Raw genomic sequence first — 57671 nt, forward strand, 5'->3', positions numbered from 1 at the left:
CGTACAGCGTCACGCTGCTCTGAGCGTGTGCGCCGAGGGCGACCAACCCAAGGGCTGAGGTTGCTATTACCTTTTTCATTTCTGCTCCTCTTTAAAAATCTTTTCTTGGTTTCTTACGCAAACTCTCAATCCCTTACACCAGCAATCGCCCCGGTAAGCCAAGGCGTGCAGAACTACCCGGCTCAGCATGCCGGTGCAAATACGAAGAGGGATGAGCAATGAGTGACGCCTGGATCTCTAAACCCGCACGAAGTGTCGTTCAAACACGATCTGATGTCTTTCGGGGTTTATACGCATTTGTACGATCTAGTTAGTTTTTTTCTGACGCAATTTTTTTTGAGCTAGAGTGGTCGGCCCGATCAGCCCGAGGTTCCGAACAATTGCACCATCAGGCCACGCAGCCAACGGTTGCCCGCTTCGTGGTGATATCTGGCGTGCCAGTGCTGCCGAACGGCAAAACCTTCCACAGGAACCGGGCACGGATGGACCGCCAGATCATTGACCTTTGCCAGCGTCTCACCGATGTGCCGCGGCAGCGTGGCGATCAGGTCGGTACTCTTGATGATCGCCCCGAGCCCGAGAAAACCCGGTAACTCCAGCACCACGTCGCGATCGATATGCTCACGCACCAGCGCCTGGTCGAGCAGTTGCGCTCCCGTCCCCGCAGTGATGGCGACATGTCCCTCCGCGCGATAGTGCTTCAGGCCAAGTTTGGCGCCTAACCTCGGGTGACGGCGATTCGCCAGACAGACCCAGTCCTGCAGATAAAGCTGCTGCTGGTAAATCCCGCCGCCAAGCCAAGGCACATGGCCGATCGCAAGGTCGGCCTCACCGGATTCCAGCGCCCGTTCCGTATTGCCGTCAATCCTCGTCGCTTCGAGGCGTAGGCCCGGCGCCTGCGCGCGCACGTGCGCCAGCATCCGCGGAAGCAGCGTTATGTGGCTGGCGTCGGTCATACAGATACGGAACCGCCGCTTCGCGGTGGCTGGATCGAACGCGATCTCCCAGGCAGCGAAGCGCCGCAGCGATTCGAGAATCTCCCGGCACGGACCGATCAGCGCATCGGCTTGCGGCGTCGGCGCCATACCGCCCGATGTACGTATGAACAACGGGTCCTGTAGATGCTCCCGCAAGCGCCCGAGCCAGATGCTAATCGTCGGCTGACTTTGTCCGAGCTGCTCGGCCACACGCGTGACGCTGCGGGCGTCGTACAGGAGGTCGAAAAGCTGCAGCAGTTTCAGATCAGGAAGTTCGGTCGAGTTCATAAGATTATTGCCCTCCGCAATGACGCCATTGTATTCATTGCATTGCCGATATGAACATCGGCTCGTATCTTGGTCTCCAGATTAAGGAGACGGCAGTGAAGATTGCGATTCTGGGTGCGGGGGCGCTGGGCTGCGCCATTGGCGCGGCGCTGACCGAAGGCGGCAATGAGGTCTGGTTGCTGAACCGTTCGGCAGTGCATGTGGAGGCGATGAGGCGTGATGGTCTGCAGGTGGACGATGCGGAGGGTTCCCGTCGCGTGAAGGTCCGCGCGGCGACGCAGGCGGCCGAGGCCGGCGTCGTCGATCTGGTCGTCGTGCTGGTCAAATCATTTCATACCGATGCCGCGATGCGCGGCGCACTGACGCTGATCGGGCCCGAAACGCTGGTCCTGTCGTTGCAAAACGGCCTGGGGCACGAAGACGTGCTCGCCGGCATCGTGGGGCGCGAACGCGTGCTGGCTGGCAAGACGTACGTTGGCGGCGTGATGCGCAACCCGGGCCACATCGAGTCAGGCGTCGCCGGCAAAGCCACCTACATCGGCGAACTCGATGGCCGGATTACGTCGCGTGCAACGGCAATCGCAGAAATCTTCAACGCCGCCGGACTGGCTACCACGGTCAGCGACAACATCGTCGGCACGATGTGGGACAAGCTGCTGGTCAATGTCGCGACTGGCGCGCTGACCGGTATCACCGGCCTGACGTACGGCCAACTCTACGACGAAGCGCTTCTGAAGACGACCGCGCTCGCAGCGGTAGCCGAAGCGATGGCGGTCGCTCGCGCCGCCGGTGTGAAGCTCTCCACCACTGATCCCGAACGGCCGTGGACGCTTGCCGGAGAAGGACTCTCCCCGGCCTTCAAGACCTCGATGTTGCAAAGCCTCGAAAAGGGCTCCATCACCGAAATCGACTTTATCAATGGCGCGGTCGTGCGCTGGGGACAACGGCATGGCGTGCCGACCCCGGTCAACACGACGCTGGTGGCCTGCATCAAGGGCGTCGAGCGCGCCATGACCGACCGACAACATAGGGAGACAACCGCATGAACGGCAGCAAGGCCTATCTGGAGCACGTCGCCATCTGGGTGAAAGATATTCACTGGCATATCCGTTTTTTCGAGGACGTGCTCGGCATGACGATGCGCGAGGTCGACGGCACGGTCGAGGAACCCCGGCAGTACTGGACGCTCGGCGGTCTGCAATTCATCCATAACCCGAACCATGACGCGCCTGAAGGCAGGCTCGGCCATCTCGGCGTGATGTGCGAAGACATGGAGGCGGCGCTCGCAGCCGCGCATCGATACGACGTCAGCGAAATGCCGCAGGGACGCAACTGGTTGCGCCTGCCGGACGGACTCGCCGTCGAACTGATTCAGGCCAAGCCCGCCTCGTGCGTGGCGCGTGCACTGAATATCAACCCGCGCGCGGAGGCGTGACATGACGATCGTCGATAAATACTGGGACGATGCCCGCGAAGGCGACGAATGCGTGAGCCCGACTTACACGGTGACCAAGGAACGCATTCTGGCCTACGCCGATCTCACTGGCGATCACACACCGGTCCACGTAGACGAGGCATACGCGAACGCGAGTCACTTCGGATCGATCGTCGCACACGGTCTGTTTGGCTTGTCTATCGCCGATGGCCTCAAGACCCAAAGCACCTACCGTTTCCTGCCGGGTATGTCGCTCGGCTGGACGTGGGATTTCAATCTGCCGATCAAGGTCAACGACGTGCTGTACGTGAAATTCCGCGTGGGTGCGATGCGTGCGAGCAAAAGTCGTCCAGACTGGGGCATCGTCGTGCTGCCTTCCGATCTGATCAATCAGGATGGCCAGGTTGTCCAGCACGGCGAACATCGTCTGATGGTGCCGCGCCGGCCGGGAGCGTTCTGATGCAAGCCCGTCCTCTCGAAGGTATTCGCGTCGTCGACTACAGCCACTTCCTCGCCGGCCCGTACGTCGGGCGCTGCCTCGCGGCGCTCGGCGCCGAAGTCATCAAGGTCGAACGTCCGGCCAGCGGCGATGCTGGACGTCAGCACGCCACCGTGCTCGATGATGAACAGAGCGGCTACTTCCTGCAGCTCAACATGGGCAAACGCGGCGTTAGCGTCGACATGAAGGACTCGCGCGGCAAGGAATTCATGCAGCGCCTGTGCGACTCGGCGGATGTGTTTGTCGAGAACTACCGGCCCGGCGCACTGAACAAGCTCGGGCTGGGCTATGACGAACTGTCCGCGCGCAACCCGAAACTGGTCTACTGCTCGATCTCGGCATATGGTCATACGGGACCGGACGCGCATCGCGCCGGCTTCGGCCTGATTGCCGAAGCGAAGAGCGGGATCATGCAGATGATCGGCAATCCCGGCGAGCCACCGCCGCTGATGCGCATCTCGCTCGGCGACATGTACACCGGCATTCACGCGGTGGCGGCGATCAACGCAGCGCTGCTCGGTCGCGTGAAGAGCGGCCGGGGCCAGCACATCGATATGGCGTTGTACGACACGCTGGTGTCGATGCACGAGTACGCGGTGCAGTGCTACACGATGCAAGGCATCGTCCCCGAGCAAACCGGCCACGACATGCCGACGTCGACGCTCTACGGCGTGTTCCGTGCCGCTGATGGCGACCTTGTGATCGCCGCGCAAGTAGACGATGCATGGAAGCGCTTCGCAGCGCTGATCGAAGCGCATGGCGGCCCCGCTGGCTTCGGCACCGACACGCGTTTTCACACCCTCGCGGGACGCAATACGAACCGGCTGGAGATTCTGTCCATCGTGAAACCCTGGGTGGCCAACCAGCCGGTCGCACAGGTGCTGGACCTGCTCGATGGCATTGACGTGCCTTGTGCGAAGGTGCAACGCATCGGCGAAGTACTCACCGATCCGCAGATCGTCGCGCGAGGCATGGTCGTCGAGCAGGAGCACCCGCGCTACGGGAAGTTGCGTCTGCCGAACCTGCCGTTCCGATTCTCCGATTGCGACACGACGATTCGCAAGGTCGCGCCCGATCTCGGTCAACACAACGCGGAAGTCGCGCAGTCGCTCGGCTTCAGCGTCGCCGAAATCGACGCAATGCAAACCGATGGTGTGCTGTATTCAAAGCTGAGGCCGTGATGACTGACCAATACGCCGTGATCGGCAATCCAATCGGCCATACGAAATCTCCGTTGATCCATGGCCTCTTTGCGCAAGAGACACGGCAGGACATGTCCTATACGGCCATCGAGGGTCCAGTCGAGCCGCAGGACGCCTTCGCCGGGACCGTCCATGCGTTCGTAGCGGCCGGTGGCAAAGGCATGAACGTGACCGCGCCGTTCAAGCTGAAGGCGTTCGCGATCGCCGATGAGCGCAGCGAGCGCGCCACGCTCGCCGGTGCGGCCAACGCGTTGAGCTTCAAGGATGGCCGGATCGTTGCCGAGAACTTCGACGGTGTCGGCCTGCTGCGCGACATCGAAGTCAACCTGAGTCTGCCGATGGCCGGCAAGCGCGTGCTGGTCCTTGGCGCGGGGGGCGCGGCGCGTGGCGCTTTGCTACCGTTCATTGCCGCGCGCCCTGCTGAACTGGTCATCGCAAACAGGGACATCGCCAAGGTAAAGGCCCTGGTCGAACAAGTCGCGAGCAGCGGTCCGCTGGCCACCTGCGGGTACGGTGATCTGGAGGGGATGGGGCAGTTCGACCTGGTGGTCAATGCGACATCGGCCAGCCTCACCGGCGAGTTGCCGCCGGTCCCGCCGAGCGTTTTCAGCCCCACCAGTGTGGCTTATGAACTCGCCTACGGCAAACGACTGACGCCTTTCCTGAGACTCGCACGCAATGCGGGCGTGGCGAGCGTCGCGGACGGTGTCGGCATGCTCGTGGAGCAAGCCGCGGAAGCATTCGCCTGGTGGCGCGGCGTACGACCCCAGACCCATGCCGTAATCGACAGGCTTACCGTTCCGCTCAACTGAACTTGAACCGGAACCACATCGGGAAAAGACGCGCTATGACTCTTTTCTGTCACCCAAAACAATTTTGTGGATATTAGCCGGATACACCCAGTCGCGCGCCTGGCGCTCGATGAGGTCCATAAATGCTGGGGGGCCACTGCAGTAGATCTGCGTGTTCGCATGTGCCGGGCTCATCGCGTGCGAAGTGGTCTGCTCCAATCGGTCAGCATTCAAGCCAAAATGGTGATGGACCCTGCCCTCGCTTTTAAGCGCATCAAGTTCTTTCCGGAAGACTGCGCGTTCAGGTGATCGAGCGAAGTTGTGCAGCTCGAATTTTTGACCTGCCGATGCAAGCCGATTCGCGATTCCCGCGATCGATGCGGCGCCAACGCCTCCAGCAAAAAGAATAGACCGTGTGCTGCCGCCTAAAATAACTGAAGGACTCCGTGGCGTCACGATGAACGCCTCGTCTCCTTGACTCAACGAGATGTCAGCTCCTTCTGCCTCCGTATCGTCATCATCCTGTCGCACAGCGATTACATATGCGCTCGGCCGGGACATAAAACAGCACAGCGGATATATTCTCTCCTTGCAGATGACGTCGTCGCGAACAAGGGTGATGCAAGCGCCATCGTCAAACGATGGAAGCTCCGATCGAGACCTGGTTTGAAGTTCAACGGCATGGTAACTCTCGGCAAGTTGCCATTTCCGTGTGATGATGACTGGGAGGAGGTTGTCGTGCATGTCTTCTCCAATAAGATCTTCGTCTTCCGAAATCGGGAGTACGTCGATGTATGGATTGCATGAGATGGCCGGCCCAGAAAAGTGTTCGAAGGGCCGCTGAATGTCAGATTCAGGTTAGGGCGCGAGAAGTCCACCAGCAAGGCGTTCAACGCGCATACCACGTATACAACCATGCGAATAAAGGGTGACCGTTGACTGGTTTTCACCTTTCGCTTAGTTCAACCGCGCCTCAAGCGCCAAAGTGTGAGTGCACCGTGAACCTCGAATGCGGCCACACCTTCTCTTTCAGCCCTGACGGCGAACACTTCCTGCTCGACGGCGAGCCGTTCCAGATTCGCAGCGGCGAGATGCACCCGGCCCGCATCCCGCGCGAATATTGGCAGCATCGAATCAGGATGGCCAAGGCGATGGGGATGAACTGCATCGCCTTGTACATCATGTGGAATTACCACGAGACGCGTCCGGGCGTATTCGATTTCCACAGCGCCAACCACGATATCGAGGCCTTCATACGGCTGTGCCAGTCCGATGGAATGTGGGTGCTGCTGCGCCCAGGGCCTTACGTCTGCGCCGAATGGGATCTGGGAGGCCTCCCTTCTTACCTGTTGAGCGATCCGGACGTCCAGTTAAGGACCGACTCGGCCACCGATGCTCGCTACATGGCGGCGGTGGCTCGCTACATCGAAGAACTGGTTCCGCGTATTAAGCCGTTGCTGATCGATCACGGCGGTCCGATCCTGATGATCCAGATCGAAAATGAATTCGGTTCGTATGCGAGCAATCCAGCATACCTCGAAGAGCTCAGGCAGCTTTGGCTCAAAGGAGGCGTAACCGGTCCGTTCTACACTGAAGACGGCCTCCAGCAACTCGAACGCAATCACACTACGGTAAGCGGTGGGGCGATTGCGTTGAGCAATGGCGATGCGGCACAAATCGCAACCGTCCGCCGGGAATTCCCCGCGGTGCCCGCGATGGCCGGTGAGGTGTACCCAGGGTGGCTCACTCATTGGGGTGAACCGGGTTTCGCGGGATTGAACTATGACCTCTCGAACACCCTGACCGCGTTCATGCAGTCGAAACAGTCGTTCAATCTGTATGTCATTCACGGCGGGACGAGCTTTGGTTTCTATGCCGGCGCGAACGTGGACGAATCAGGCAACTATCAGCCCGACATCACCAGCTACGACTATTCGGCGCCGATCAACGAGCAGGGCGCGGCGATGCCGAAGTATATGAAGTACCGCGACATCATCGGCAGCTACCTGCCTGCGCCGTTGCCCGATATACCCGACGCCATCGCCGCGCTCGAATCCACAGGCGTCGGTGCGTTGATGCCAACCCTCTATGCGTCGATCTGGGACAACCTGCCCACGGCACTGCCGCGCGAACAGAGCATCGATCCACAGTCCTTTGAAAGTTACGGTCAGGCGTTTGGCTTCGTGTTGTACCGCAAACAATTGCAAGAGTACGCAGGCGGTGCGCTGGATATCAGCAGTGTTCATGACTATGCGACGGTTTTCGTAGGCGAACTCTACGTAGGCGGCGTCTCGAGAGCGCAAATACCATCGGAGTACGCGCAGCCGCTCCACATGATGCATCGCGCGTCGCTCGCGTTACCTTCGACGTTGCCGGAGCGCGAGTCGAACTCAGGTGGCCCGGTATCGTTGGAGATCCTCGTGGAGGGCATGGGGCGGGTCAACTTCGGCCCCGAGCTCGTCGACCGCAAAGGACTGGTCGGTCCGGTCAGGATGAAAATCGCCGATGGGTCGCTCTCCGTGCTCAAGGGCTGGGAAGTCTTCCTGCTGCCAATGGATGAAACGTTTATCGCCAACCTGAGGGGAAACTGCGCGAACCCACTGAAGCCCGGGCTGTTTTTCAAGGCAAGCTTGGGGCTGGATGAAGTCGGCGACACCTGGCTCGATATGAGCAACTGGACCAAGGGCGTCGTCTGGGTCAACGGGCACAATCTCGGACGCTACTGGAACATCGGTCCGCAGCGGCGCCTGTATTGCCCCGCGCCGTGGCTCGTGCGAGGTGACAACGAAGTGCTTATCTTCGACCTGCACCAGACCCAGGCGAAGCCGGTGAAACTGGCAGATGCGTTGACTTAGCGGGAGCACCGTGGTGTCGATGCCGGGCAAGCGGCAAAAAAATGCGACCACATCCACATCACTACTCCGCTTCAGCGATCGGCAACAATTCCAGCGTGAGCACTTCGAACGGCGCGAGCTGGACTTCCTGCAGCACATCGGCATCTAGCAATGCTGGAATATCGGAAGCCCCTTCACGCCAAACGCTACGCGCATTGAAGCGCCCCGCCGCCGCAGCCGGCAACTCCAGTTGTCGCCGCAGGTCCAGCGTGAAGCGTTGCGTGCCGCTGTGCGGATTGCGCAGCGTCACGATCGCCTTGTGCTGCGCCCACGCTGCCCAGCCGTAAACCGCTTGCTGGTCCGGTGCCCCGCCGATCCAGTGGCTGTCGCGCAGTACATCGGCGTTTTCGCGCGCCCATCTGGCAGCGTCCGCGAGCACATTCCAGTCAGACTCGGTGAGCAGCGCCGGCGTAATGTATAGCTCCTGCAATTGCGTGCCGCTCCCGAAGTAGGAACGCACTTCGTTGGCAAAATCATCGCCTGCCGCCGTATTGAGGCGCGGATTGCACTGGGCGTAGAGAATGCCGTGCAGCATCAGCGAATTGAGCGGAAAGAGCGGACTGCGCACCACGACGTTGTGATACGTCTGCGCATCGCGGTAGGTGATCCAGCGCTCACGGTTGGTGCCGGTTCCCGCCAGATCGTCATCTCTGCCACCACGCCAGATGGAGTCTGCGTAACGCAGCCAGAACGGCGACGGATGCGTCCCTGTAGTGAGATTGATGAAGGTCTCGGGTTTTGCCGCGCGGATGTCTTCGATAAGCCGGATCGCCGCGTCCCAGTCGCTATCGAAGAGGCTGCCTGGCAACACCCTGTCGGCGTTGCCTGTACCGTCGAACTTGAACTGGTTGACGCCGTCCTCATCAAGCAAGGCCATCACGACGTCGTGAAAGCGTTGATAGTAATTTGGCCCCGATAGCGCGAGTCCGTTATCGATGACCTCATAGCCAGCAGCACGGCCGCGCGCCACGCGTTCCTGTTGCGGCGCACAGTAGCCACCCCACGGGGACAGCCATACGCCGGGCGCGGCGCCGTATCGTGCTGCAGCGTCGCGCAGCGGAACGAAGCCATGCGGAAAATCCTTGCTGAAATGCCAGCTGCCGCTAAGGTCGTCCCAGCCATCGTCGAACAGAAACGAATCGATCTGAACGCCGCGCGCTTCATGCAGCTCGCGGCCGATTGCTTCGATGCGCTCCTGCGCTTGCTCCTGCGTGTACGGCGTGAGGTAGCCGATGTCGCCCCAACTGTTGTAGTGCAGAAACGGGCGGTACGGGTGAGCCCGTTCCCGTTCCAGATAGGTGGCGAAATCGCGCCGTAACTGGCCGTCGCGCACGACGCCGGCCACGGCGGAGTAGACCAGCGTCCTGTTCCTTTCCAGCGGCAATGCGCGTTGCAGAGTAAAGCTGACGCTGTCGCCGTCCACATGACTTTCCGCCAGCGGCAGCTCGAAGCCCAGATAGAAATTACCCGCGACGACAGGCGTGCCCTTCAATTCGCTGCTGGCCTGTGCGTCGGCAACACATGTCTCCAGCAATGAAACGACGGCGATATTTTCGTCCCGAAGAAGCGCCGTAATCGCCAGCTGTTCGCGCAGGTATCGTGAGCCTTCGCGTTGCTCCACATTCCACTCCACCTTCAGACGGCCTTGGGCGTCGAGGAGGGTGGCGCTCACGCGTCGGCCTGCGATTCGTTCGGCCAGACAGGACGCGTGGGGGTTGGGTGCAAGCGCGGTTTCGTTCAGTGGCGCAAGGATCTTCAACTCGGCCACGCCAACCGTACTTCCGTCACCGAGCAATAGCGCGAACGGCGCGACGATGGGCAGCGTGCGCTCCCCCGCGAAATCGATCAGCGAGAAATCGGCGAGCCGTTCGTCACTGACGGTCCAGCGCAACGCGAGCGCGTCGTTACCGAATGAGCAGGCGTCGCCCGTCGTCTGGAACACGGGCATGCCGGCTTGCTTAGGCAAAGCATCGTTGGCGCGCATGGGAGGCCGGTCTCGAGCAGGAGCAACGTCCATAGAGTACCGGCAACGGCCCAGCGCGTCCAAGCCCTCCAGCGAACCCCACTCCGCCCTAGTTCGCCAGAGCGTTCTGCTCAGGCGGCTCGAGCATGTCGTCCTCGTCGGTATCGCGGGTGACGCCCAGCAAGCCTTCCGACTTGGCCACCACCGCGGTGGCGATGCTGTTGCCGATCACGTTGGTCGCCGTGCGGCCCATGTCGAGAAACTGGTCGATGCCGAGAATCAGCAGAACGCCGGCCTCGGGCAGCTTGAACATCGGCAGAACGGCAGCCACCACGACGATCGACGCCCGCGGCACACCGGCGATGCCCTTGCTCGTGATCATCAGCACCAGCAGCATGGTGATCTGCTGCGTCAGGCTGAGCTGGATGTTATAGGCCTGGGCGATGAACAGCGACGCGAAGGCCGAGTACATCATCGAGCCGTCGAGATTGAACGAGTAGCCGAGCGGCAGCACGAAACCGGTGATCTTGTCGGGCACACCGAACTTCTTCAGTTGCTCCATGACCGCGGGATAGGCGGCCTCGCTGCTGGCGGTCGAGAAAGCCAGGATGGTTGGCTGCTTGACCAGCTTGAGCAGCGTAAATACACGCGCGCCAAGGAACAGATAACCCGCCCCGATCAATGCCGCCCACAGCACCAGCAAGGCCACGTAGAACTCGCCGATGAACCTGCCGTAGGTCGCCAGCACGCCGATGCCCTGAACGGTGATCGCGGCGGCCACTGCGCCGAATACGCCGAGTGGGGCAAAGCGCATCACGAAGTCGGTCACGCGCAGCATCGTCTTGCCCAGGTCCTCGATCGGCGCAAGCAGATGCTGGCCGGCGCGGCCCTTGAACGACGCGATGGCGAAACCGAAGAACAGCGAGAAGACCAGAATCTGCAGCACCTCGTTCTGGGACATCGCCTCGAACACGCTCCTCGGGAAAACGTGCGTGACGAAGTCCTTCACGTTCAGCGTGGAGGTCTGCAGATTGGTCGTGGCAGCGATGTCCGGCAGCGGCAGGTTTAGCGCGTAGCCCGGCTGCAGGACGTTCACGAACAACATGCCGAGCAACAGCGATACCACCGAGGCGGAGATGAACCACCCCATTGCCTTGACGCCCATGCGCCCGACGGCGGACGAGTCCCCCATGCTGGCGATACCCCCCACCAGGGTCGCGAACACGAGCGGCGCGATGACCATTTTTATCAGACGCAGGAACACATCCGTGGCGATCGAGAAATAGCCGGCGATCTCCTTGGCGGCTTTCGCATTGGGTGCGTTGATGTTGCAGATATAACCCACAACAACCCCCAGAACCATGGCGACCATGATCCACGTAGTAAGCTTGTTCGTCTTCATGAATTCCTGTCTCCGGCAACTGCGCTAGATCGTGGGTTGAGCATCAATCAATTGGTACCTGGGCAACGCGTCGTCTCCCGGCTCGGCACCGGGCGCTTCATACGTCCAGATCGCTTTTACTGCTTCGGCGGCATATAAAGCGGCATGGGCAGCGTGAGGACCTCTGGCTTGAGGATCTCGTCGAGTTGTTGCTCGGACAACAGCCCCCTCTCGAGCACGATGTCGTAGACGCGTCCGCCCGTGGCATGCGCCTCCATCGCGACGGATGTCGCGTTGGCGTAACCGATGTACGGATTGAGCGCGGTCACGATGCCGATCGAGTTCTCGACCGACGCGCGCAAGTGCGCCTCGTTGGCGGTAATGCCTTTGACGCAGCGTTCGGCGAGCGTCAGGCAGCCGTTGCGCAGGTGGGTCACACTTTTGAACAGGCTGTGCGCGATGATCGGCTCGAATGCGTTCAACTGAAGCTGACCGGCCTCGGCCGCGAAACTCACGGTGACGTCGTTGCCGATGACCTCGAACGCTATCTGGTTGACGACTTCGGGAATGACCGGGTTGACCTTCCCCGGCATGATGCTCGAGCCAGCCTGCATGGGCGGAAGGTTAATTTCTCCAAGACCCGCACGGGGACCGCTGGAGAGCAGGCGCAAGTCGTTGCAGGTCTTTGAAAGCTTGACTGCCACGCGCTTGAGCACGCCGGACAACTGAACGAAAGCGCCACAGTCCTGCGTCGCTTCTATGAGGTTGGGTGCCGTGACAAGCGGAATACCCGTGATTTCCTTGAGATGCTTCAGGATCAGCGGTGCGTAATCGGGATGCGCGGTAATGCCCGTTCCGATCGCCGTCGCGCCCATGTTGATTTCACAGATCAGCAGCGCCGCCTCCCGAAGCCGCTCCTCGTCCTCTCCGAGCATCACGGCGTAGGTGCTGAACTCCTGGCCGAGCGTCATCGGCACCGCGTCCTGCAATTGCGTACGTCCCATCTTCAGCACGTCCTTGAACTCCACCGACTTTGCTTCGAAAGCGCGCCGCAAAACGCCCATCGCCTCGATGAGGCCCAGAATGCCGAACCATGTCGCGACTTTCAGGGCCGAGGGGTAAACATCGTTGGTGCTCTGGCCAATATTGACCTGCTCATTCGGGTGCAGATACTGGTATTCGCCTTTCTTCTTCCCTAACAGTTCGAGCGCTCGGTTGGCGATCACCTCGTTCGCATTCATATTGGTCGATGTCCCCGCGCCGCCCTGAATGACGTCGACCACAAACTGATCATGCAGCTTGCCTTCCAGTAGTTCCGCGCAGGCACCGACGATGGCGTCACAACGCGTCGCGTCGAGCAAGCCCAGTTCATGATTCGCCTGCGCGGCGGCCTGTTTGATGCAAGCCAGCGCCTTGATCAACTCCGGGTATACCGAGATCGGCGAACCGGTAATCGGGAAATTTTCCAGCGCGCGTAGCGTGTGAACCCCATAGTAAACGTGAGCGGGAACGTCACGATCGCCAAGCAGATCATGCTCGGTTCTAAACGAGATTTCAGCAGCCATAGACATGTTCCTCGCGCGGGATTGGGGTTGAAGACACCCTTGCACCTATATGGAGGAAACAAAAATCCAGCGCGACCGTCATGCTAATTTTTCATGACGCGCGCCAGTCCATGCATAGGTCAGCCGCGTTTGTCGGAAATTACATGATGGCGAAACCGAAATCAGGCAGAATTCGAACACGAATGCCGGTTTGTGACGCGGCCGGTGACATCCAAAACAGGTTTCCCGATCTTGAGGCAAGCGATGAGCACCCAGCAACCGACAATCATCTACACCCTGACCGATGAGGCCCCGCTGCTAGCCACCAGCGCCTTCCTGCCCGTCGTCCGTACATTCACCGCGGCGGCCGGTATCGACGTCACCACCAGCGACATCTCCCTGGCGGGCCGCATCCTGGGCGAATTCCCCGAGTTTCTGACCGAGGCGCAACGGGTGCCCGACAGCCTGTCCGAACTCGGCCGCCTCACCCTCCTGCCCGACACCAATATCATCAAGCTGCCCAACATCAGCGCCTCAGTCCATCAGCTGGTCGGCGCGATCAAGGAGCTGCAGGCCAAGGGCTACGCGGTGCCGGATTTCCCTGAGGAGCCGAAAACCGACGTTGAGAAAGCCATTCGCCAACGCTATTCCAGGTGCCTGGGCAGCGCTGTCAATCCGGTACTGCGCGAGGGCAATTCGGACCGCCGCGCACCCGCCGCCGTAAAAAACTATGCCCGCAAGAATCCGCACAGCATGGGCGAGTGGAGCATGGCTTCGCGCACCCACGTGGCTCACATGAAGCACGGCGACTTCTACCATGGCGAAAAGTCCTTGACGGTAGACCACGCCCGCGACGTGAAGATGGAATTGCTGACACAAAGCGGTAAAGCCATTGTGCTCAAGCCTAAAGTGTCGCTGCTGGACGGCGAGATCATCGACAGCATGTTCATGAGCAAGAAGGCGCTGTGCGACTTCTACGAAGAGCAGATGGAAGACGCCCGCAAGACTGGCGTCATGCTGTCGCTGCACGTCAAGGCCACGATGATGAAGGTTTCGCACCCCATCGTCTTCGGCCACGCGGTGAAGATTTTCTACAAGGAAGCCTTCGAGAAGCACGGCAAGCTGTTCGACGAACTGGGTGTGAACGTCAACAACGGCCTCGTCAATTTGTACGACAAGCTGGAAAGCCTGCCCAGCTCGAAGCGCGAAGAAATCATCCGCGATATGCACGCCTGCCACGAGCATCGTCCCGAACTGGCGATGGTGGACTCGGCCAAGGGTATCTCCAACCTGCATGCGCCTAACGACGTGATCGTGGACGCCTCGATGCCGGCCATGATCCGCATCGGCGGCAAGATGTGGGGCGCCGACGGCCGTCCCAAGGACACCAAGGCCGTGATCCCGGAGAGCACGTTCGCCCGCATCTACCAGGAGATCATCAACTTCTGCAAAACCAACGGCAACTTCGACCCCGTCACGATGGGCACGGTCCCCAATGTCGGGTTGATGGCTCAGCAAGCCGAGGAATACGGCTCGCACGACAAGACCTTTGAAGTTCCGGAAGCGGGCGAAGCGCGCATCGTCGACCTCGCCACCGGCGAAGTGCTGCTTACGCAGAACGTTGAAGAAGGCGACATCTGGCGCATGTGCCAGGTCAAGGACGCGCCGATCCGCGACTGGGTCAAGCTGGCCGTCACGCGCGCCCGCAACTCCGGCATGCCGGCCATCTTCTGGCTGGACCCGTACCGTCCGCACGAAGCCGAGGTGATCAAGAAGGTCGATGCCTACCTCAAGGACCACGACACCACGGGCCTGGACATTCAGATCATGTCGCAGGTGCGCGCCATGCGTTACACGCTGGAGCGCGTCATCCGCGGCCTCGATACCATCTCGGTCACGGGCAACATCCTGCGCGACTACCTCACCGACCTGTTCCCTATCATGGAGCTCGGCACGAGCGCCAAAATGCTATCCATCGTTCCCCTGATGGCAGGCGGTGGTATGTACGAAACCGGTGCCGGCGGCTCGGCGCCGAAGCATGTCAAGCAGCTCGTGGAAGAAAACCATCTGCGCTGGGATTCGCTGGGTGAATTCCTGGCACTCGCCGTGTCATTGGAAGAGTTGGGCATCAAGACCGATAACGACAAGGCGAGAATTCTGGCGAAAACGCTGGATGCCGCCACGGGCAAGCTGCTCGACAACAACAAAAACCCGTCGCCCAAGACTGGCCAGTTGGACAACCGTGGCAGCCAGTTTTATCTCGCCCTGTACTGGGCTCAGGAATTGGCAGCGCAAACCGATAACGCCGCGCTTGCCGCACAGTTTGCCCCGCTGGCGAAAAAACTGACCGACAACGAGCAGACCATCGTGGACGAATTGTCAGCCGTGCAAGGCAAACCGGCGGACATCGGTGGCTATTACCGGCCTGACGCCGAAATGCTGGCTGATGTCATGCGTCCGAGCAAGACGCTGAACGCTGCACTCGCGACGACGCGGGCTTAAGAAAATCCGGTCGCCCTGTCAATCATCAGGGCGACCGGACGCATGGATGTGCCGGTGCCCCGCCGGACTATTTTCGACCGATCAACAAACCAATCAGCACGCCGACACCCAGGGCCACACCGGCCGTCGTCCACGGACGGTCATGCGCATAGTCGTTGGCAGCCCGGGCAGACTTGCGCCCCGTCTCGATGACGATGACCTGCGCATCGGCCGCCTTCTGTTTCGCGCGCTTAAGACGCGCGCGCACCTTGCCGGACACCGGCTCCGCGTCCACGCTGGAAGCGTGTGCGACGTTTTCCGACGAGCCATTGATGTCGCTTACTGCGCTACCGACATTTGACATACTGCCTCCCTGCAAGCGTGGTTAAGAACATCTACGCATCCCTCATCAGCGCAACCGCTGATGAGGCGTTACATCGGTCCGTCAGGTTTGACTTTGACTCTGGCTTTGACCCTGGACCGGCAAAACGCTGAGTTCGACAGTCAGCGTCTCAGCACCCTGCCCGGTGCGAATACCGGATACGGGCATCGCGTCGCGATAGTCGAGGCCGGTGGCGATGCGCACATAGCGCTCGTCCGGACACGTATTGTTGGCCGCATCGAAGCCGACCCAACCGAGTCCGTCGAGATACGCCTCCGCCCATGCGTGGCTCGCCGCCTGCATCGCGACACCGTCCATCAGCAGATAGCCCGAGACGTAGCGGGCCGGGATGTGGAGCGCTCGCGCCACGGCGATAAAAACGTGCGCGTGGTCCTGACAAACACCGTGGCGGTTGAGCAAGGCCGTCTCTGCATCCGTGCTCACGTCGGTCATGCCGGGCTGATAAGCGATCCGGTCGTGGATCGTATTCATCAACGCATGCAGCGACTGCAGCGGTGCGTCTTCGGTGCGCAGGTCAGCGGCAAGCGCCTTGATTCGTTCGCCGGCCCGCGTCAGCGGCGTCTCCCGCTCGAAGACCCAAGGCGGGGCAATACCATCGACCACGCCGAAGATGCCGGCCCGGTCTTCCGTGTCGATCGTTCCCTGCGCCACGATGACGATCTCGCGCTTGTTGCGCTCGTGCCGCACGAAATCGACACGGTTACCCAGACCATCCACGTAAGAGACGTTCGGCTCGACACCGTCGACCGTGACCTGCCAATCGATCACCGTCTGCCCGGGGCACGACTGCGGACGCAACCTCAGGCGTTGCAACGCGTAAGGGACCGGCTGCTCGTACTGATAGTGCGATGTGTGACGAATAGCGATGCGCATGGCCGGTCTCAATCGAAGTTGTAGGTTTCGGCGATTTCAAAACCAAGCCGGTTGTTCTGCCCGATGAAGCCCTCGAGAAACTCGTGCAGGCCCTGCGCAAAGATCTGCTTGACCGTGTTGTCCCGAAGCGTGGCGAGCGTAATGTCGGCGGTCTTATGACAGGCATGGGTGAAGCCATAGTCGTGCGCCAGATACGCGAGGTTCTCGACGATGTTCAGGTAGCAGAAGTTCAGCGAGCGCGGCATGCGGCCGTTGAGGATCAGATAGTCGGCGATATTGGTCGGCTTGTATTGGACGTCGTAGACCCAGCGGTAGGATCGATGCGCGTCGACCGAGCGCAGGATCGATTCCCACTGGTAGTTGTCGAGCGTCGTGCCCACATAGGACACCGCGGGCAGCAACAGGTGGTATTTGACGTCGAGAATGCGCGCGGTGTTGTCAGCGCGTTCGATAAACGTGCCGATGCGGGCGAAATCGAAAATCTCGTTTCTGAGCATCGTGCCGTGGAAAGTGCCGCGAATCAGCGCGGTCTGGCGCTTGATCTGATCGAGGACGACCGGCAGCTCGCTCGCCGCCACCGGCGTTGCCAGCACACGCCTGACCACCATCCACGCTTCGTTCACGCTCTCCCACGCCTCGCGGGTGAGCGCCGTGCGCACCATACGGGCATTCGAGCGCGCCGCTTCGATGCACGACAGGACGCTCGACGGATTGTGGCCGTCGCGCAGCAAATAGTCGGAAACGGTGGCGGCGGTATAGGCGTCGTGTTTCTCCCGGAAACCCTCTTCCGTGCCGGATGTCACCACGACGGACGACCAGGTTGCCTGCGCATCGGACGTTCTCGTCAACGCCATGCGCAGCCCGGCGTCGACTATCCGTGCGATGTTTTCCGCGCGTTCGATATAGCGGTGCATCCAGTAGAGTCCGCTTGCTGTGCGTCCGAGAAGCATGTGCTGTCCAACTCCAGTGTCTGTTCTTTTCCGTGTGCCAGCTCTGTATCAGGCTGGCGTTCTGTGAGGCTCGCCACCGGCCCTCAGTCAGCCAATACCCAGGTGTCCTTGGTGCCGCCGCCCTGGCTCGAATTGACCACCAGCGAGCCTTCTTTCAAGGCGACGCGCGTCAGACCGCCCGGCGTGATGCGAATGCGGTCCGACACCAGCACAAAGGGCCGCAGATCCACGTGGCGCGGCGCGAGACCCTTTTCGGTCAGGATCGGTGTGGTCGACAACGCGAGCGTTGGTTGCGCGATGTAGTTGTTCGGACGGGTTTTGAGCTTGGCTGCGAAATCTTCCCGTTCCTTCTTCGACGCGGCGGGCCCGACGAGCATGCCGTAACCGCCCGACCCGTGGACTTCCTTCACCACCAGTTCCTCGAGATGTTCCAGCACGTATTTCAGGCTGCCCGGCTCGGAACAGCGCCAGGTCGGCACGTTCTCGAGGATCGATTTGCGGCCCGTGTAGAACTCGACGATTTCCGGCATATAGGAATAGATCGCCTTGTCGTCGGCGATGCCGGTGCCCGGTGCGTTGGCGATCGTGATGTTGCCCGCGCGGTAGACGTCCATGATGCCGGCGACGCCAAGCACGGAATCGGGCCGGAAAGTCAGCGGATCGAGATAGGCGTCATCGAGCCGGCGATACAGCACGTCGATAGCGCGGAATCCTTCGGTTGTGCGCATCGCCACGCGGCCGTCCACGACCTGCAGATCGCTGCCCTCGACCAGATGAACCCCCATCTGGTCGGCGAGGAATGCATGCTCGTAGTACGCGGAGTTGTGGATGCCGGGCGTCAGCACCGCGATGGTCGGATTGTCCTGATTGCCGCCGGGCGGACATACAGCGGCAAGCGACTCGCGCAGCAGCTGGGGATAGGCTTCGACCGGCCGCACCTTGACCTGCTGAAACAGCTCGGGGAAAAGCTGCATCATCGTCTCGCGGTTCTCCAGCATGTAGGAGACACCGGAGGGTGTACGCGCATTGTCTTCCAGCACGTAGAACTGGTTTTCGGCCGTGCGCACGATGTCCACGCCGATGATGTGCGTGTAGACGTTGCCCGGCGGCCGGAAGCCGATCATCTCCGGCAGAAAGGCCTCGTTCTGGGCAATCAGTTCCTTCGGGATACGCCCGGCGCGCACGATCTCCTGACGATGATAGATATCGTCGAGAAAGGCGTTGAGGGCGATCACGCGCTGTTCGATGCCTTGTGAAAGACGTGTCCATTCCTGACTGGAAATGATGCGCGGGATGATGTCGAACGGAATCAGACGCTCGGCCGCCTCTTCTTCGCCGTACACGGCAAACGTAATGCCCGTCTTGCGGAACACGCTTTCCGCGTCATCGGCCTTCTGCGCGAGCGTCGCAGGATGCTGCGTATCGAGCCATTGCTTGAGCAGTTCATAAGGCGCGCGGACCCCGTCAGCGGACGTCAGCATCTCATCGAATGGCTTCACTTCGGTTCTCCGTCGTTATTGCGGTTGTTGCTGTCGTTACTGTTGTTGTCGATGCAATAGGGAGGAGCTGCGCGCCGCATCAGCCCGCACCAGCCAGCATTAGCCCGCGTTGTCCTCGAGCACGCTCTGAGTCAGGGTGACCGACGGGATCGTCGGCTTCATCATCGCATGCGCGCGGCGGCGCACCCCGTACCAGCCGGCAACCAGGATCAGGGCCACGACCGGAATCGCAGCAACGGTCCACGTGCCGTTCGGATAGTCGAATGCCATCAATACCAGCACCCCCACCAGAAACGCCAGCGTCAGCCAGGACGTCACCGGCGCGCCGGGCATTCTGAACGTCACCGGCTCAGCCTCACCACGCGCCACCGCCTGACGGAACTTCATCTGGCAAACCACGATGAACCCCCAGGTGCTGAGAATACCAAGCGACGCCACGTTAAGCACGATTTCAAATACACTCGACGGCACGAAATAGTTCAGCACGACACCCACGATGTAAATCGCGACCGTGACCAGAATGCCGGCGTACGGCACCGACTGCGAGCTCATGCGGGACAGAAAATGCGGCGCGGACCCGCCCATCGACAGTGCACGCAACACCCGCCCGGTCGAATACAGCCCCGAGTTCAGGCTCGACAGCGCCGCCGAGAGCACGACGACATTCATGACCGAGCCGACACCCGGCACGCCGAGCGCGGCGAAAAACGTGACGAACGGGCTCTGCCCCGCCTTGTAGGCACTCCAAGGCAACAGACAAACCAGCAATACAACAGCGCCCACATAGAACACGGCGATACGCCAGATCACGCTGTTGATGGCGCGCGGCAGCACCTTGCGCGCGTCCTTGCATTCGCCCGCCGCCGTCCCGACCAGCTCGACACCGGCGAATGCGAACACCACGCCCTGCACGAGCACCAGCGCAGGCAGCAAACCATGCGGAAACAGCCCACCGTTCTCGCTGATCAGATGCACGCCCGTGCTGTGCCCGCCGACGTGCGTCCCGGTACCCAGAATGATCGAGCCGATCACGAGGAACAGCGAGATCGCGGCAACCTTGATGAGCGCGAACCAGAACTCCATTTCGGCAAACCATTTCACGCCGATCAGGTTCATCGCCGCGACGATGCAAAGCGCAATCAGTGCGAAGATCCATTGCGGCACGGACGAGAACGCCGCCCAGTAATGCATATACAGCGCGACGGCAGTGATGTCGACGATGCCGGTCATCGCCCAGTTCAGGAAGTACATCCAGCCGGCGACATACGAGGCTTTTTCACCGAGAAACTCCCGGGCGTACGACACGAAGCTGCCGCTGCTCGGCCGATGCATCACCAACTCACCCAGCGCGCGCAGGATCAGAAACGAGAAGACGCCACAGACCAGATAGACGACGGCAAGCGAAGGACCCGCTATTTGCAGACGCGCGCCCGCGCCGAGAAAGAGGCCCGTGCCGATCGCGCCGCCAATGGCAATCATCTGAACCTGACGATTACCCAACGTTTTGTGATATCCCGCTTCGTGCGACTCCAGCCAGCTTTTCTTATCTACGTCGCCAGGGGATGCCGGGGAATTCTGGTTGTGCAATGTGGACATAATCAGTTCGATCCTTTTAACGCGGGCACTTGACTTCGCAATCCCGGGAACATATACGGAAGGATGTATGCGCGATGGCGCATCGATTAGGCTACAAATCAACAACTGACATTTCAGAACGATCGTTCGTTTTTCGCGCCGGACCAAGGGCAGTTTGTATCAGGTCACCGAGGGCAGGCAGACAAAAGGTATGTAGCCCAATTTATGGCGGCAACGCTCATGCATATTTCGACTAACACCTATCGAAAAAAAACATCGGTATTCTTGCAATGAGGAACGGTAGGCTAGCGTTGCCGCGTCGCACAGGCGCGGTTGTCGATTGACCCAACACAAGTGATCAATATGGAAGCAAAGTGGTTGGAAGACTTTCTTAGCCTTTCGGATACGAAGAGTTTCTCCCGGTCGGCGCGCAGCCGGAATCTCACCCAGTCAGCTTTCAGTAGACGGATCGTGGCGCTCGAAACGTGGATGGGCACGAAGCTCGTCGATCGCAGCGTCAACCCGATCACCCTCACGCCCGCGGGCCGGATGTTTCGCAGTCTTGCGGCGGACATCCTGCGCAGCATGCATGCGGCGCGCAACCTGGTGGGCGGGTATGAACAGTTCGCGGAAAATGACCATGTGGTTCATTTCGCGGTTGCCCATACCCTTGTCTTTACGCTTTTTCCCGACTGGCTCAAGCGCCTGACCAGCGAGTTCGGCCACATCATGGCCCGCGTTCAGGCCGTCAACGTACCCGAGGGTGTGCAACACCTCGTGGCAGGCGACTGCGATCTGCTAATCGGCTATCACCACCCGCAATTGCCGATCGCTCTCGATCCGAATCACTTTCCATTCCTTACATTGGGTGTCGAGCGCATCGTGCCGGTCTCGGCAGCAGGCAGCGACGGCAAGCCTCTCTTCGAACTCCCTGGCAAGAGCAGCAGGCCGCTGCCCCTGCTCGCCTATTCATCCGGTGCATTCCTTGGCAACGTTGTCGAAATGCTGTTGATGAACGCGACGCAACCGTACTCGCTGTTCCGCTGCTTTGAGACCCACATGTCGGAAGCGTTAAAAGGCATGGTGGTAGCCGGCCACGGAATCGGCTGGCTACCGGAGAGCTGTATCACCAAAGAGTTAAGCGAAGGAAATCTGGTTCGCGCAGGCTCGGACACTTGGGCGACTGAGCTGGAGATACGCCTGTACCGCCCGGTGAAGGAGCGTGGCAAAGCGGCCGAACAGCTTTGGGCTTTCATCAGCTCCGAGCTGGTCGAGCCGCGGGTGGATCAGTTACCGGACATCCTGACCGCGGCGTGAAGCCGGCCGAGACGCAGCTATAAGGCGAGCTTGGCCAATTCACCATAAGCGCGATGTAGCCACACCTTGACGCGTTGCCGCTCGAGCATACCCAGGCCGGCGGCGGCTCGGTCGGGATGATTGATGGCTGCCCAGAAGCTTGCGCTTTGCCGATCGATCTTCTGCATCGTCGCGTCGGGCAGACGGCGCAGCGTGATCACGCTCGCGCCGAGCGCTTCGGCACGCGCGAGTTCACCGGATGCCTCCAGAATCTCGAAGCGGTCACCGCGAAGTTCGTTCAATACGATCACCAGCTTGATCCGTCCACCAAACTGGTCGAGCCACTGCCGCAGCAGATCGACCGAATCGCGGCCTGCGTCCATGACGTGCCACCAGGTCAGCGTTAGACCGTGCTCTTCGGCAAGACCGATGACGTCCGCGTCGTCCAGCCATTGTCCGAGGGACTGCTGCGTTTGCGCGGCAAGATCGACCAGAACACGCCGCTGCGGATCTTCGAGTGCCTGTTCGATAATGGGATCCAGGCTGTCGTGCTGATCGAGTACTGCTGGAGCGGCGAAATCGGCATAGAAGCGCAACAAGGCGCCATGTGATTTATCGGTGTCGAAGCCGACGAACTGAATATTCTCGTCGATAAAGTACTGGGCCAAAACGCGGGCGACCAGCGATTTGCCGACGCCGCCCTTCTCGCCGCCAATAAAGTGGATGAAGCTCATCTGTGCAGATCCTTTGTCATGAAGCCGGCTAGGTCGAAAGCAGAAAGTATCAGATTTAGAAGGCGGAATTGCGACTTAGTCTACAGGGACAATATTCGACAATAGCTCAGCCGGTCGGCAATTTTTCTACGGGCAGGATACCTTATCAAGTGATCTGTTACGGGGGCTGCGTCGCCGGCCCCGCTCAATGCCGCATCAACGACCACAGCAACAACGCCAGCAACAGCACCACGACCACCTGCCAGAACAGCACCGGATCGCTCTCGAGCAAAGGCTTGCGCCGGATCGGCGCCATCGCGTCCCGACCGCTCGAAAAACGTTCGAGATCGGCGCAGACTTCGAGCACGTCCTGATACCTACGCACCGGATCGGGTTGCAGCGCTTTCTCCAGCACCAGGTCGAGCCATAGCGGCGCGTCCGGCCGGTACTGATAGAGCGGCACACGGCCATTGAAGCCGTAGGGCAGCTTGCCGCCGCTGAACAACCGGTACAGAGTCACGCCAAACGCGAACACCTCGGAGCGCGCATCGCCCAGCGCGCCCTTCATCAACTCAGGCGCCATATAAGCGGGTGAGCCCGGTGCGACGTCGGGACCCGGCAACTGCATGCCCGGCATATAACCGAAGCCGAGATCGAGCAGGCGCGTGCTATCGCCCCACATCACCAGCACGTTCTCGGGTTTGATATCGCGATGGAAGATATTGCGGCGATTCAGCACGTCGATCGAATGACCCAACTGTCGCGCGATCTTGAGCGCACGTGGCAGCGCCATGGGCTGAGGCGCCGCCAGCAGTTTTTCGAGCGTGACACCTGAGCCGAGCGGCATCACCACATAGAGCCGGGTTTGCCGGTCGGCATCGATCGGCATCGGCGCGAGCACGCCGTCGTCGCTGATCTTGCCGGCCAGCCAGCGCTCGCGCACGATCGACTGCCGCACGTTCTCGTCCTGCTCGACACGCGGCTTGGGAAACTTGAGCGCCAGCGGCGTGTTCGGATCGGCAAGATCGTAGCCGGCGAAAATCCGCGAATAGAAGCCATCGCTCAACACGCTCTTGAGCAGATATCCGTCGATCACTTCACCGGCGTCGGGCACCGCCGGAATCGGCAAGGTGCCGACCACCCGCTCAAGGTAACCGACATCGAGCAAAGGCAGGCCGCCCACATCGAGCACCGCGCTCGTCACGTCGTCCTGCGAGCCGCGCGTCATCGCTAGCGCATTGAGCCGGCGTGCCGTTTCGAGCGCACCGCCGCGCGCCGCCAGCACTGTCTGCAGCTCGCGCATCGGCACGCGGCGATAGAGTCCGTCGGAGCACATCAGCAGGCGGTCGCCCTCGTGCAGCTCAAGCGTTTCGATGCGCGTCACCAGTGTCGGAAGCATGCCGACCGCATGCGCCACATAAGAACCGAAGGCGACCGGCACCACGTCGTCGTCACCGAGCTGGGTCAGTTGACCATCGCGCAGCAGATAGAGCCGCACATCGCCGGCCGCGACCAGATACGCGGTAGCGCGGCGCACGATCAGCGCCGCAAAAGACGCGGACATTTGCTTCAGCGCAGGGTCGACGCGGCCGATCTGATGCAGCCAGCCGTGTATTGCCTCGAGCGCGCGCGCAGCGGCGACGCCGGGCTGCAAGGTGTCGGCGAGCCCGTAATAGGCATCGATAAAGGTCCGCACCGAGAGTTCGGCCGCGACCCGGCCGCCCTTGCTGCCGCTCACGCCATCGGCGAGAGCGATCACGCTGCCACGCGCGGCGCGCTCCGCCAGATCGCCGAGCATCACGCCGACGTAGTCTTCGTTGATGTGATCCTGCCCGCGGGCGCGGGCAGGGAAAGAAACACAACCGATCTCGAGCGCGGCGCACTCGCCGCGCTCCGGCTTCAACTGCAGATCGATTTCCTGGCCGTCCATTCCGCGACCGCTAGTGGGCCTTCCCTCTGGATCGTCTGGCACCTGGCCGGTGTTCGGTGCGGGCAAGCTATCCTGGGAGAAGGGTTCATTCATTTACTTTTTGCCGTGGGTCATCACGTCGCTTGTTTCCAGATCGTGCTCGATCTTCTCGAGCACCTGCGGCGAGCGCTTCTTGAGCATCAACAACCAGACCGCGCCAACCAGCATATACGCAACGAACAGATACGGCAGGATGTTATACGGATAATCGGGCACCGGATACACGCTGCCGATGACCGCGCCGACCATCGCCAGTGCGCCGAGCACACCCCACACAACGTTGCTCGTCTTGAGCTCGCCCTGCTTCTTCAGATAAACCGGTGCCGCGATGGCGACCAGGAAATACACGACCAGGAAGCCAAACGTCGCAAAGGTACTGGTGTAGCCGAAGGTATTGAGCGGACCCGTGCCGAGCATTGCGATACACACCACAAAGGTCACGATGGAGGAAAACGCAACGGCAATGTACGGTGTCTGATGCGTGCGGTGCACCATGCCCATCGAGCGATGCACGAACTGATAGCGGCCCATCGAATACAGCAGACGGCTGGACGAGTTGATACACGCAAGCACGCACGAGAAAGCGCTGACCGAGGCAATCAGATAAAACACCGGACCGAGCGGCGAGGCGCCGACGCTCGTGAGCAAGGTGCTGAGCACGGCAGAATCGCCGCCGAGCTTGGCTGCGTCGTCGTGGTAGGCAATCGTCATCGAATAGGCCACAAACATGAAGAACAGGCCCGACAGGATCACGCACCAGACCACCGCACGCGGAATGACGCGCAGCGGATTCCTGGTTTCCTGGCCGAGCGAGGCCGCACTCTCGAAACCCACGTACGAGAAAATGCCGAGCACCATGCCCTGTGCCATGCCCTTACCGCTCACGCCCTGCAGCCCCAGTTGCGTATGGTCGATGATATGGTCCGGATGCAGTGCGAGCACGTAGATCAGCACGCCGCCCACGATCACCACCGAAGCGGCTTCGATGGCCAGCGAAAGGCGCGAGGAGAGCTTCACGTCTCGCGCCGAGAAGAACCAGGCAAGGCCGACAAAGATCGTGTAGACCGCCCACGATGGGATATTGATACCCCAGGCCGTAAAAGCGTTCTGCACGAACACCACGCCTGCGGCGCCAACCCCCATTGCCGTGCCCACGTAAGCCGCGATCAATCCCCAGCCGGCAATGCCACCCGCCATCGGCCCAAGCGCGCGCGAGATGTAGATAAAGAACGAACCGGCCGAGGCGATTCGGCTCGAGAGCGCGATGATGCTCATGCTCACCAGCAACAGCCCGAGCGTCGAAAGACCATAAATCAACCACGTCCCCGCACCGGCCAGCGCCGCGATTGCGGTCACGTTGATCGATGGCGTGAAAGTTGGTGAAAGGTTCGCGATGGATTGGCCGATGACCTCGGGAAAACCTAGCGTGCCGGCACGCAGACCGCCGGATGGTACCGATGCTGGTGTTGCTTGCGTGGTGCTTTGCGGAGTGCTCATGTCGGGCTCCTGATAGAGGGGTGAATCAAGGTTGAGTGCACTCAACTTTTCCACAGTCAAAAATCTCAAAACAACTCAATTCATGGGGTCCATCCAGGAATCCACGAAGTACCCGCGAGCGGAATACGCGCCATTGCCGCAGCCTCGACCGTCAGCGCGACCAGATCCTCCGGTTCGAGGTGATGGACGTTCTGCTTGCCGCACGCTCGCGCGATCGTCGTCAGTTCCATGTTCAGTGTCTTCAGGTAGTTGCGCACGCGGCGCGAACCTTCATCGGGCTGCACACGTTGTTCGAGTACCGCGTCCTGGGTGGTCACGCCGACCGGGCACTTGCCCGTGTGGCAGTGATGGCAGAAACCCGGCGACGTGTTCAGCGCTGCGTAGTCCGCCGCCGCCGAATGCAGCGCGCCGTTCTGAAAGTACGTATCGCTGTTGCAGCCGAGCGCCATCAGCATGCCCTGCCCGATCGCCACCGCATCCGCGCCGAGCGCCAAGGCCTTCGCCACATCAGCACCGGTGCGGATGCCGCCCGAGACGATCAGTTGCACCTGGCCTTTCATATTCAGATCTTCGAGCGCGTCCACCGCCTGGCGAACCGCGGCCAGCGTCGGAATACCGACGTTCTCGATGAAGCAGGTCTGCGTCGCCGCCGTGCCGCCCTGCATCCCGTCGATCACCACCACGTCCGCGCCCGCATGCACCGCAAGCTTGACGTCGTTGAACGTGCGGGTTGCGCCGACCTTCACGTAGATCGGTTTTTCCCAATCGGTGATTTCGCGCAGTTCCTGAATCTTGATCGCCAGATCGTCCGGCCCGGTCCAGTCCGGGTGACGGCTCGCCGAACGCTGATCGACACCGGCCGGCAAGGTGCGCATCGAGGCAACACGCGGATTGACCTTCTGCCCGAGCAGCATGCCGCCGCCGCCCGGTTTCGCGCCCTGGCCGATTACGATTTCGATCGCATCGGCGCGGCGCACGTCGTCCGGGTTGAAGCCATAGCGCGACGGCAGGCACTGATAGACCAGCGTCTTCGACGAGCGGCGCTCTTCCTGCGTCATGCCGCCGTCGCCGGTGGTGGTCGAGGTGCCCATCGCGGTCGCGGCCTGGCCGAGCGCTTCTTTCACGTTCGCGGAGAGCGCGCCGAAGCTCATGCCGGCAATCGTGATCGGAATATCCAGCACCACCGGCTTTGTGGCGAAGCGCGTGCCGAGCACGGTCTGCGTCGCGCATTTCTCGCGGTATCCTTCGAGCGGATAGCGCGACAGCGAGGCGCCGAGAAACAGCAGATCGTCGAAATGCGGCACCCGGCGTTTCGCGCCCAGACCGCGAATTTCGTAGAGGCCGCGCTGCGCGGCCGAGTGGATATAGTCGATCGTCTTGCGGTCGTAGCCTTGCGACTCTTCCTGCTGCAAGCGGACGAATTGAACGGGTTTGGCTTCCATGGGGGCCTTCTTAGAGAGCGTGTTCAATATTCCTGGTTCGCGTCGGCGTTCCAGTGATAGAGCGTGCGAGCGGAGGCGATCCGTTTGAACGACGCCGGGTCGTGGTCCATGCCGGCGGCGCTGAGCAGCGTGCGCACCGCGTCGATATCCGCCGGCGTCATCGGCTCGTACTGCGCGTCCGCACCGAGCGATTTCACGTCGCCGCGCACGTACAGCACCGCTTCGTAGAGCGAGTCGCCGAGCGCATCACCCGCATTGCCACAGATCACCATGCGGCCCGCCTGCGCCATGAAAGCCGAGAAGCTGCCCACCGAGCCGCCCACCACGATGTCGCCACCCTTCAACGAAATACCGCAGCGCAGGCCCGCATCGCCGTCGATCACCAGCAGGCCGCCGTGCGCCGAAGCGCCCGCGCCGTTCGACGCGAAACCCTTCACATGCACCTTGCCGCTCATCATGTTTTCCGCGACACCAGTGCCCGCGCTGCCGTCGATCTCGATCGTCGCGTGCTTGTTCATGCCGCCTGCGTAATAGCCGGCGTGACCGGCGATCGTCACTCGCACCGGCGCATCCACACCAACCGCGAGGTTATGCGCGCCGTTCGGTGAGACGATGGTCACCGCCTGGCCCTCCAGTTCGCTCGCCGGTTTGTGCAGGAACTGGTTCAGCTCACGGACCGTCGTACGCTCCAGATCGAAAGTCAGGCTTTCCATACATACATCTCCTCAGGTGCGGGTTCGAAGACCCTGGCGTTCTTGATATCGGGCAGATGCGCAAGCGAACGGAACTCGGAAGCGATCGCGACGTAGTCGTCGTTTTCCGCGACCACCGCCGGTTTGCACGCGAAGGGATCGCGAATCAGCGCGAGTTCGGTCGAGGTGCCCATCAGGAACGTGTAGAAGCCGTCGAGTTCTTCGAACCCCTTCTGCAAGGCGACCGGCAACGTGTCGCCTTCGCGCAGCCGCCATTCGAGAAAGCGGCAGGCGGCTTCGGTGTCGTTGTCGGTATCGAAGTGAATGCCTTGCGGTTCGAGCTTGCGGCGCACGCCATGCGCATTCGAGAGCGAGCCGTTGTGGACGAGGCAGAAATCATCGCCGGCCGTGAACGGATGCGCGCGGTCGGGCGTTACCGCCGATTCGGTCGCCATGCGTGTATGGCCGACCAGGTGCGAGCCTTTCAGGTTCGCAAAGTCATAACGCTCGGCGACTTGCGACGGCGAGCCAATATCCTTGTACAGATCGATCGAGCGGCCGCTCGACAGCAGATACAGCTTTGGATAGCGCTCGCGCAGCCACGTCTTCACGCGCTCGACATTGCCTTGCACCGTCAGTACCGCATGATTGCCTTTCGCATCGACACGGGCGGTCACGTCCATCGCCGCGTTCAATGCGTCCAGCAGCGGTTGCCATGCGAAGTCCGCGCCTTCGTCGGTGAAGCCCGCGTAGATGCTCAGCTTTCGCTGGCTCGCGTCGACTTGTTTGCCGAACACCGCGAGGCCCGCCGAATCCGGTCCGCGCTCGGTCATGCCGATCAGCATCGGCACCATCAGTTCGCCGAGCCGTTCGCGCAATGCCGGCGTCTTGACCAGCAAGCCCACAATTCCGCACATGGTGCTTCTCCTTAGAAGAATTCGAGGTAGGTCTTCAGTTCCCAGTCCGAAACGTGGCGCATGTATTCGATCCACTCCATCCGTTTGAGCTTGAGGAATTCATCGGCAACCGGGCCGAGCGCGTCGTAGATCACGCGGTCGCTTTCCAGCGCGTCGAGTGCTTGCTCGAGGTTTTGCGGCAGCACGCCGATGCCGTGTTCGGAGAGTTTCGCGGGCGACCACTCGTAGAGATTCTCGTTAGCCGGTTCGCCCGGCGACAAACCACGGTCAACGCCGTCCAGCCCCGCGGCAATCACAGCCGACGTCGCGAGATACGGATTGCACGCGCCATCCGGCAAACGCAACTCGATGCGCTCGCCGGGCATGCGCACCATCGTCGAACGGTTGTTGTCGCCGTAGCTGATGTAGGCCGGCGCCCACGTTGCGCCTGTCAGCGAGCGGCCAACCACGAGGCGCTTGTACGAGTTCACCGTCGGATTGCACAGCGCGGCCAGCGCGGGCGCGTGCGCGAGCAAACCAGCGGTGAATTGATAGCCGAGCGTGGACAGGCCCATGCCGAGCTTGTCGCTCTTGTCGGAGAACAGGTTGCGTTCGCCGTCGCCTATCGACATATGCATGTGCATGCCATTGCCGGGACGATTCGCGAACGGCTTCGGCATGAACGAGCAGATCATGCCGAGTTCATTGGCGATCTCGGAGGCGGCCATCTTGAAGAACACGTAGTGATCGCACGAGGTCAGGCAATCGGTGTACGTGTAGTTGATTTCGAACTGACCGTTCGCGTCTTCGTGATCGATCTGATAGACGTCGATGCCGACCGCGCGCATCGATTCGGTGAGCGTTTCCAGGAAGACGCGCGTACGCGAGAGTCCCTTGTAGTCGTAGCACGGCTTGGCGAGCGTATCGCTCGGATCGCATGGCTCAAGCGTGCCGGACGCCGAACGACGCAGCAGCGAGAATTCCGGCTCCAGACCTGTGAAAAGCGTCCAGCTGCGCTCGGTCATCCGTGCGACCTGTTTCTTCAAGGTCACGCGCGAGTCGTATTGCCACGCTTCGCCATCCACATGACCGTCGCAGACGATCCGTGCCAAGCCCGGCTGCCACGGCACCGGCGTGAGCGTCGCCAGATCGCCGACGGCCATATAGTCGGGACCGTTCGGCTCGATCCCTACTCCCCAAATCGCAAACCCAGCGAAACCGGCACCCGCCGTCAACACGCTCTTCAGATGACTGACCGGCACCGACTTCGCCTTGGCCACGCCGTGAATATCGACAAACTGCGCCAGCACGTACTTCACGCCCTGCTGCGTCAGATACGCTTGCGCCTCTTCCGCCGAGCCGAAACGCGGCACGCATCCGAGCTCGTTGACCGGCAGCTTGCTCGCATCGTTCAGGTTCATCGCCACTCCTTGCAACTGCATCTTTCGTGGTTTGGAAAAGCCACACGCAACGCGTGTGACCGGGTTGCGCAACACGCTCCCGAACGCCGCTTGTGGCGCGCTTCGAGCCTGTTTTCAATCGGCCGGATATTTTATTGGTGAGAAACAAAGATTCTTTTTGTGAAACTCTTTGCGCGTGACTCAGCGCTGCAATCTGCTACGCTTTCGTTTTACGTGAGGCTTACATGCAAATCGGTGAAGATAATAAAACGCCGCTTGAACGCTATCTCGGCAACACCATTCGCGAATTACGCCAGCGCCACGGTCTGACCATCGCTCAGGTTTCCGCTCAGGCCGGCATCAGCCGCGGCATGCTCTCGAAGATCGAAAACGCGCAGACTTCCGCAGGTCTCGAGGTCCTCAACCGCATTGCACAGGCGCTCGGCGTTTCGCTCTCCATGCTGTTTCGCAATTTCGACGTGCCACAAGGCGGTGCACAGCTCGTCAAAAAAGGCAGTGGCATGGAAGTGGTTCGCAAGGGCACCAAAAGCGGCCACACCTATCACCTGCTTGCCTATGACCAAGGTCCTCGTAAGCTTTTCGAACCCTTCCTGATTACGATGGAGGACGAAGCCGAACGCTTTCCCGTGTTTCAGCATCCGGGCACCGAATTCATTCACATGCTCAAGGGCGTGATCGAATACCGTCACGGTCAGCAAACCTACATTCTTCATCCTGGCGACACGCTCACTTTCCAGGGCGAGATTCCGCACGGTCCGGAACGCCTGATCAAGACGCCTATTCAATTCCTGTCGATCTTTGTGTATCCGCAATCGAGTGCAGCTGACTGATCGCTCGCTGCGACCGTCTCAGTCGATGCCTCTATCAATGCAACGTTTGTGCCATGTTTATCTGAGTGAATCAAAGATTCCCACCAATAAACGCTTTGGACGCCATGCGTCGTTCCTGATTTCGATACTGAAAGGTTCATCAGCCTGACTCCGGTGCACATCGTCGCTGTGACTGGTGCGACTTTGCACAAAAACGAGGTGGGCGGTTAAGCAGCGTTAAAAGCAACGCTTATACAAACGCGTGCTATGGCGCCTGAATCAGCGCAATGCATCGTCCGGCAGATCGGGTAGCGCCCGCGCGAGCGACGGTTGAATCGCGTTGTCCAGCACGCCGCGCGTCAGCATGACGATGTCGCCGGCGAACTGTTCCCACTCGCCCTGGCGATGCAGCAGAAAAAAATCGCGCCGCCCGAGGCGGCTCGGCGGCAACGGCATCACTGCGATATCGTCCAGATAGTGCCGCGCCTGCCACAGACACAAAGGCGTCGAAATTGCGAACCCCGCCCGCGCGGCCACCAGACTCAGCAGCGGATCGGTCGCGTCGAACTCGTAACGCCGCGGACTGTTAATGCCCAGATGCCGCACGAAACGTTCGATCTGCTGGCCGATCACCGAGCGCGCCGTATAGCGGATCAGCGGCAACTCGAGCGCAAGTGTGCGCCAGTCGATATTGCGGCGTCCGTTCAACTGGCTGCGCGCAACCACCACCACGAATGCCTCGGAAAACAGCGGCACTTCGACGATCCGTGGGTCGCTCAGCGTGGTCTGCGTGCAGATCGTGATATCCAGTTCGCGGTCGTGCAACTGCTTGCTCAAGCCCGGCGTGAGACCGGACCACATCGAAATCTGCCGCTCTGAATTCGACACCGCACGAATCAATTCCGGCCCGACAGTGGCCGCGAACGAATCGACGCAACCCAGGCGCACCGGCATCTTGCCGGTATGCGAGGCATCGCCGATCCGCGCGCTCACCATCTGCGCGTGTTCGATCAACGGCCCTGCCAACTCCAGCAACGCGCGCCCCGCTACATTCGGGCGCGGCGGACGGCTCTCGCGATCGAACAGCGTCAGGCCCTGATCTCGCTCCAGCGCGGCAATCGACTGGCTGATGGCGCTCTGGCTCACGCCGAGCTGCTTCGCCGCGCCCGTCATCGAGCCGCTGTCGCAGACAGCCACAAACGCCTGCAACGCGCGCAGATCGATCGGGGTCGGGGTTCGTCTCATGAGATGCTCCGCTCGCATGGGTGACATGCAGGTCATCCCGTGCGGTACGCGCGGCTCGGTGCCGAGGTTCGCAGGCTTGCTGCACAGGATGAGAAATTGCATTGGCTCGCCATAAGTTTGCCTAATACAAAATTGGCGCGGCCAACGTTTTCCTAGAATTCGCCTCATTGCCTACACAGAGGTCCACATGAGCCACTACGATTTCATCGTGATTGGCGCTGGCGTCATCGGCGCGTCGGTCGCCCATCATCTCGCCGCACTGGGCGCGCAAAGCGTGCTGGTTATCGAACAGGGCACGATCGGCGCGGGCACCACGTCACAGTCGTCCGGCCTGTTGCGCACGCACTATTCGGTGCGCCAGAACGTGGAACTCGCGCGCTCTTCGTGGTGGGCATTCAATAATTTCGCTGACTATCTCGGCGACGATGAAGCGTCCTGCGGTCTCGTCAAATGCGGCTATCTGATCTGCGCGCCCGACGGCGACAAGCTGGAGCCGCTGCGCGCCTCGCTCGCCGCGCAGCAGGATATGGGCATCGAAGTGCAACTGCTCGACAAGGCTGAGGCGCACGAGCGCCTGCCGATTGCGCACTTCGACGACGCCGCGCTGATCGGCTATGAACCGGAGGCGGGTTTTGCGGATGCCTATCTGGTGGCGACCGGCTTTGCCCGCTCTGCGCGCCGACGCGGTGTCAAGATCATGGAAGGCGTGACGGTTATGGGGCTCGTGCGCGAAGGACGCCGGATCACCGGAGTCGCAACCAGCGCGGGTAACTTCAGTTGCGGCACGCTGATCAGCACGCAGAACATCTGGACGCCGGAACTCGCCGGCTGGATCGGTGTGCCGCTGCCGGTCAAGCCGGAGCGACACACGGTGCTCGCGCTCGAATGCGACGGTGCCGCGTACTCGTTCAAAATGCCGGCGTTCAAGGACCTGGGCTCGGACGGCATGCTCTATTACCGCAGCTATGGCGGCAGTCAGATGCTGGTGTCGGAAGGTGTAGTCGGCGAAACGTTGAACTCACCGGAAACCGAACAGGGCGATATCTCGCTCGACTATGTCGCCGAAGTCGGCGCGCAAGTTGCCGAACGCTTCCCTGCTTATGAGGCCGCGGGTCTCGCTTCGTCATGGACCGGCGTCTACGACGTGACGCCCGACTGGAATCCGGTATTGGGCCAGGTCGGCGATATCGACGGACTCATTGTCGGCTTTGGCTTCTCGGGGCACGGCTTCAAGCTGTCGCCGGGCATCGGCAAGATCCTCGCGCAGTATGCGCTCGGTCTACCCACGGATGTTTCTCTCTCACCCTATGCGCTCGACCGGTTCGCCAGCGGCGAGCTGCTGGTGGGCAAGTACGGTTCGGGCGCAGTCTCCTGACTCCGAATCCCGATCTCTGAATCGCTCGCCATCGGATTCGGGCAGCGCATCGCGTTGCACATACGTCACGTCGTCTCACCACGAGCGATCGGCTAATCGCGCAACGCGATTCCAGCGCCGAAAGAACGTTCACACCCTCCCCCTCCGATTTGCACTCAGGCCACAAACCTGACGTGCAGGTGCCGACTTTCCCTCCGTTATCGACGCCGAAAAAAAGCTTGGCTATTTTTTTGTTGCAGTATAGTCCGGTCTAGACCGCATCGCGAAGGGATTTCATCGAGGTATCGCGGACGCGCACAACGTTTCCCCAGCCGTTCCCTTTCTGCACGGAGTGTTCGCCATGAATCGTCTGATCGCGTTATGTGCCGCCGCCGTCCTGTTCAGCTCCGCATTTCCAGTCGCCGCGGGGTGTCTGGACGACGTGAAGTCGAGCGGTGTCCTGACAGCGGGCAACGGCCTGATGGGTACCCGCCCTTTCGTCTGGCAAAACGAGGACGGCAGCTACGGCGGCTTCGAGGCCGATATGCTGAAGGAAGTGGGCAAGCGCATCGGCGTGCCGAAGACGGACTTCGTCGTCACCGAATGGAGCACGTTGATTCCCGGGCTGAAATCGAAGCGCTGGGACATCATCTTCTCGTCGATGTCGGCCACGCAGGAGCGCATCCAGAGCGCCAACGTGCGTTTCTCACGGCCCTACTTCCTGCTCTACGACGAAATCATTGTCAAAACCGATTCGCCGATCCAGTCGTTCGCAGATCTGAAGAACCGGAAGGTCGCCACAACGCTCGGCACCAACGATTCGGTGAACGCGCACCGGCTCGCGACCGAAGGCCAGATCGGCGAAGTCATGGACTTCAATTCGTTCGGCGAGCCATTCATGGCGTTGCAAAACGGCCAGGTCGACGCGGTACTGCTCGATCAGGGCACCCTGCTCGGCCAACGCGAGAAGATGAAAAATCTTCGCGTTGTCGGTCAGCCGATCTACTACCACCCGAAGCCCGAATGGGTCGACGCCGAGAACAAGGCGAACTATAAATTCGGCACGAGTGCCGCAGCGGTTCGCGCAGAATGCAGCGATCTGCTCACCGCGATCAATGGCGCGCTGCAATCGATGGATCAGGACGGCACGCGCCAGAAGATCCTGACGAAGTACGGTGCATGGTCGCCGGAGCAAGCGGTGCTGACGAAGTAATCGCGCCGATCATGAGCGAGTTCTTCTTTACGCTGATTCCGCGCTACTTTCCGTTCCTGCTGAAGGGCGCGTGGGTGACGATCGAACTGTCGGCCATCAGCATGACGTGTGCGATTGCGCTCGGACTCGCGGTCGCGCTAGGCCGGCTGTCGTCACGGCGCTGGCTTGACTGGCTGCTGCGCGCTTATGTCGAGATCTGGCGCGACGTACCGCTGGTGGTTCAGTTGCTGGTGATCTACTTCACGTTGCCGCAGGTCGGCTTGACCTTGCCGGGATTCTGGGCCGGCGTGCTCGGCCTCGCGCTGAACCTCGGCGCGTATCTTTCGGAAGTGTTCCGCGCAGCGATCCAGGCGGTAGACAACGGTCAGCGTGAAGCGGGGCTGACCATCGGCATGTCGCACACGATGATCTACCGGCGGGTGATTCTTCCGCAAGCGCTGAAGGTTGCGCTCCCCACGATCGGCGGCTATTTCATTTCGTTGCTGAAGGATTCGTCCTTGGTGTCGTTCATCGCGGTCAACGAATTGCTCCGGCACGGCACGATTGTGATCGCCGATACCTTCATGAGCATGCAGGTCTATCTGATGGTGGCGATCATCTACTTCGCGATGAGCTTTGCTGCCGCACGCGGCGTGCGATGGATCGAGCAGCAGTTCACCCCGGTACACCGCGGCGGCAAGCGCGTGTCGACACAGATTCCCGCAAGCAAGGCCGGCGCGGCGAGCACGGAGCCCAATCTTGAAACCTGATCTGAACGGGACGGCGAATCCTTCAACGTCTATTCTCGAAGTGCGCGCACTCGAAAAATCATTCGGCGCGGTACAGGTGCTCAAAGGCATCGACCTGCGTATCCGGCCCGGCGAGGTCAGTTTCTTCATCGGTCCGAGTGGCGGGGGCAAGTCCACGCTGCTCCGTTGCATCAATTTTCTGGACATGCCGACCGGCGGTGAAATTCATTTCGACGGCGAACGGCTTTGTCATCAGGATGGCGCCACGTTTCGCACGAAGCCGGAAGCGCAACTGCGCATTGCACGGCGCAAGATGCCCATGGTGTTTCAGCAATTCAATCTGTTCGCTCATCGCACCGTGCTCGAAAACGTGATCGAAGGGCCGATCCACGTGCAGCGTCGCCAACGCGATGAAGTCATCAGTGAGGCCTCGGCGATCCTGCATCAGGTTGGCCTCGGTAATCGCCTTGGCTACTACCCTGATCAGTTATCGGGCGGCCAGCGCCAGCGCGTTGCGATTGCGCGGGCACTGGCGATGAAACCGAAAGTCGTCCTGTTCGACGAGCCGACCTCGGCGCTCGATCCGGAGCTTGTCGCGGGCGTGCTCGACACGATTCGCACTCTTGCCGATGCGGGTTTGACGCTTGCCATCGTGACCCATGAGATGGCGTTCGCGCGAAAGCTCGCCGACACGATTCATTTTGTCGCCGACGGCGTCATTCTGGAGTCAGGCACCCCTGACTCGATTCTCGGTGCGACAGGAAACAGCCGCATCGCCGATTTCATTCGGGCAGTTGAGCGGTGAGCAGCGTGCAATGTCAATCACATATAAAGGAAACGGAGATGTCTGAAACCATTCAACAGCGCGTCGCGCGCGCGGTGACCGACGATCTGGTGCGGGCGTTTCGTGTCGACGGCGCGGTGTGTATTCGCAACATTTTCTCCGAGGATGAACTGGCGATGTTGCGCGAGGCCATCGACCACAACATCGCTCAACCGAGTCCGCGTGCAAAAGTGGCGAGCCGGCCGGACGATCCAGGCTGGTTTTTCGAAGACTTCTGCAACTGGCAGGATAACGACGGTTATCGGCGTTTCATCATGGAGTCGCCCGCGCCGAGCGTTGCCGGAGCGTTGATGGGCGGCGAAGCGGCCCGCTTCTATCACGATCATCTGCTGGTGAAGGAGCCCAACACGCGCCAGCGCACGCCGTGGCACCAGGACCAGCCGTACTACAACATCACCGGCGACCAGAACGTCAGCATGTGGATTCCCGTCGATCCGGTCGCGCGAGCATCAACACTCGAATTTGTCGCAGGTTCGCATCGCGGGCCATGGCTGATGCCGCGCACGTTCATTGCCAACGAGGCGAAGTGGTTTCCCGAAGGCAGCCTGACCGATTTGCCCGATATCGAAAGCAATCGCGACGCGTATCCGATCATTGGCTGGGAACTCGAACCCGGCGATATGGTGTGCTTTCATATGCTGACGTTGCATGCCTCGGGCGGCGTTGGTGGCAACCGTCGGCGCCGCGCGTTTTCGCTGCGCTTTATCGGCGACGATATCCGTCACCAGCCACGCCCGTGGCGCACATCGCCGGAGTTTCCAGGTCTGCGCGAGACGCTAGCCGAAGGCGCGCCGATGGCGCACCCGCTGTTTCCGATAGTGTGGCGCGCAGAACAGGGACAGGTGAGCGCATGAGCGAAGCGAAAAGCGAATTGGACGACGCCGTGAGAAACGCACCGGTGCCCGCACATATCCGTGCGTTGCCGCTCTATGTACCGGGCCGCTCCGAGCAATCGGTTGCGCGCGAATATGGTCTTGCACGCATCATCAAACTGGCGTCGAATGAAAATCCGCTCGGCTGCAGCCCACATGTCGCGCAAGCGTTGGCCGAGCAGTTCAGCGGCGCGGATACCGCTCTCGCGCGCTATCCGGACAGCGATGCATTCGATCTGCGCAACGCGCTTGCCCGCTATCATGGTGTGCCGGCCAACCACATCGCGGTGACGAACGGGTCTCACGAACTGATCGATCTGTGCGCCGCGTTGAGTCTGCGTGCCGGCACCGCCGGCCTCTATTCGCAGTACGCATTTCAGGCCTATCCGATCAGTATCAAGGCGCGCGGCGCCACCGCAATCGAAGTACCGGCGTCCGATTACCGTCACGATCCTGCCGCGATGCGCGCGGCGTTGACCCCCGCAACGCGCCTCGTCTACATCTGCAACCCCAACAATCCAACGGGTACGTTGCTGTCCCCGACAGAGATCGAAGTCATTCTGGATTCGGTCGGCCCCGATACGCTCGTGGTACTCGATGAAGCGTATATCGACTACGTCGATCCCACGCTGCGCCCCGATTCGATTTCACTGCTTGCGCGTTATCCGCAACTGGTCGTCGCGCGAACGTTTTCGAAGGCATACGGGTTAGCGTCGCTGCGAGTCGGTTACGGCATCATGCATCCCGATCTTGTCGACGCCATTGCTCGAATCCGCCCGACGTTCAGCGTCAATGCACTCGCGCAGCGCGCGGCACTGGCGGCGCTCGCCGATCGCGCGTTTCTGCAACGCACGCAGAGTCTGAATCGTGCAGGCATTGCGCAAATCACCCAGGCGCTGGAGCGTCAGGGCATTCCGTTCATCCCTACACACGCGAACTTCATTGCGATTGGCCTGAACGACGCAAAAACGGTGGCCCAACGGCTGCTACAAGCCGGCATCGTGGTCCGGCCGCTCGGCGCCTACGAACTGGACGATCTTATTCGCGTGACCATCGGTACCGAAGAGGAAAATGATATGTTTCTGCGCGCGCTGTTCGCGGCGCTTGGGCGAGACTGAAAGCGTAATAGAATCGGTGTCGCTCAATTCGGAATCGAAGGGTAGTACATATGGCTCAAAAACCCGGTGCGCCGTTTCAGCAGATCAAGGCCGTTGTGCGCGACAAGGTTCGCGCAGGCGAATGGGGCGTTGGCGAGCGCATCCCGTCGGAGATCGATCTGGCGACGGCGTTCGGGGTCGCACGCATGACGGTCAATCGCGCTCTACGCGAACTGACCGCCGAGGGTGAGCTCGAACGCGTCGCCGGCGTCGGCACGTTTGTCGCCGAAGGCAAACCGCAGTCGAACCTGCTGATGATCGCTCATATTCGCGATGAGATTCGCTCGCGAGGGCACGAGTATGCCTGCAAGGTCATTACGCTCGTGCGCGAAGCCGCTTCGGTCGAGGTCGCCGCCGCGTTCGGGCTGCCGAGGAATACGCCGGTGTTTCATCTGACATGCGTACATCTGGAAAACGGGCGGCCCATTCAGTTCGAAGACCGGTATGTGAACCCCGCTGCCGCACCGGATTTTCTCACGCAGGATTTCACGGCCGAGCCGCCATCGCAATATCTCTACAACAACGTGTCCCACTACGAACTGGAAATCGAGCATATCGTGGACGCCTGTTTGCCGACGCCTGAACAGGCAGCGCTGCTCGAGATGCGAACCGACGAGCCTTGCTTGATGCTGACACGGCGCACATGGACCGGTGGCACGCCGGTCACACTCGCCCACTTCGTGCATCCCGGCAAGCGGTATCGGCTCGGTTCGCGCTTCAAACCGAATTCGATGCCGAGCCAGGGGTTGGCGAGAGGCCGCTGAAGCGCATGCAGGCGTCAGTCGAGTTTGTTGGGCTCGAGAAGCGCCAGCGCCGGCCGTACAACGCCCTCCAAGAGCGCACGTTCCGGCCTTGTCCGGGCAAGCACCCGTATGCCGAGATGGAGTCCTAGCAGCAAGCGCGCAAGATCGTCCGCAGACTGGGCAGTCGAAATCTCGCCGGCCTGCTGACCCGCGTGCACACAGCGCCGGAAAAACGCTTCTACCGCCACCAGCACGTTGGCGATCATCGTCTGGAAACCGGCGTCGTGCGGTGCAACCTCAAGTGCCGAATTCACCAGCAGACATCCCTTACGATCCCTGTCGCTGACCGATCGCTCGACGATTTCCCGAAAGAATGCCTTGATGGCATCAAGAGGCGGCAGGCTCCGCTCGAATCTCGACACCCGGTCGCCGAAGCTATTTTCGATGTAGTGGGTCAGCGCCCGCTGAAACAGCGAACGTTTATCTCCGAACGCGTTGTAGAGGCTCGCCCCCGTAATGCCCATGCACTGCGCAAGATCCCGCACAGAAGTCGCCTCGTAGCCGTAGACCCAGAACTGGTGGGCGGCTGCATCGAGGACCGCATTTTCGTCGAATTCCCGTGGTCGGACCATGCTTACTCCAGCCATCGCGCAACGTCTTCCCGGTCGGGATTGCAACGTCACACACGTTGCGATATTCTAAATCATCCGATCTAAAACAACCTGGAGCCATAGCAAACCTGCTTTGGTGCCGCACGACAGCCAGCATGCGCGCATCAGGCGGTCTGAGAACGCAACGCACAGGAACATCATGACCGTGTACTCCGCAGAGGAGCGTCTGAAAACGTTGTTCGTCTCGGGCCTGGCAGGCAACGCATCCGAGTACCGCGCGTTTCTGTCCGAACTGACGCGTCACCTGCGTGGCTACCTTCGCAAACGGATTCCCCAACTTCACGACGACGTCGAGGATCTCGTTCAGGAAATCCTGCTGGCCGTGCATAATGCACGTCATACATACCGGCCGGATGAGCCTCTGACCGCGTGGGTCCACGCGATCGCGCGCTATAAACTGATGGATTTCTTCAGAACGCGTGCGCGACGGGAGTCGCTGCATGACCCCCTTGACGAGCACGACGACATTTTCGCCGAGTCCGCCGACGAACCGACCGATGCCCATCGCGACATCGGGAAACTGCTCGATCACCTGCCCGACAAGCAGCGGCTCTCGATCGTGCACGTCAAGCTGCAGGGACTTTCAGTCGCCGAAGCCTCCCGCTTGACGGGGCTATCGGAGTCGGCCGTCAAGGTCAGCATCCATAGGGGTCTCAAGGCTCTGGCCACATACGTCCGGAGAATGGCATGAGAACAGATGACCTCGTCGGATTGCTCTCGACCGGCATAGCGCCCGTAAAAAGCGGCACGGTGGCCCGTCGGTTCGGCATCTCATTGCCGGTTGCCGCCCTTGGCGCGACGGCGTTGATGGCTGCCGTATTTGGCATTCGCCCCGATCTGAGCACCATCGCCAAAACCGCAATCTTCTGGGAAAAACTCGCGTTTCCGCTGTGCCTCGCAATCGGCGCCCTGATTGCAACCGTTCGGCTCGCGCGCCCCGGCGCCAAGGTCGGAACTGGATGGCCCGTCATCGCTATACCGGTTGTAATCGTCTGGATTGCAGCCATAGCGGTGCTCGTCAGCGCCGCACCGCAAGAGCGGTTGCCCGCAATACTCGGGCAGACCTGGCGCACATGCCCATTCAATATCCTTCTGCTGGCCGTTCCAGGCTTCATTGCGATCTTCTGGGCTGTCAAAGGACTGGCGCCGACCCGTCTACGGCTCGCCGGCGCCATCTCGGGTCTGCTCGCAAGCTCAGTCGCCACGGTCGCGTACTGCTTTCATTGCCCCGAGATGAACCCTGCGTTCTGGAGCATCTGGTATGTGGTCGGCATGCTGCTTCCAGTCGCGCTCGGAGCGGTGCTGGGTCCCAAACTGCTTCGGTGGTGAATGCTCAGGCCTCTCGTTGATCGACCGGCTTGATTTCGTTGCGCGCAAGTCGAAAGCAAAAAAAAGATGACTTGCCTGTAACCGGACGTCTCCAGTCCACGAATTAGATGATGTATCCAGCACGGGTACTCCTCTATCTCAACTTCTGGAGAAATTCCATGTCCGCTAAAGCCACTGTCAGTTCCGCCCTCCTCGCCGGCGTAGTCGCGAGCCTGCTCGCATCCGTCGCCCACGCTGCACCGCTGACGAGCGCGGAGGCAAGCGCCGCTGTCGCCGCGCACAAGGAAAAGTGCTACGGCGTCGCCCTGAAAGGGCAGAACGATTGCGCCGCCGGTCCTGGCACCACGTGTCAAGGTACGTCCGCAATGGATTTCCAGGGCAACTCATGGAAGTTCGTTCAAGGTGGCACCTGCACGAGTATCGCCGTGCCGGGTGGCGGCCATGGCTCGCTCACCGCGCTGAAGTCCTGATCCGGCAAACGACAACAGGAAAGGGGCGGCCATGACCGATTTCACCCGAACAACGCCAGCCGGAATCGACGAGCGCGGCTGCCCCTCCGGTGTGACCGCTGCGGAACGGCAGTTTGTCGGCACCAGTTTCAAGCATGAACATCTTGCCTCGATTCTCGCGGACGGGTTGAAAGACGGCTTCTTCGAAGTCCACGCTGAAAACTATATGGGCGCTGGCGGTCCGCCACATCGGGCGCTTGCGGCTATCCGCGAGAACTACCCGATCTCCATTCACGGCGTGTGTATGTCGATCGGCGGCCCTCATGCGCTGGACGCTGCTCATCTCGCACGCTTTCGCGATCTGCTTGCACGCTACGAACCCAAGCTGGTGTCCGAGCATCTGGCGTGGTCTTCACATGGCGGAACGTTTTTTAACGACCTTCTGCCTTTGCCGTACACGAAAGAAACGCTCGAGCATGTGTGCGACCACATCGACCAGGTTCAGCACGCAATCAAACGCCCCATGCTTCTTGAGAATCCGTCGACCTATGTGGCTTTCGAGTCGTCGACAATGAGCGAAACCGAATTCATTCGGGCCGTCGTTCAACGTACTGGCTGCGGCTTGCTACTGGACGTCAATAACGTTTTTGTTTCGGCAATCAATCACGGTTTCTCCGCCGCCGCATACCTTGACGGATTGCCCCTTGGGACCGTGGGCGAAATACATCTGGCCGGGCACAGCGAGCAACGCGACGATGAAAACGAACTGCTGCTTATCGATAGCCACGACCGCGCCATCTCCGACCCAGTGTGGAATCTCTATAGGCATGTCGTATCGCGGATTGGCCCGAGGCCGGCACTGATCGAATGGGATAGCAATCTTCCCGCATGGCCCGTGTTGCGGGATCAGGCAACGACAGCACGGCAAATCATGGCAGAGCACGGAATGTCACTCGCGCAGGAACTCAACCATGACGCCTGAAAACCGTTCATGCCAGTACGCCACAGCATTTGCACCGGGACTGATAGACCCAGCGATCGCAGCGCCTGAAGACCTCGTAGCCGCACCAGGGAAGCGCGTAGTGAAGCGCTACAACGTTTATCGCAACAACGTCACGGTCAGCCTCATTGACGCACTGGCAGCGATCTACCCCGCTATTCAGCGCATCACCGGCGTCGATTTCTTCAGGGCGATGGCCCGTTTCCATATCCGCGAGACGCCTCCCGTTTCGCCGTTACTGTTCGAGTACGGGCGGGATTTTCCTGCTTTCATCGAGTCCTACGAATATGCCCGCGAAATGCCGTGGCTTGCGGATACGGCGCGCGTCGAGCGTGCGTGGCTGGATGCCTATCACGCTGCGGACCTGCCTGTGCTCGCTACCGAGGCGCTAGGAGATATCGAGGCCGCGTCGCTGGCCGGGCTGCGTTTCAGACCGCACCCCGCGGCGCGGATCGTGCGCTCAGCCTATCCGGCCGTCGCAATCTTCGCGATGAACCGCACGGATGGTCCTGTTTCCCCGCTACGGTCAAACGAACCCGAGGATGCACTTGTGACACGACCGGAGCAGGACGTCATCGTCTCGCGTCTGCCGGCGGGCGGTGCAACGTTCCTTATCACCCTTCTCGCGTGCGCCTCACTGGGCGAAGCGGTCGCTGCTGCATTTGAAGAAACCTCTTCCTTCGATCTCCAGGCCAACATGGCAGGGATGATCTCGGCTGGCGTTTTTTCTGCCATTCAACATGGAGATTGATCAAGATGACACCGGACACTCAACAGGCAAAACTGCCATTTCCAGGCGTAGTGATATCTGCGATTGGTGCGGCGAAGCGGCTGATCCAAAACCTCGCGCAACCGTGGCTCGTTCAACTCGTGCTTCGGATTGCGCTGGCCGTACCGTTCTGGAAATCGGGCATTCTCAAATGGCATGGCTTCCTTCAACTGAACGACACGGCAATCGATCTGTTCACTCAGGAGTTTCAGTTGCATCTGCCAGGCGGCCCGTACCCGTTTCCTGCTCCGGCCGTGTTTGCATTTTTGTCGGGCTGCGGCGAGGTGACGTTCCCAGTGTTGCTCGTGCTGGGCTTCGGAACGCGGTTCGCCGCAGCCGGCCTGATACTGATGACGTGCATCATCGAGCTGACGGTGCCGGACGGCTGGCCTATCCATCTCACCTGGGTAGCCATGGCATTGGGAATCGCAGCCTGGGGACCAGGCCGGATATCCATTGACTATCTGCTGGGTGACAGGTCGTTCAGACCCTGACCCGAAGTTTTCGTCGAATCGTCGGCCTCCCCACTGAACAACATGAGAACTTCGGATCTGATACTCAGGCTGACGAATGGTCTTACGACGATTGAGCCGAATTCCGTTTCGAGGAGACTCAATCGGTCGTTGAGCGTGGGGCTTGCCGGCAGCATGGCGATGCTGGTGATCATTTACGGCATCCGCAGCGACATGCCGGAATTGCTGTTGACGACGATGTTCTGGATACGGCTCGCGTTCCCGGTGGCAACACTCATCACCGCATTGAAACTGGCCGGACGTCTTGGGCGCCCCGGCGTACCCGTCAAGCTCGCATGGTTCGCGGTCACACTGCCATTCATTGCCATGTTGTTCGTCGCCTCGCTCATGCTGATCGCGACTCCGCCAGGCTATCGCCTGGAGCTGATGCTGGGCACAACATGGCGGGTCGCCACAGCGAATATCGTGCTGCTCTCCCTGCCTTCACTTGCCGCCGTGATGCATGCCATGAAGGGGCTTGCACCTACCCGCCTGGCACTGGCGGGCGCCGGCGCCGGGCTGCTCGCCGGCGCGCAAGGTTCGCTCGTGTACTCCCTTTACTGCTCGGAGATGTCCGTACCGTTCTGGGGTACCTGGTACGTACTGGGCATTGTCATAACCGCTGGTATAGGTGCTGTATTTGCTCCGCTCTACTTGCGGTGGTAGTCCAGCGTCTCCCGGCGGCGCGCGTCAGACAAATTACCCAGCCCATATTATTCGGCCAGATCGCTCAAGCGACGTGATGGACCCAGCCGAACGGATCGTCGATCCTGCCACGCTGTATGCCGGTGAGCCTGGTGCGAATCAGTTGCGTGACGGGGCCTTCGCCACCATCGCCGATCCTGAACTCGCCGCCGGCATGACGGACCTCGCCGATCGCCGTGACGACCGCCGCGGTGCCACAGGCAAATGTTTCCTTAACACGGCCGCTGGCGGCGTCCGCTTGCCATGCTTCGAACGAGTACGGCGACTGGTCGACAGCGATGCCTTCACGCGCGGCCAATTCGATGATCGAGGCGCGCGTGATGCCCGGCAGGATCGTGCCCGACAGGGGCGGGGTGCGCAGCGAACCATCGTCCAGCACGAAGAACACGTTCATGCCGCCCAGTTCTTCGATCCACTTGTGTTCCGCGGCGTCGAGGAACACGACCTGGTCGCAGCCCTTGTTAGACGCTTCGGTCTGCGCAATCAGGCTCGCAGCGTAGTTGCCGCCGCATTTCGCGACACCGGTACCGCCCGAAGCGGCGCGCGTGTATTTATCCGACACCCACACGGTGACGGCCGATTTGCCGGGCTTGAAGTACGGACCCACCGCGCAGGCGATCACGCAGAAAATGTACTCGTGCGCTGCGCGCACGCCCAAAAAGCTCTCCGAAGCGAACATGAACGGGCGGATGTACAGGCTCGCACCTTCGGCGGCTGGAATCCATGCGCGGTCGATGTCAACCAGCTTCTCGACCGCTTCAAGGAACGCGGCTTCGGGCAGTTGCGGCATCGACATGCGTTCGGCCGATTCACGGAAACGCCTGGCGTTGGCTTGCGGGCGGAATAGCGATATCTTGCCGTCCTCGCCGTGATACGCCTTCATGCCTTCGAAAATCTCCTGCGCATAGTGCAGCACTGCGCAGGCTGGGTCGATCTCGAACGGACGACGGGCTTCGACCTTGGCGTCATGCCAGCCCGTACCCTCGGTCCAGCGGATCGTGACCATGTGATCGGAAAAGACGCGCCCAAACGCCGGGTTGACCAGCTTGGCGGCGATCTGGTCAGCGGGGGTAGCGTTGGCGTGCGGCTCAATGACAAACTGCAGTTGATTCTCAGTGCTCATGTCTCGGTACCTCCAAAAAAATTCGCGCCCTGAATTCTGCCATCGTAAACGGCATCCGTGCCATTGGCCACGTCTCATCGCCGCGAAGTCGCCGATGTGCTGAAGCGGCTGCAGACGTAGCAGCAAGCATCGGCGACTCTCCCGCAAGCCGCCGAGTTATCACGGCAAACCATCCCGCGCATCCAGAAGCGTGAGGCCCCTTGTACTGCGTCGCTCAACGGCTTGAGACGCACCGTCGAGTTTCACGACTCCAATATGCCCTTCGAAACCCGTTGACTTTATACTAGAACGATCTATATCATTTGATCGACGAGAAATGTCTGAACATTCAAATCGAATGTATTTTTAACATTTCAGGCGTGGTGCCATGCAAAACCGCTGACCGAAAAATTAGCTAACCCGGATTCAATAAGGGCTGCGGCAATTTTATTCAGGTTCGGCGGCGGGGTCGCTTTGGTCATGGCGATACCAAAGGCTACAGCTCCATAAATACAGGTGAGCTTCATCGGCTCAGCCTGAATCAATCTCGTCCGTAATAGATTGCGCTGCGCCAGGAGATCAACAAATACGGCTGAAAGTCCGAAGACAGTTGATGCGCGAATACGCCGGCAACGAGCGGGAGTATTCGTGCGCCCAAAATTTAACAGTAATCAGAACAAGTAATGGAGGGTTTATGCGGTCTGCAGGCGTTTTACTCATAGGCATCATGGTTTCAGTGTTATCAGCCTGTTCAAGCATTGCCAGCAGTACAAACATGCTGACCGACGACAAGATTAAATCGAGCACCTCGGGCACGCTGGGGTACTCGCCAGACGATATTGCGATAACCAGTCGTCGCACGGAAGGGACGAACACCTATGTCAATCTGAAAGCGAAAGATGGCAAAGAATACACATGCACTATCAACGGCGGAAACATACTCACTTTCGGCATGACTAATCCGCCATCTTGCAACCGGAAAGGTCAACCTCGCCAGGCAGCGCCGATGCAGTGAACGCGATGTTCGACTGCAGCCGCGCAACCTGATTCGGGCCACGACACCGTTCGCATTCATCCTGCCGCGTGATCTGCGGCACCCGATAACGAATGTGCAATACCCGCGAGAGCTGTTTGGCCTGACGCGCATGTAACCCACCATCGCCGTTGATCTTGACGACTTGTGAAGACGGTGGGTGCTGCATTACACGATTAGGATTACCAATAAATAAGTATCTGGCGCACATGAAAATGATGTGCCGTATAGCCCCTGCTTGCCTTTCAGTTGAGGTGATAGAGCAAGCAATCGAGCAACGGGTGTCCCGATTATCGATAGATGTCGTGCTTTGTGTCAGTTGATAGCTGGGAAAAGCCAGTTTGCGATTGAATAAAAAAGGACTTTTATGAAACCCATAGCGTGGATTGTCATGGCTGCCTGCCTCACGTTGACTGCGTGCGGCGGTAGCGATGTTTCAAAAGACGGCGGTTCCTCGTCATCGGCGACCAACCCCGGTTCTCCTTCCACTCCGTCGTCGCCCGGGAGCGGAGGCACCTCCAAAGCGCAGGCCGGTTGGTCGAAAGTAGCCGCGATGGACAGCAAAGCCCCGGAAATCGAGCCCAGTACAACCATCGACACGAACGGCAACACACTCGTCACGTGGATGACGAGTGGTCCCTCGGGCGGGCTCGGCAACGAGATGTGGGGCGCGCGTTATGTGCCCGGGTCGGGCTGGGGAACGCCGACGCGCCTGGATACGGGCGATGGCAGCCATTCGATGACAGGGCCTGGCACGATTCAGCCGCAACTGGTCGGCAACGCCAGCGGCCAGGCGGTTGCGTTCTGGACGGAATGGATGCCGGGGCCGAATGCCTATGCGCTGTGGGCGCGCCCATATAGCCCAACTACAGGATGGGGAACGCCATTCGAAGTGGCGCCGAGCGTCACGAGCTCCACGTATACAGCAGGGATCGACGACCAGGGCAACGCCATCGTCGCCTGGCCGCAGGCGATTGACCTGCTCAATTCCCGAATCGCATGGACGCGCTATACGACGGACGGGACGTGGTCGACGACGGCACTGATTCAAATGCCGGCGCAGACCGGCCCGGGTGCCGTCACCGGTGATACCAACAATGTAAGGCCGATGATTTCGGTCCTACCGTCCGGCAGCGCGGTGCTCGCGTGGAGGCAGACCAACACGACGCAGTCGGCGCTCTGGACGGCCACGTTCGATGCGACCAACGGCTGGACCAACGTCAATCAAGCCGTATCGGACACGAGTCTGTTCACGACGATCGAGTTCCCCGCGGCTGGCATGGATACGAAGGGCAACATCACGCTGGTGTGGGGTCAACTCGATGTGACGAGCGGGAAAATCTCCACCACCACCATGTCGCAGCGCTACGTAGCGGGAACCGGCTGGCAGGCGGCTCAGGCCGTCGCCCCGGAGATTACGGAGCCGAGTGGCTTCATCGCCACGCCAATGCTGACCGTCAATGCAAACGGTGTAGCGGCCGTCATGTGGGCAGAGGGCGGCGTCGTTCTGCAGGCGAGTGTTGCCGATGCCAGCGGAACTTGGGGGCCGTTGCATCAACTGACGGAACACCTGGATACGACGGCGCAACAGTATCCGCCTCTCGTGATCGATGCGGCAGGCAACGTGACGGTTGCGTGGCAGGACGCGAGTACGGCGGGCTCGTCGGACGTTCTCGCTGCCAGCTATCGGAACGGTGCGTGGAGTACGTCGACATTGTTCGGGCAGGACCCGCAGGACGCCTCCTGGCCCGCGCTGGCCGTCAACGCATCCGGGGCGATGGCGCTCATCTGGCAGTCGTACATCCAGAACGTCGGCTCGGAACTGCAGGCCAGCTTTTATACCCCGGGGACGTAATTGATTCGTAGACGTCATCCAACTGCCTTCGCCGGATGCCTCGGCGAAGGCGGGATGCATCGCCGTTAGCGAGCAAGCGCACAGAGTGAAGATTCAACAAATCGATAAGGAATGACCATGCAAAAAGAACTGTATCCCGCGATGCGCACTGTCATCGGAATGGCGGCCGTCAGTTTGGTTTTGTCGGCCTGCGGAACGACGCAGATGAACATGATCGATGTTCAGGCGTCCACCGCCAAAACAATAGGGTTGGCTTCTTCGGACGAGATTGTCATTGCCAACGTCCAGTATGGGCAGAAGAACGGCCTGGGCGGCCAGCAAGTGAGTTACGACGCCACCACCGGCAAGGGACGGCGTTTTACCTGCACAGTGTTTATGATTCCCGGACTGACGCCGATCGACAAACCGACATATAACGATTGGGAATGCCATCCGCACCGTTGACTACCGCAATGAGGATGACGGTGCACGCATCCGCCTCCCCGCCAAGCTGACAGAGCCCTCCGCAAGCGCTATTTGCGCTGAACTGGAATGACCGGCGTGGTGCTCGTAGGCATCGTTCCGGATCAGAAATGCTGCGACGATGCGCTGTCGGTTTCGGGGAGCAGCGCGAATTGCGGGCCGTTCGCGAGAGCGAAGTCGAGCATGACGGTGAGTGCCAGTCGCGCGATTGATTCTGGCAACCGGCTGTCCGGATGACGGCGATACGCGGCGATCAATGGCAACGCCGGAACGCGGTGCGTGACTTTCAGCATCTGCAGCCGCCCGGCCGCGAGGTCTTTCATCACGAATGCGCACGGCAGCACCGCGATGCCGAAGCCATCGGTCACCATGTGAATGATCGCGGCGACAGACGACATGCAATTGATCTGCGCAGCCGGTTCGCCTACCGATTCGAACAGACCGACAAGAAAGGTATGTGGTAGCGAGTGCCGCGCAAATCCGATGATCGGAAACGCGGCGAGTTCCGCTTCAGTCAGGGTTTCGTCCGAAATATTGAGCGACGGGCTCGCGATCCAGCACATCGGCAGACTGCCGAGTGCAATGCCCGACGTTTCCGCGGCGGTTGTCGGTGTGAGCTGTAGTGCCACGTCGATATGACCGCTGGCGAGCTGAGCAACGAGATGCGATGACGTATCCCCGGTCAGCTCAATGGTGAGGTTCGGGTATTCCTCGCGCACGCGCTTGAGCAAATCGGGCAGCCACGTATGAATGATCGATTCCACTGCCCCGAGCCTCAGCAGCCCGGAAACCTTCGACCGGTCGCCGACGCTGTCGAGCATGCTCTGGTTCAGCTTGAGTATCTGCTCGGCAAATGGAAGTGCTTTCGTGCCCACCTGTGTCAGCGTGACCTCGCGTGACCCCCGATCGAACAGTTGCACGCCCATTTCCTGCTCGAGTGCAGAAATGCGGCTCGATATGGCGGCCTGGGTTGCATGCATGCGCTCGGCAGTCAGGCGGAAGTTGCGCAGGCGCGCCAGCCAGACGAAGGTCTCCAGAAAACGTATGTTCATATCGAATCGACCCAACTTTATGCGGGATTGAGCCGCAGTTTAGCCTGACGCACCGGCTGACGTAGTAAAAAAGGCTTCCGGCTTACCCATAGAAATTCTTGTCGAGCGCGGCCAGGACTGCCGCGCGCGATGGTTATGTGACGTCGGATGAGATGGGCGATAAATTTTATTTGTCGATGCTGAACGGAATTTCTTGCTGGACGCTGAATTTCGGCGATCAAATACTGGCCCGCTTGCGGTCGAGGGAAGGGAGGGACCTGCAACACGGTGACGAAACGGATTTTCAGATCCGTCTCGGGTGAACATTGAGCTGAATATAGATCCATAAACATTGTCCATAGTTGGGAGACACAATGCCGGCAGCAGGAAGATCAATCAATGTTCGCGAATTCATCGATGAGCGCAGAGTTAGTCCATTTCAATGGCTGGTCGGGTTTTTAGCGTTCCTGATCATCTCATTGGACGGCTGGGACACCGTCATTATCGGTTTTGCCGTACCGGAGCTCATCAGGGAATGGGGCGTGACCAAGCAAGCACTGGCTCCGATACTCAGCGCTGCATTGTTCGGCCTCGCTCTCGGCGCTTTTGTCGGCGGCCCGGTGGCGGACCGGTTTGGACGCAAACGCGTCCTCACCACCAGTGTTTTTATCATTGGCATTGGGACACTTGCCACTGCGTACGCTACATCTCTCGGGATGATGTTGCCGATCCGGTTTGTCACAGGGCTCGGCCTGGGCGCAGTCATGCCAAACGTAGTGGCCCTGTGGTCCGAGTACGTTCCGGAACGCCGGCGCTCCTTCCTTGTGACTGTTGTGTATAGCGGTTTCACAGTTGGCGCCGCCCTGTGCGGATTCATCGCAGCCTGGATCATTCCAAGCTACGGATGGCGCACCATGCTCATGGTCGGTGGCACGCTTGCAATTTTTTGCGTGCCTCTTCTCATACTCTGGCTACCCGAATCAGTTGCATTCCTGACAGTCCAGAACAGGCGCCCCGAACTGATTGGCAAGATTCTTTCTGCTATCGGTCGTACAAACGTGCCTGCTGATACGCAATTCTTCTTGCCAGCACAACCCGTGGTGAAAGGTGGCGCTATCGGGACAATCCTTTCGAAGCGCTACGTAGCCGGCACGGTCCTCATCTGGCTTTGCTATTTCGTCGGGCTGTTCGTTACCTATCTGCTTTACAACTGGCTACCCACAATGGCGAAGGAGGCGGGATATACGAGTGCCGAGGGCGCCGTCATGGTAGGGGTTTTGAATTGGGGCGGCACACTGGGCTCGATTGCCATCGGCTGGCTGATGGATCGCTTCGATCGATACTATACGGTCGCAGTGAGCTTTTGCATGGCGGCAATTTCGCTCTGGGCAGTCCATAGCGTGGGGTCGACATTCTGGGCTTTGCAGATACTTGCATTCGCCTGGGGATGGTTCATTCCGGGAACAAACACAGGAATGAACGCATTGACAGCGCGCTTCTACCCGACCGTTGCCCGATCCACCGGCTTGAGTTGGATGCACGCGTTCGGGCGATTTGGAGCCATTGGCAGCGCGTTTGCCGGCGCAGCAATCCTAAGTGCGGGACTGGGGCTCGGTCAGATCCTCCCGATGATGGCCTTTGCGCCGCTGACAGGTGCGGTAGCCGTACTCATCATCGCTGGTCTCGTGAGGCGCTGGGCGCTCGCCGATGAGTCGGCGACAAAGACCGAGCCGTCGAGTGCTGAAATTTCGCCAAGCGCTTGACTGGCCGTTGAACCCAGGAAGCAGGGACCTGAGATCAGATCCCTGACGAGGACGGGATCATGCCGGTCAGGTTTGGTAAGGATCAACGACGCTCGGTTCAATGTGGAATCTGTACTATTGCGCAAGGAGAATTCGACGCATAAGGCAGCTTCAAATTGACACGACTATCTACGTTGCTTCGCATCCAGCTACTCAGGAAGGCTTCAATTTTTGCCACCTGTTTTCTGGGTGCCGCAGTTGCACACGCCGATTGTCGACTCAAAGTCACAGCGCCACAGGATCTTGTACTCCCGTCGAAAACGCTTACTGCGTCTCCGGATATGCCCGTGGGGTCGACGATAGGATCGGTTCGCGTCGCAGCGGAGCGCGATATCCCGTTCGCCTGTATTGGCACATCGAATGTACGCGAAGCAAAACTCACTGACATCTTCGTGCCCGTGCCGGGCTTCAGCCGGGTATTTGCTACCAATGTTATCGGCGTAGGTCTGCGTGTCAGCGCAAGCGGCGGAAACTTTGCGGGCATTGACGATACTTCGCGTCCCGTACCCTACAAAGTTTCAGTCCCCACTGAAGCGGACCGTTTAACCGGATTCTCACTCCAGGTGGACTTCGTCAAGACCGGTCCAATACAGGACGGCGTGCTTGCGGCGGGAAGGCTTCTGAGCGTTCGTGTCGGCGAGACGGATATCGTCGATGTCGACATCCCGGTCAACGCCATCGTTTTCACCTCATTCCAGTGCGATGTGGTACGTGCCAACGGCATGGTCGCCACAGGCATAGGCACGAGGGGCGCATTTTCCGAAGAAAGCGTTGTAGTGCATAACGGCTGCAATCCGGGCGTCAGTGTCATGATTCAAGCGACCCAAATAAACGCCTACGGCCATTGGCCCAACCTTCCTCAACCGGATTCAGATCGAGGCCGCCCTGTGGGTGCCATCAGTGTGCGTGCTAACGCCTTCTCGCGAAATCTACCGGACGGAAGTTCCGCCGCCTTTGACGGTGTTGGAGGTGATTTCGGAGTCGGCGCAACCGGCGGAGCGGGCCGGGTCTCGAACTTTCGTCGGTAGCGCAAACAACGCGCACTACACATCTGCCGCTGAGTTCGTGATGCAAAGTCGTGCCATCAAAACAGAAGCGTAACGACTGGCGGCCCTTGTTCCGGGCTACGAAGCGACTGTTCGAATCCGATAAGCAGAATAGAAGTGAAGTGCGAGTGTTTTCGATAATCACGCTCTTTCCGCCATGGGAGAATCGCCACGTGAGCGGGGCCTTGTGCCTTTTGCGGTGAGCGCCACTCATAGCTACTCACGGGAGACTGTGGCTTGCCGGAGCGATGCGTTCCGTGACAACCGCGCTTAAGGAGGCGTCTTCCGGCACACAAGAACATACACACCATCGACGTGCTCTCGGGTTGCATTCCATGCACCTGTCCAGCGATCGAAGGCAAAAGCCAACATACGGTTCGGGCAATATCCATGTCAACCAATAAAAAGACGCCACATGCTACGGCCGGCCAGTCCTCCACACACGCCCCTTCTCTCCTTCTCAGGTCGGCATTACGCCGCTGGAACCTGCGGGTACAGTGGACGATCGCTGCACTGAGCGCCATCGGCGCCGTCGTGGCAACGCGCTGGTACGGCAGCTATGGCGCCGCGTTGGGATTGGCACAGTTCCTGGTGATCTTCGGGCTGTTCGGGGCCGGCCTGATCCACGCGATCTCGACCTTGCGAGCCCAGTTAAATGCGCTGTGCGATGGCGATCTGGTGCAGGACGTGTCTTTGCCGGGACGCGACGAGCTGGCGGCACTGGGTGAACAGGCGCGCTTGCTCGCTTACCAGTTATCGCAGGTAGTTGCGCGCATCCGCAGCGAAGCCGAACTGATCGCGATGGGAGGCGCACAGGCGACCGAACATGCCACCTTGCTGTCGCAGCGCACCGAATCGCAGGCTGCCAGCCTGGAGCAGACCCGTGCCTCGCTTCAGGCCTTGCTGGAAGCCGTGCGCTACAACACCGATCAGACACAGCAAGCCGATGAGCGGTCCACCCGCGCGCATGCCGATGCGGTCGCGGGGCAGGCGGCGGTGCGCGCTTCGGTCGAAAGCATCGAGCGCATCGAGCAACGTTCGCACGAGATGGGAGAGATACTCGGTGTGATCGACGGCATCGCATTCCAGACCAATATTCTCGCGCTTAACGCGGCAGTCGAGGCCGCCCGAGCCGGTGATTCCGGCCGCGGTTTTGCCGTGGTCGCCACCGAAGTGCGGGCATTGGCGCAGCGCAGCGCGCAAGCGGCAGCGGAAGTCAAGAAACTGATCCAGCATTCTCGCGACGAGGTGAGCGACGGGGTGCAAGCCATCGAAGGCAGCCGGAATCTGCTGTCGCGCGCGGTCGACGCGGTCAGCGAAGTGGCCGCTTTGCTGCGCGACGTCGCCCGTTCGAGCAGCGAGCAGACCACCGGCTTGCAGGAGATTGCCCAGGCGGTCGAGGTGCTGGACGACATCACTCACAGCAATGGCGAGATGGTCGGCGGCTCGGTGGAAACGGCGAGTCTGCTGCAAGCCCGTGCCGATCGACTAAGCGACGGGGTTAAATATATCCGGTTGCGGCAGGGCTGTGCCAACGAGGCTCGAGCCATGGCGGAGCGTGCGGCCCGACTGGTCGACACCGAGGGGCCGGAAAATGCCGTGCGCCAATTTCACGACCCCAAGGGCGGCTTTCGCGATCGCGATCTCTATATCGTGGTTGCGGACCGGGACGACTATTTCCGTGCCTTCGGTTCCGATCCGGGCAAGGCAGGCAAGCTGCGCAAAGAGGCGCTGCCGGGCGACGACCAATCCGCGATCCGCGAGGCCAGTTGGCGCGCGGTCGAACAAGGCGGCGGGTGGATCGAATTCAACGGACGCCATCCCGTCACCAGGCAACCGGTGGAAAAGATCGGCTATATTGCGCCCGCGCTCGGCGGCCGCTGGGCGGTCCAATGCAGCGTCAACCGCGGCGATGGCCTGAAGCCGTTCACGAGCGCTTGAGCGCGGCGACTGCGATTGATCGAGGCCGTGTAAAAACGCGCGTGATCACCTAGACTAAATCAACCCGCTGAAACAAGAGGCGCAGATGGGGCGATTTGTCGAAGGTGCGGAACGCAGTCAGACGACACTCCTGCCGGAGTGTCTCGATGACTTTATCGCTGAAGATAATCCTGTGCGGATTGTCGACGCCTTCGTCGAAGAACTCGAACTGGCATCCCTCGGATTCGAAGGCACCACGCCGGCAAGCACCGGGCGACCTTCTTACCACCCGGCCGTGCTGCTCAAGATCTATATCTACGGCTATCTCAATCGCGTGCAGTCTAGCCGACGCCTGGAGCGGGAGTGCCAGCGCAATGTCGAATTGATGTGGCTGACCGGCCGGCTTGCGCCAGACTTCAAGACGATTGCCGAGTTCAGGCGGAACAATGGTGAGGGCATTCGCAACGTGTGCCGTCGCTTCGTGATGATATGCCGGGACCTGAAGCTGTTTACACAAGCGGTCGTAGCCATCGACGGTAGCAAGTTCAAGGCGGTCAACAGCCGCGACAACAACTTCACGCCCAACAAGATTGCACGACGTCAGGAGCAGATCGAGCAAAGCATCCAGCGTTATCTGGACGCACTGGAGACCGCCGATCGCACTCAACCAGCCGAGGTAGAAGCGAAGACTGAACGCCTACGGGAGAAGATTGAGACGCTGCGTGAACAGATGCGCGATCTGGATCGCGCAGCGGAGCTTCTAAACGACCTGCCGGAAAAGCAGGTCTCGCTGACCGATCCCGACTCACGCTCAATGGTCTCTCAAGCCAAGGGTACGGGCGTGGTTGGCTATAACGTTCAGGTCGCCGTCGACGCCCGGCACCATCTCATCGTTACCCACGAAGTCACGAATGTCGGCAACGACCGGACGCAGTTGAGCCCAATGGCCAAAGCGGCGCGCGACGCGATGGGCAAGAAGAAAATCAAGGCACTGGCAGACCGTGGATACTTCAGCGCACCAGAGATCAAGGCATGCGACGACGCGGGCATTACGGCATTGGTGCCCAAATCACAAACCTCCGGTGCAAAGGCTGACGGTCGCTTCGACCGGGCCGACTTCATTTACATCGCCAGAGACGACCAGTATCTGTGTCCGGCAGGGCAACGCGCGATATACCGCTACACCTCGTTGGAGAGTGCCAATCTGCTGAAACTGCGGACCTACTGGAGCACTGCCTGCCCACACTGTCCGCTCAGAAAGCAGTGCACGCCGGCGCCGTATCGGCGCATTCGCCGATGGGAACACGAAGCGGTACTCGACAGAATGCAACGCAGACTGGATCGTCAGCTTGACGCGATGACAATACGGCGACGAACGGTCGAACACGTGTTTGGCACGCTGAAGCACTGGATGGGCTCAACCCACTTCCAGATGCGCAGGCTTGGGAACGTTTCGACTGAAATGAGCTTGCATGTGCTGGCGTACAACCTCAAACGCGTCATGAAGATCCTCGGATTTGCAAAGACACTGCGAGCGATGAAGCTCGCAGGCGCGTAATCTCACGCCTGCCTTTGCTTGTTGGCGTGGCGCAATCAGTTCAGTCGTAGACAACAGGAAGACAGGAAGCTGCGAAGGCGCGGCCTCACCAGTCGCTCGACAGACCGCCGGCTCACGCGTTTTTACACGGCCTCGATCATTCGCAGTCGCATCTATCGGGAAGCGCTGCAGGAATACTGTTGACGATGCTCAATGGCACCCGATAGCGCAGGTGATCAGACCGAAAGCGCCGACTATCCCCACACCCGCGCCGAGCCCGAACGTCTCGAGCGACGTGGCACAGCCTTGCAGACTGCAGGCAACCGCAAGCGCAGCGGCCAGAAGAATTTGCCGGACCTGGTTGCGCCCAACCAGGCAGTGTCGACTAATGTGAATCATGTTTTTCCCCTCTGTCCTCGATGGTCAGCAAGCGCGAAAACGCAGAGGCGAGTGTAACCAGCGCGCTTCGGCGCAGAATGGACAAATACCCGGGACAAAGACGGAGTTGATTACCAATGCTTCCACGCCCGTAATCACTGTTGTTGCCGAACGGCTTCCTGCGTGATGACGTGATGGATAAATCTGGATCAGGCTTGGCCGTGTACGGTCTACGTTTTATGACTGGACTTCCGCGGCGACATCAGCTTCAAAAGCACTGGGCGATTCGGAGTGGTTCGAATTATGGGAAATCAACGAAACCTGATCTTCTGCAAGCCGTCCCGGTAAAGCAGCCTTCACGAACTCGAACCATGTCTGAACCTTGGGCTCGCCATAGTGGGCAGAAGGACACAACACGTACGTG

The 57671-nt window shown here is 60.3% G+C and carries 54 protein-coding genes (1 of these 54 running past the window's edge); 31 read left to right on the top strand and 23 right to left on the bottom strand.

Going from position 1 to position 57671, the window contains the following annotated elements:
* Positions 1 to 222 (top strand): hypothetical protein (locus tag M0D66_RS29555; RefSeq protein WP_266212389.1); only part of this gene is annotated, 222 nt, incomplete at its 5' end.
* Positions 223 to 359: 137 nt separating this feature from the next.
* On the opposite strand, the gene M0D66_RS29560 is transcribed toward M0D66_RS29555, so the two are convergent.
* Positions 360 to 1265, bottom strand: a complete 906-nt coding sequence (locus tag M0D66_RS29560) for a LysR family transcriptional regulator (protein WP_200654380.1) — start codon at positions 1263 to 1265, stop codon at positions 360 to 362.
* 95 nt (positions 1266 to 1360) lie between these two features.
* Between M0D66_RS29560 and M0D66_RS29565 the strand changes: the two genes are divergently transcribed.
* From M0D66_RS29565 to aroE, 5 genes are read left to right on the top strand one after another with little or no spacing between them, the layout of a single operon-like run.
* Positions 1361 to 2311 carry a ketopantoate reductase family protein gene (locus tag M0D66_RS29565; RefSeq protein WP_200621238.1) on the top strand — a complete coding sequence of 317 codons (951 nt, stop codon included), beginning with the start codon at positions 1361 to 1363 and terminating at the stop codon, positions 2309 to 2311.
* On the top strand, positions 2308 to 2700 hold the full coding sequence (locus M0D66_RS29570; protein ID WP_211708716.1) for a VOC family protein: 393 nt from the start codon (positions 2308 to 2310) through the stop codon (positions 2698 to 2700). The genes M0D66_RS29565 and M0D66_RS29570 overlap by 4 nt, the downstream gene beginning before the upstream one ends.
* A 1-nt stretch (position 2701) precedes the next feature.
* Positions 2702 to 3160: a MaoC family dehydratase gene (locus M0D66_RS29575; RefSeq protein ID WP_211708715.1), complete on the top strand. Its 459-nt coding sequence runs from the start codon at positions 2702 to 2704 to the stop codon at positions 3158 to 3160.
* The gene (locus M0D66_RS29580; RefSeq protein ID WP_266212390.1) at positions 3160 to 4380 is read left to right on the top strand and encodes a CaiB/BaiF CoA-transferase family protein; all 1221 of its coding nucleotides are present in this window, start codon (positions 3160 to 3162) and stop codon (positions 4378 to 4380) included. The genes M0D66_RS29575 and M0D66_RS29580 overlap by 1 nt, the downstream gene beginning before the upstream one ends.
* Positions 4380 to 5213: a shikimate dehydrogenase gene (aroE, locus tag M0D66_RS29585; protein ID WP_200621241.1), complete on the top strand. Its 834-nt coding sequence runs from the start codon at positions 4380 to 4382 to the stop codon at positions 5211 to 5213. Before M0D66_RS29580 ends, aroE begins: the two co-directional genes overlap by 1 nt.
* 33 nt (positions 5214 to 5246) lie before the next feature.
* Here the strand turns inward: aroE and M0D66_RS29590 are convergent, their stop codons facing one another.
* Entirely contained in the window at positions 5247 to 5936 is a 690-nt protein-coding gene (locus tag M0D66_RS29590; protein ID WP_266212391.1) for an oxidoreductase, read from the bottom strand.
* A gap of 254 nt (positions 5937 to 6190) precedes the next feature.
* On the opposite strand from M0D66_RS29590, the gene M0D66_RS29595 reads away from it, so the two are divergent.
* Positions 6191 to 8047: a beta-galactosidase gene (locus tag M0D66_RS29595; protein ID WP_266212392.1), complete on the top strand. Its 1857-nt coding sequence runs from the start codon at positions 6191 to 6193 to the stop codon at positions 8045 to 8047.
* Positions 8048 to 8108: 61 nt separating this feature from the next.
* On the opposite strand, the gene M0D66_RS29600 is transcribed toward M0D66_RS29595, so the two are convergent.
* The 3 genes from M0D66_RS29600 to aspA all read right to left on the bottom strand — a co-directional run bounded on the left by M0D66_RS29600 (position 8109) and on the right by aspA (position 12995).
* A complete protein-coding gene (locus M0D66_RS29600; protein WP_266212393.1) occupies positions 8109 to 10070 on the bottom strand; it encodes an enterotoxin in 1962 nt (653 codons plus the stop codon).
* An 88-nt stretch (positions 10071 to 10158) separates the two neighbouring features.
* Positions 10159 to 11451: a dicarboxylate/amino acid:cation symporter gene (locus tag M0D66_RS29605; RefSeq protein WP_266212394.1), complete on the bottom strand. Its 1293-nt coding sequence runs from the start codon at positions 11449 to 11451 to the stop codon at positions 10159 to 10161.
* A 116-nt stretch (positions 11452 to 11567) separates the two neighbouring features.
* Complete coding sequence (gene aspA / locus M0D66_RS29610; protein WP_266212395.1) at positions 11568 to 12995, bottom strand: aspartate ammonia-lyase; 1428 nt, start codon at positions 12993 to 12995, stop codon at positions 11568 to 11570.
* 243 nt (positions 12996 to 13238) lie between these two features.
* Between aspA and M0D66_RS29615 the strand changes: the two genes are divergently transcribed.
* Entirely contained in the window at positions 13239 to 15476 is a 2238-nt protein-coding gene (locus M0D66_RS29615; protein ID WP_266212396.1) for an NADP-dependent isocitrate dehydrogenase, read from the top strand.
* A gap of 67 nt (positions 15477 to 15543) precedes the next feature.
* Here the strand turns inward: M0D66_RS29615 and M0D66_RS37990 are convergent, their stop codons facing one another.
* The 5 genes from M0D66_RS37990 to ansP form a co-directional block, all read right to left on the bottom strand.
* Positions 15544 to 15819: a YqjD family protein gene (locus tag M0D66_RS37990; RefSeq protein ID WP_093635343.1), complete on the bottom strand. Its 276-nt coding sequence runs from the start codon at positions 15817 to 15819 to the stop codon at positions 15544 to 15546.
* 81 nt (positions 15820 to 15900) lie between these two features.
* Positions 15901 to 16731 (bottom strand): transglutaminase family protein, encoded by an 831-nt coding sequence (locus M0D66_RS29625; protein WP_266212397.1) that lies wholly within the window; start codon positions 16729 to 16731, stop codon positions 15901 to 15903.
* A gap of 8 nt (positions 16732 to 16739) precedes the next feature.
* A complete protein-coding gene (locus tag M0D66_RS29630) occupies positions 16740 to 17681 on the bottom strand; it encodes an alpha-E domain-containing protein (RefSeq protein WP_093635341.1) in 942 nt (313 codons plus the stop codon).
* 83 nt (positions 17682 to 17764) lie between these two features.
* Positions 17765 to 19180: a circularly permuted type 2 ATP-grasp protein gene (locus M0D66_RS29635; protein ID WP_211708707.1), complete on the bottom strand. Its 1416-nt coding sequence runs from the start codon at positions 19178 to 19180 to the stop codon at positions 17765 to 17767.
* 99 nt (positions 19181 to 19279) lie between these two features.
* Positions 19280 to 20776: an L-asparagine permease gene (ansP, locus tag M0D66_RS29640; protein WP_200621249.1), complete on the bottom strand. Its 1497-nt coding sequence runs from the start codon at positions 20774 to 20776 to the stop codon at positions 19280 to 19282.
* A gap of 342 nt (positions 20777 to 21118) precedes the next feature.
* Between ansP and M0D66_RS29645 the strand changes: the two genes are divergently transcribed.
* A complete protein-coding gene (locus M0D66_RS29645) occupies positions 21119 to 22072 on the top strand; it encodes a LysR substrate-binding domain-containing protein (RefSeq protein WP_093635338.1) in 954 nt (317 codons plus the stop codon).
* Between the two features lie 17 nt (positions 22073 to 22089).
* On the opposite strand, the gene M0D66_RS29650 is transcribed toward M0D66_RS29645, so the two are convergent.
* From M0D66_RS29650 to glnT, 7 genes are all read right to left on the bottom strand, one after another.
* Positions 22090 to 22785 carry a mobilization protein gene (locus M0D66_RS29650; protein WP_200653162.1) on the bottom strand — a complete coding sequence of 232 codons (696 nt, stop codon included), beginning with the start codon at positions 22783 to 22785 and terminating at the stop codon, positions 22090 to 22092.
* A gap of 184 nt (positions 22786 to 22969) precedes the next feature.
* Entirely contained in the window at positions 22970 to 24787 is a 1818-nt protein-coding gene (locus M0D66_RS29655; RefSeq protein WP_266212398.1) for a bifunctional protein-serine/threonine kinase/phosphatase, read from the bottom strand.
* On the bottom strand, positions 24788 to 26230 hold the full coding sequence (locus tag M0D66_RS29660) for an APC family permease (protein WP_093635335.1): 1443 nt from the start codon (positions 26228 to 26230) through the stop codon (positions 24788 to 24790).
* 80 nt (positions 26231 to 26310) lie between these two features.
* On the bottom strand, positions 26311 to 27672 hold the full coding sequence (locus tag M0D66_RS29665) for an FMN-binding glutamate synthase family protein (RefSeq protein ID WP_266212399.1): 1362 nt from the start codon (positions 27670 to 27672) through the stop codon (positions 26311 to 26313).
* A 23-nt stretch (positions 27673 to 27695) separates the two neighbouring features.
* Positions 27696 to 28385, bottom strand: a complete 690-nt coding sequence (locus tag M0D66_RS29670; RefSeq protein ID WP_200621253.1) for a protein glxC — start codon at positions 28383 to 28385, stop codon at positions 27696 to 27698.
* The gene (locus M0D66_RS29675; RefSeq protein WP_200621254.1) at positions 28373 to 29281 is read right to left on the bottom strand and encodes a glutamine amidotransferase family protein; all 909 of its coding nucleotides are present in this window, start codon (positions 29279 to 29281) and stop codon (positions 28373 to 28375) included. Before M0D66_RS29675 ends, M0D66_RS29670 begins: the two co-directional genes overlap by 13 nt.
* Positions 29282 to 29292: 11 nt before the next feature.
* Complete coding sequence (glnT, locus tag M0D66_RS29680) at positions 29293 to 30681, bottom strand: type III glutamate--ammonia ligase (protein WP_266212400.1); 1389 nt, start codon at positions 30679 to 30681, stop codon at positions 29293 to 29295.
* Positions 30682 to 30905: 224 nt separating this feature from the next.
* Between glnT and M0D66_RS29685 the strand changes: the two genes are divergently transcribed.
* A complete protein-coding gene (locus tag M0D66_RS29685; protein WP_200621255.1) occupies positions 30906 to 31511 on the top strand; it encodes a helix-turn-helix domain-containing protein in 606 nt (201 codons plus the stop codon).
* A gap of 258 nt (positions 31512 to 31769) precedes the next feature.
* Here the strand turns inward: M0D66_RS29685 and M0D66_RS29690 are convergent, their stop codons facing one another.
* On the bottom strand, positions 31770 to 32735 hold the full coding sequence (locus M0D66_RS29690) for a LysR family transcriptional regulator (RefSeq protein ID WP_093635387.1): 966 nt from the start codon (positions 32733 to 32735) through the stop codon (positions 31770 to 31772).
* Between the two features lie 187 nt (positions 32736 to 32922).
* On the opposite strand from M0D66_RS29690, the gene M0D66_RS29695 reads away from it, so the two are divergent.
* The 7 genes from M0D66_RS29695 (at position 32923) to hutC (ending at position 39667) form a co-directional block, all read left to right on the top strand.
* On the top strand, positions 32923 to 34110 hold the full coding sequence (locus tag M0D66_RS29695) for an FAD-binding oxidoreductase (protein ID WP_266212401.1): 1188 nt from the start codon (positions 32923 to 32925) through the stop codon (positions 34108 to 34110).
* Positions 34111 to 34450: 340 nt separating this feature from the next.
* A complete protein-coding gene (locus tag M0D66_RS29700; protein WP_200621257.1) occupies positions 34451 to 35302 on the top strand; it encodes an ABC transporter substrate-binding protein in 852 nt (283 codons plus the stop codon).
* Positions 35269 to 36051: an amino acid ABC transporter permease gene (locus tag M0D66_RS29705; RefSeq protein ID WP_266212402.1), complete on the top strand. Its 783-nt coding sequence runs from the start codon at positions 35269 to 35271 to the stop codon at positions 36049 to 36051. Before M0D66_RS29700 ends, M0D66_RS29705 begins: the two co-directional genes overlap by 34 nt.
* On the top strand, positions 36041 to 36835 hold the full coding sequence (locus M0D66_RS29710; RefSeq protein ID WP_234486978.1) for an amino acid ABC transporter ATP-binding protein: 795 nt from the start codon (positions 36041 to 36043) through the stop codon (positions 36833 to 36835). Before M0D66_RS29705 ends, M0D66_RS29710 begins: the two co-directional genes overlap by 11 nt.
* 38 nt (positions 36836 to 36873) lie before the next feature.
* Positions 36874 to 37728 carry a phytanoyl-CoA dioxygenase family protein gene (locus M0D66_RS29715; protein WP_200621259.1) on the top strand — a complete coding sequence of 285 codons (855 nt, stop codon included), beginning with the start codon at positions 36874 to 36876 and terminating at the stop codon, positions 37726 to 37728.
* Positions 37725 to 38864, top strand: a complete 1140-nt coding sequence (hisC, locus tag M0D66_RS29720; protein WP_266212403.1) for a histidinol-phosphate transaminase — start codon at positions 37725 to 37727, stop codon at positions 38862 to 38864. The genes M0D66_RS29715 and hisC overlap by 4 nt, the downstream gene beginning before the upstream one ends.
* Positions 38865 to 38914: 50 nt before the next feature.
* Positions 38915 to 39667 (top strand): histidine utilization repressor, encoded by a 753-nt coding sequence (gene hutC / locus M0D66_RS29725; protein WP_200621261.1) that lies wholly within the window; start codon positions 38915 to 38917, stop codon positions 39665 to 39667.
* A 14-nt stretch (positions 39668 to 39681) separates the two neighbouring features.
* Here the strand turns inward: hutC and M0D66_RS29730 are convergent, their stop codons facing one another.
* Positions 39682 to 40278, bottom strand: coding sequence for a TetR/AcrR family transcriptional regulator (locus M0D66_RS29730; RefSeq protein WP_200653169.1), 597 nt, complete (start codon positions 40276 to 40278; stop codon positions 39682 to 39684).
* A 178-nt stretch (positions 40279 to 40456) separates the two neighbouring features.
* Here M0D66_RS29730 and M0D66_RS29735 point away from each other — a divergent pair, with 178 nt between their 5' ends.
* From M0D66_RS29735 to M0D66_RS29765, 7 genes are all read left to right on the top strand, one after another.
* The gene (locus tag M0D66_RS29735; RefSeq protein ID WP_093635326.1) at positions 40457 to 41008 is read left to right on the top strand and encodes a sigma-70 family RNA polymerase sigma factor; all 552 of its coding nucleotides are present in this window, start codon (positions 40457 to 40459) and stop codon (positions 41006 to 41008) included.
* Entirely contained in the window at positions 41005 to 41646 is a 642-nt protein-coding gene (locus M0D66_RS29740) for a DUF1109 domain-containing protein (RefSeq protein ID WP_200621263.1), read from the top strand. Before M0D66_RS29735 ends, M0D66_RS29740 begins: the two co-directional genes overlap by 4 nt.
* Before the next feature lie 158 nt (positions 41647 to 41804).
* Positions 41805 to 42116, top strand: a complete 312-nt coding sequence (locus M0D66_RS29745; RefSeq protein ID WP_054041172.1) for a DUF2282 domain-containing protein — start codon at positions 41805 to 41807, stop codon at positions 42114 to 42116.
* A gap of 31 nt (positions 42117 to 42147) precedes the next feature.
* Positions 42148 to 43077 carry a DUF692 domain-containing protein gene (locus M0D66_RS29750; protein ID WP_266212404.1) on the top strand — a complete coding sequence of 310 codons (930 nt, stop codon included), beginning with the start codon at positions 42148 to 42150 and terminating at the stop codon, positions 43075 to 43077.
* Entirely contained in the window at positions 43067 to 43846 is a 780-nt protein-coding gene (locus M0D66_RS29755) for a DNA-binding domain-containing protein (protein WP_211707285.1), read from the top strand. The genes M0D66_RS29750 and M0D66_RS29755 overlap by 11 nt, the downstream gene beginning before the upstream one ends.
* Before the next feature lie 5 nt (positions 43847 to 43851).
* On the top strand, positions 43852 to 44358 hold the full coding sequence (locus M0D66_RS29760) for a DoxX family protein (protein WP_093635322.1): 507 nt from the start codon (positions 43852 to 43854) through the stop codon (positions 44356 to 44358).
* 42 nt (positions 44359 to 44400) lie between these two features.
* A complete protein-coding gene (locus M0D66_RS29765) occupies positions 44401 to 45042 on the top strand; it encodes a DUF1109 domain-containing protein (protein ID WP_200653174.1) in 642 nt (213 codons plus the stop codon).
* A gap of 64 nt (positions 45043 to 45106) precedes the next feature.
* Here the strand turns inward: M0D66_RS29765 and M0D66_RS29770 are convergent, their stop codons facing one another.
* On the bottom strand, positions 45107 to 46204 hold the full coding sequence (locus M0D66_RS29770) for a branched-chain amino acid aminotransferase (protein ID WP_266212405.1): 1098 nt from the start codon (positions 46202 to 46204) through the stop codon (positions 45107 to 45109).
* 353 nt (positions 46205 to 46557) lie between these two features.
* Positions 46558 to 46710, bottom strand: coding sequence for a hypothetical protein (locus tag M0D66_RS29775; protein WP_211707286.1), 153 nt, complete (start codon positions 46708 to 46710; stop codon positions 46558 to 46560).
* A gap of 248 nt (positions 46711 to 46958) precedes the next feature.
* On the opposite strand from M0D66_RS29775, the gene M0D66_RS29780 reads away from it, so the two are divergent.
* The 3 genes from M0D66_RS29780 (at position 46959) to M0D66_RS29790 (ending at position 49515) form a co-directional block, all read left to right on the top strand.
* The gene (locus M0D66_RS29780; protein ID WP_266212406.1) at positions 46959 to 47198 is read left to right on the top strand and encodes a hypothetical protein; all 240 of its coding nucleotides are present in this window, start codon (positions 46959 to 46961) and stop codon (positions 47196 to 47198) included.
* A 385-nt stretch (positions 47199 to 47583) separates the two neighbouring features.
* Positions 47584 to 49071, top strand: coding sequence for a hypothetical protein (locus tag M0D66_RS29785; protein ID WP_266212407.1), 1488 nt, complete (start codon positions 47584 to 47586; stop codon positions 49069 to 49071).
* A gap of 117 nt (positions 49072 to 49188) precedes the next feature.
* Positions 49189 to 49515: a hypothetical protein gene (locus M0D66_RS29790; RefSeq protein WP_093635317.1), complete on the top strand. Its 327-nt coding sequence runs from the start codon at positions 49189 to 49191 to the stop codon at positions 49513 to 49515.
* Positions 49516 to 49637: 122 nt separating this feature from the next.
* On the opposite strand, the gene M0D66_RS29795 is transcribed toward M0D66_RS29790, so the two are convergent.
* The gene (locus M0D66_RS29795; protein WP_266212408.1) at positions 49638 to 50585 is read right to left on the bottom strand and encodes a LysR family transcriptional regulator; all 948 of its coding nucleotides are present in this window, start codon (positions 50583 to 50585) and stop codon (positions 49638 to 49640) included.
* Positions 50586 to 50938: 353 nt separating this feature from the next.
* On the opposite strand from M0D66_RS29795, the gene M0D66_RS29800 reads away from it, so the two are divergent.
* The 4 genes from M0D66_RS29800 (at position 50939) to M0D66_RS29815 (ending at position 56890) form a co-directional block, all read left to right on the top strand.
* Positions 50939 to 52327, top strand: coding sequence for an MFS transporter (locus M0D66_RS29800; protein ID WP_266212409.1), 1389 nt, complete (start codon positions 50939 to 50941; stop codon positions 52325 to 52327).
* 326 nt (positions 52328 to 52653) lie between these two features.
* Complete coding sequence (locus M0D66_RS29805) at positions 52654 to 53394, top strand: hypothetical protein (RefSeq protein WP_256457525.1); 741 nt, start codon at positions 52654 to 52656, stop codon at positions 53392 to 53394.
* A gap of 408 nt (positions 53395 to 53802) precedes the next feature.
* Complete coding sequence (locus M0D66_RS29810) at positions 53803 to 55353, top strand: methyl-accepting chemotaxis protein (RefSeq protein ID WP_266212410.1); 1551 nt, start codon at positions 53803 to 53805, stop codon at positions 55351 to 55353.
* A gap of 85 nt (positions 55354 to 55438) precedes the next feature.
* Positions 55439 to 56890, top strand: coding sequence for an IS1182 family transposase (locus M0D66_RS29815; RefSeq protein ID WP_266212411.1), 1452 nt, complete (start codon positions 55439 to 55441; stop codon positions 56888 to 56890).
* A gap of 594 nt (positions 56891 to 57484) precedes the next feature.
* Here M0D66_RS29815 and M0D66_RS29820 read toward each other — a convergent pair.
* On the bottom strand, positions 57485 to 57671 hold the final stretch of the coding sequence (locus M0D66_RS29820; protein ID WP_266212412.1) for a LysR family transcriptional regulator. The gene runs 806 nt beyond the window's last position; 187 of the gene's 993 nt are visible here — the last part of the coding sequence; its start codon lies beyond the right edge, outside the window; it ends in the stop codon at positions 57485 to 57487.

This window comes from Paraburkholderia sp. SECH2, from assembly GCF_030464795.1.
In the GTDB taxonomy this organism is placed as follows: Bacteria; Pseudomonadota; Gammaproteobacteria; order Burkholderiales; family Burkholderiaceae; genus Paraburkholderia; species Paraburkholderia aspalathi.

Excerpts from the sequence above, each read along its gene's own strand:
- M0D66_RS29790 (WP_093635317.1), top strand. The coding sequence starts at position 49,189 with ATGCAAAAAGAACTGTATCCCGCGATGCGCACTGTCATCGGAATGGCG.
- M0D66_RS29780 (WP_266212406.1), top strand. The coding sequence starts at position 46,959 with ATGCTGACCGACGACAAGATTAAATCGAGCACCTCGGGCACGCTGGGG.
- M0D66_RS29605 (WP_266212394.1), bottom strand. The coding sequence starts at position 11,451 with ATGAAGACGAACAAGCTTACTACGTGGATCATGGTCGCCATGGTTCTG.
- M0D66_RS29600 (WP_266212393.1), bottom strand. The coding sequence starts at position 10,070 with ATGCGCGCCAACGATGCTTTGCCTAAGCAAGCCGGCATGCCCGTGTTC.
- glnT (WP_266212400.1), bottom strand. The coding sequence starts at position 30,681 with ATGAACCTGAACGATGCGAGCAAGCTGCCGGTCAACGAGCTCGGATGC.
- M0D66_RS29795 (WP_266212408.1), bottom strand. The coding sequence starts at position 50,585 with ATGAACATACGTTTTCTGGAGACCTTCGTCTGGCTGGCGCGCCTGCGC.
- hisC (WP_266212403.1), top strand. The coding sequence starts at position 37,725 with ATGAGCGAAGCGAAAAGCGAATTGGACGACGCCGTGAGAAACGCACCG.
- M0D66_RS29575 (WP_211708715.1), top strand. The coding sequence starts at position 2,702 with ATGACGATCGTCGATAAATACTGGGACGATGCCCGCGAAGGCGACGAA.
- M0D66_RS29645 (WP_093635338.1), top strand. The coding sequence starts at position 21,119 with ATGGAAGCAAAGTGGTTGGAAGACTTTCTTAGCCTTTCGGATACGAAG.
- M0D66_RS29690 (WP_093635387.1), bottom strand. The coding sequence starts at position 32,735 with ATGAGACGAACCCCGACCCCGATCGATCTGCGCGCGTTGCAGGCGTTT.
- M0D66_RS29650 (WP_200653162.1), bottom strand. The coding sequence starts at position 22,785 with ATGAGCTTCATCCACTTTATTGGCGGCGAGAAGGGCGGCGTCGGCAAA.
- M0D66_RS37990 (WP_093635343.1), bottom strand. The coding sequence starts at position 15,819 with ATGTCAAATGTCGGTAGCGCAGTAAGCGACATCAATGGCTCGTCGGAA.
- M0D66_RS29695 (WP_266212401.1), top strand. The coding sequence starts at position 32,923 with ATGAGCCACTACGATTTCATCGTGATTGGCGCTGGCGTCATCGGCGCG.
- M0D66_RS29815 (WP_266212411.1), top strand. The coding sequence starts at position 55,439 with ATGGGGCGATTTGTCGAAGGTGCGGAACGCAGTCAGACGACACTCCTG.
- M0D66_RS29770 (WP_266212405.1), bottom strand. The coding sequence starts at position 46,204 with ATGAGCACTGAGAATCAACTGCAGTTTGTCATTGAGCCGCACGCCAAC.
- M0D66_RS29655 (WP_266212398.1), bottom strand. The coding sequence starts at position 24,787 with ATGAATGAACCCTTCTCCCAGGATAGCTTGCCCGCACCGAACACCGGC.
- aroE (WP_200621241.1), top strand. The coding sequence starts at position 4,380 with ATGACTGACCAATACGCCGTGATCGGCAATCCAATCGGCCATACGAAA.
- M0D66_RS29745 (WP_054041172.1), top strand. The coding sequence starts at position 41,805 with ATGTCCGCTAAAGCCACTGTCAGTTCCGCCCTCCTCGCCGGCGTAGTC.
- M0D66_RS29740 (WP_200621263.1), top strand. The coding sequence starts at position 41,005 with ATGAGAACAGATGACCTCGTCGGATTGCTCTCGACCGGCATAGCGCCC.
- M0D66_RS29685 (WP_200621255.1), top strand. The coding sequence starts at position 30,906 with ATGCAAATCGGTGAAGATAATAAAACGCCGCTTGAACGCTATCTCGGC.
- M0D66_RS29580 (WP_266212390.1), top strand. The coding sequence starts at position 3,160 with ATGCAAGCCCGTCCTCTCGAAGGTATTCGCGTCGTCGACTACAGCCAC.
- M0D66_RS29715 (WP_200621259.1), top strand. The coding sequence starts at position 36,874 with ATGTCTGAAACCATTCAACAGCGCGTCGCGCGCGCGGTGACCGACGAT.
- M0D66_RS29810 (WP_266212410.1), top strand. The coding sequence starts at position 53,803 with ATGTCAACCAATAAAAAGACGCCACATGCTACGGCCGGCCAGTCCTCC.
- ansP (WP_200621249.1), bottom strand. The coding sequence starts at position 20,776 with ATGTCCACATTGCACAACCAGAATTCCCCGGCATCCCCTGGCGACGTA.
- M0D66_RS29665 (WP_266212399.1), bottom strand. The coding sequence starts at position 27,672 with ATGGAAGCCAAACCCGTTCAATTCGTCCGCTTGCAGCAGGAAGAGTCG.
- M0D66_RS29670 (WP_200621253.1), bottom strand. The coding sequence starts at position 28,385 with ATGGAAAGCCTGACTTTCGATCTGGAGCGTACGACGGTCCGTGAGCTG.
- M0D66_RS29775 (WP_211707286.1), bottom strand. The coding sequence starts at position 46,710 with ATGAAGCTCACCTGTATTTATGGAGCTGTAGCCTTTGGTATCGCCATG.
- M0D66_RS29560 (WP_200654380.1), bottom strand. The coding sequence starts at position 1,265 with ATGAACTCGACCGAACTTCCTGATCTGAAACTGCTGCAGCTTTTCGAC.
- M0D66_RS29570 (WP_211708716.1), top strand. The coding sequence starts at position 2,308 with ATGAACGGCAGCAAGGCCTATCTGGAGCACGTCGCCATCTGGGTGAAA.
- M0D66_RS29730 (WP_200653169.1), bottom strand. The coding sequence starts at position 40,278 with ATGGTCCGACCACGGGAATTCGACGAAAATGCGGTCCTCGATGCAGCC.
- M0D66_RS29615 (WP_266212396.1), top strand. The coding sequence starts at position 13,239 with ATGAGCACCCAGCAACCGACAATCATCTACACCCTGACCGATGAGGCC.
- M0D66_RS29705 (WP_266212402.1), top strand. The coding sequence starts at position 35,269 with ATGGTCGCCGGAGCAAGCGGTGCTGACGAAGTAATCGCGCCGATCATG.
- hutC (WP_200621261.1), top strand. The coding sequence starts at position 38,915 with ATGGCTCAAAAACCCGGTGCGCCGTTTCAGCAGATCAAGGCCGTTGTG.
- M0D66_RS29755 (WP_211707285.1), top strand. The coding sequence starts at position 43,067 with ATGACGCCTGAAAACCGTTCATGCCAGTACGCCACAGCATTTGCACCG.
- M0D66_RS29660 (WP_093635335.1), bottom strand. The coding sequence starts at position 26,230 with ATGAGCACTCCGCAAAGCACCACGCAAGCAACACCAGCATCGGTACCA.
- M0D66_RS29760 (WP_093635322.1), top strand. The coding sequence starts at position 43,852 with ATGACACCGGACACTCAACAGGCAAAACTGCCATTTCCAGGCGTAGTG.
- M0D66_RS29750 (WP_266212404.1), top strand. The coding sequence starts at position 42,148 with ATGACCGATTTCACCCGAACAACGCCAGCCGGAATCGACGAGCGCGGC.
- M0D66_RS29700 (WP_200621257.1), top strand. The coding sequence starts at position 34,451 with ATGAATCGTCTGATCGCGTTATGTGCCGCCGCCGTCCTGTTCAGCTCC.
- M0D66_RS29630 (WP_093635341.1), bottom strand. The coding sequence starts at position 17,681 with ATGCTTCTCGGACGCACAGCAAGCGGACTCTACTGGATGCACCGCTAT.
- M0D66_RS29625 (WP_266212397.1), bottom strand. The coding sequence starts at position 16,731 with ATGCGCATCGCTATTCGTCACACATCGCACTATCAGTACGAGCAGCCG.
- M0D66_RS29675 (WP_200621254.1), bottom strand. The coding sequence starts at position 29,281 with ATGTGCGGAATTGTGGGCTTGCTGGTCAAGACGCCGGCATTGCGCGAA.
- M0D66_RS29800 (WP_266212409.1), top strand. The coding sequence starts at position 50,939 with ATGCCGGCAGCAGGAAGATCAATCAATGTTCGCGAATTCATCGATGAG.
- aspA (WP_266212395.1), bottom strand. The coding sequence starts at position 12,995 with ATGGCTGCTGAAATCTCGTTTAGAACCGAGCATGATCTGCTTGGCGAT.
- M0D66_RS29590 (WP_266212391.1), bottom strand. The coding sequence starts at position 5,936 with ATGCACGACAACCTCCTCCCAGTCATCATCACACGGAAATGGCAACTT.
- M0D66_RS29765 (WP_200653174.1), top strand. The coding sequence starts at position 44,401 with ATGAGAACTTCGGATCTGATACTCAGGCTGACGAATGGTCTTACGACG.
- M0D66_RS29735 (WP_093635326.1), top strand. The coding sequence starts at position 40,457 with ATGACCGTGTACTCCGCAGAGGAGCGTCTGAAAACGTTGTTCGTCTCG.
- M0D66_RS29785 (WP_266212407.1), top strand. The coding sequence starts at position 47,584 with ATGAAACCCATAGCGTGGATTGTCATGGCTGCCTGCCTCACGTTGACT.